At 39.6% G+C, this 57671-nt stretch carries 44 protein-coding genes and 1 riboswitch (1 of these 45 only partly in view); of the genes, 24 read left to right on the forward strand and 20 right to left on the reverse strand.

The window, feature by feature from the left end; genetic code table 11:
• Window positions 1–552 carry the 5' portion of a biotin synthase BioB gene (gene bioB / locus ACQ96U_RS20295; protein ID WP_431723094.1) on the reverse strand. It extends 510 nt beyond the left edge of the window, so only the first 552 of its 1062 coding nucleotides appear in the window; it begins with the start codon at window positions 550–552; the stop codon falls past the left edge of the window.
• Between the two features lie 140 nt (window positions 553–692).
• Here bioB and ACQ96U_RS20300 point away from each other — a divergent pair, with 140 nt between their 5' ends.
• The 7 genes from ACQ96U_RS20300 (at window position 693) to ACQ96U_RS20330 (ending at window position 10840) form a co-directional block, all read left to right on the forward strand.
• Window positions 693–1400, forward strand: a complete 708-nt coding sequence (locus ACQ96U_RS20300; RefSeq protein WP_431723095.1) for a ComF family protein — start codon at window positions 693–695, stop codon at window positions 1398–1400.
• A gap of 116 nt (window positions 1401–1516) precedes the next feature.
• Complete coding sequence (gene modA / locus ACQ96U_RS20305) at window positions 1517–2368, forward strand: molybdate ABC transporter substrate-binding protein (protein WP_431723096.1); 852 nt, start codon at window positions 1517–1519, stop codon at window positions 2366–2368.
• Window positions 2369–2492: 124 nt separating this feature from the next.
• On the forward strand, window positions 2493–3185 hold the full coding sequence (gene modB, locus ACQ96U_RS20310; RefSeq protein ID WP_431723097.1) for a molybdate ABC transporter permease subunit: 693 nt from the start codon (window positions 2493–2495) through the stop codon (window positions 3183–3185).
• 29 nt (window positions 3186–3214) lie between these two features.
• Window positions 3215–4297: a molybdenum ABC transporter ATP-binding protein gene (gene modC / locus ACQ96U_RS20315; protein ID WP_431723098.1), complete on the forward strand. Its 1083-nt coding sequence runs from the start codon at window positions 3215–3217 to the stop codon at window positions 4295–4297.
• A 50-nt stretch (window positions 4298–4347) separates the two neighbouring features.
• Entirely contained in the window at window positions 4348–5358 is a 1011-nt protein-coding gene (locus ACQ96U_RS20320) for a serine/threonine protein kinase (RefSeq protein WP_431723099.1), read from the forward strand.
• Between the two features lie 285 nt (window positions 5359–5643).
• Complete coding sequence (locus ACQ96U_RS20325; protein ID WP_431723100.1) at window positions 5644–9243, forward strand: mechanosensitive ion channel domain-containing protein; 3600 nt, start codon at window positions 5644–5646, stop codon at window positions 9241–9243.
• A 133-nt stretch (window positions 9244–9376) separates the two neighbouring features.
• On the forward strand, window positions 9377–10840 hold the full coding sequence (locus ACQ96U_RS20330; protein ID WP_431723101.1) for a protein adenylyltransferase SelO: 1464 nt from the start codon (window positions 9377–9379) through the stop codon (window positions 10838–10840).
• Between the two features lie 439 nt (window positions 10841–11279).
• Here ACQ96U_RS20330 and ACQ96U_RS20335 read toward each other — a convergent pair whose 3' ends face one another.
• From ACQ96U_RS20335 to ACQ96U_RS20350, 4 genes are all read right to left on the reverse strand, one after another.
• On the reverse strand, window positions 11280–11927 hold the full coding sequence (locus ACQ96U_RS20335) for a hypothetical protein (RefSeq protein ID WP_431723102.1): 648 nt from the start codon (window positions 11925–11927) through the stop codon (window positions 11280–11282).
• A 965-nt stretch (window positions 11928–12892) separates the two neighbouring features.
• The gene (locus ACQ96U_RS20340; protein WP_431723103.1) at window positions 12893–14245 is read right to left on the reverse strand and encodes a hypothetical protein; all 1353 of its coding nucleotides are present in this window, start codon (window positions 14243–14245) and stop codon (window positions 12893–12895) included.
• A 592-nt stretch (window positions 14246–14837) separates the two neighbouring features.
• Window positions 14838–15428, reverse strand: coding sequence for an SIS domain-containing protein (locus tag ACQ96U_RS20345; RefSeq protein WP_431723104.1), 591 nt, complete (start codon window positions 15426–15428; stop codon window positions 14838–14840).
• A 995-nt stretch (window positions 15429–16423) separates the two neighbouring features.
• Window positions 16424–17437, reverse strand: a complete 1014-nt coding sequence (locus tag ACQ96U_RS20350; protein ID WP_431723105.1) for a zinc-binding dehydrogenase — start codon at window positions 17435–17437, stop codon at window positions 16424–16426.
• A gap of 486 nt (window positions 17438–17923) precedes the next feature.
• Between ACQ96U_RS20350 and ACQ96U_RS20355 the strand changes: the two genes are divergently transcribed.
• The 3 genes from ACQ96U_RS20355 to ACQ96U_RS20365 all read left to right on the forward strand — a co-directional run bounded on the left by ACQ96U_RS20355 (window position 17924) and on the right by ACQ96U_RS20365 (window position 19980).
• On the forward strand, window positions 17924–18412 hold the full coding sequence (locus ACQ96U_RS20355) for a hypothetical protein (protein WP_431723106.1): 489 nt from the start codon (window positions 17924–17926) through the stop codon (window positions 18410–18412).
• A 172-nt stretch (window positions 18413–18584) separates the two neighbouring features.
• Window positions 18585–19031, forward strand: coding sequence for a hypothetical protein (locus ACQ96U_RS20360; RefSeq protein ID WP_431723107.1), 447 nt, complete (start codon window positions 18585–18587; stop codon window positions 19029–19031).
• 109 nt (window positions 19032–19140) lie between these two features.
• Complete coding sequence (locus ACQ96U_RS20365) at window positions 19141–19980, forward strand: 23S rRNA (adenine(2030)-N(6))-methyltransferase RlmJ (RefSeq protein WP_431723108.1); 840 nt, start codon at window positions 19141–19143, stop codon at window positions 19978–19980.
• A gap of 13 nt (window positions 19981–19993) precedes the next feature.
• Here ACQ96U_RS20365 and ACQ96U_RS20370 read toward each other — a convergent pair whose 3' ends face one another.
• Entirely contained in the window at window positions 19994–23197 is a 3204-nt protein-coding gene (locus tag ACQ96U_RS20370) for a hypothetical protein (RefSeq protein ID WP_431723109.1), read from the reverse strand.
• Between the two features lie 469 nt (window positions 23198–23666).
• Here ACQ96U_RS20370 and ACQ96U_RS20375 point away from each other — a divergent pair, with 469 nt between their 5' ends.
• The 6 genes from ACQ96U_RS20375 (at window position 23667) to ribB (ending at window position 28699) form a co-directional block, all read left to right on the forward strand.
• Window positions 23667–24536 (forward strand): nuclease-related domain-containing protein, encoded by an 870-nt coding sequence (locus tag ACQ96U_RS20375; RefSeq protein WP_431723110.1) that lies wholly within the window; start codon window positions 23667–23669, stop codon window positions 24534–24536.
• Between the two features lie 171 nt (window positions 24537–24707).
• Window positions 24708–25010 (forward strand): PepSY domain-containing protein, encoded by a 303-nt coding sequence (locus ACQ96U_RS20380; RefSeq protein ID WP_431723111.1) that lies wholly within the window; start codon window positions 24708–24710, stop codon window positions 25008–25010.
• A 185-nt stretch (window positions 25011–25195) separates the two neighbouring features.
• A complete protein-coding gene (locus ACQ96U_RS20385; RefSeq protein WP_431723112.1) occupies window positions 25196–25513 on the forward strand; it encodes a PepSY domain-containing protein in 318 nt (105 codons plus the stop codon).
• A 2-nt stretch (window positions 25514–25515) separates the two neighbouring features.
• Window positions 25516–26181, forward strand: coding sequence for a response regulator transcription factor (locus tag ACQ96U_RS20390; protein ID WP_431723113.1), 666 nt, complete (start codon window positions 25516–25518; stop codon window positions 26179–26181).
• Entirely contained in the window at window positions 26178–27515 is a 1338-nt protein-coding gene (locus ACQ96U_RS20395; RefSeq protein ID WP_431723114.1) for an ATP-binding protein, read from the forward strand. Before ACQ96U_RS20390 ends, ACQ96U_RS20395 begins: the two co-directional genes overlap by 4 nt.
• A gap of 72 nt (window positions 27516–27587) precedes the next feature.
• A riboswitch (FMN riboswitch) is annotated at window positions 27588–27790 on the forward strand.
• A 252-nt stretch (window positions 27791–28042) separates the two neighbouring features.
• Entirely contained in the window at window positions 28043–28699 is a 657-nt protein-coding gene (ribB, locus tag ACQ96U_RS20400) for a 3,4-dihydroxy-2-butanone-4-phosphate synthase (protein ID WP_431723115.1), read from the forward strand.
• A gap of 526 nt (window positions 28700–29225) precedes the next feature.
• On the opposite strand, the gene ACQ96U_RS20405 is transcribed toward ribB, so the two are convergent.
• Window positions 29226–29798 (reverse strand): hypothetical protein, encoded by a 573-nt coding sequence (locus ACQ96U_RS20405; protein ID WP_431723116.1) that lies wholly within the window; start codon window positions 29796–29798, stop codon window positions 29226–29228.
• A 210-nt stretch (window positions 29799–30008) separates the two neighbouring features.
• On the opposite strand from ACQ96U_RS20405, the gene ACQ96U_RS20410 reads away from it, so the two are divergent.
• Window positions 30009–30911, forward strand: coding sequence for a DUF1194 domain-containing protein (locus ACQ96U_RS20410; protein WP_431723117.1), 903 nt, complete (start codon window positions 30009–30011; stop codon window positions 30909–30911).
• An 87-nt stretch (window positions 30912–30998) separates the two neighbouring features.
• On the opposite strand, the gene hemE is transcribed toward ACQ96U_RS20410, so the two are convergent.
• Window positions 30999–32069: a uroporphyrinogen decarboxylase gene (gene hemE, locus ACQ96U_RS20415; protein ID WP_431723118.1), complete on the reverse strand. Its 1071-nt coding sequence runs from the start codon at window positions 32067–32069 to the stop codon at window positions 30999–31001.
• A gap of 137 nt (window positions 32070–32206) precedes the next feature.
• Between hemE and ACQ96U_RS20420 the strand changes: the two genes are divergently transcribed.
• A complete protein-coding gene (locus ACQ96U_RS20420; protein WP_431723119.1) occupies window positions 32207–32950 on the forward strand; it encodes a sporulation protein in 744 nt (247 codons plus the stop codon).
• 71 nt (window positions 32951–33021) lie between these two features.
• Here ACQ96U_RS20420 and ACQ96U_RS20425 read toward each other — a convergent pair whose 3' ends face one another.
• The 4 genes from ACQ96U_RS20425 to aroB form a co-directional block, all read right to left on the reverse strand.
• Complete coding sequence (locus ACQ96U_RS20425) at window positions 33022–34440, reverse strand: FAD-dependent oxidoreductase (protein WP_431723120.1); 1419 nt, start codon at window positions 34438–34440, stop codon at window positions 33022–33024.
• A gap of 20 nt (window positions 34441–34460) precedes the next feature.
• A complete protein-coding gene (gltB, locus tag ACQ96U_RS20430; RefSeq protein WP_431723121.1) occupies window positions 34461–38909 on the reverse strand; it encodes a glutamate synthase large subunit in 4449 nt (1482 codons plus the stop codon).
• 285 nt (window positions 38910–39194) lie between these two features.
• Window positions 39195–40919, reverse strand: coding sequence for an SPOR domain-containing protein (locus ACQ96U_RS20435; RefSeq protein WP_431723122.1), 1725 nt, complete (start codon window positions 40917–40919; stop codon window positions 39195–39197).
• Window positions 40920–41217: 298 nt separating this feature from the next.
• A complete protein-coding gene (gene aroB, locus ACQ96U_RS20440) occupies window positions 41218–42291 on the reverse strand; it encodes a 3-dehydroquinate synthase (protein ID WP_431723123.1) in 1074 nt (357 codons plus the stop codon).
• Between the two features lie 664 nt (window positions 42292–42955).
• Here aroB and ACQ96U_RS20445 point away from each other — a divergent pair.
• Window positions 42956–43357 carry a hypothetical protein gene (locus tag ACQ96U_RS20445; protein ID WP_431723124.1) on the forward strand — a complete coding sequence of 134 codons (402 nt, stop codon included), beginning with the start codon at window positions 42956–42958 and terminating at the stop codon, window positions 43355–43357.
• Window positions 43358–43438: 81 nt separating this feature from the next.
• On the opposite strand, the gene ACQ96U_RS20450 is transcribed toward ACQ96U_RS20445, so the two are convergent.
• Entirely contained in the window at window positions 43439–44212 is a 774-nt protein-coding gene (locus ACQ96U_RS20450) for a substrate-binding periplasmic protein (protein WP_431723125.1), read from the reverse strand.
• A gap of 361 nt (window positions 44213–44573) precedes the next feature.
• Window positions 44574–45272 carry a DUF3592 domain-containing protein gene (locus ACQ96U_RS20455; protein WP_431723126.1) on the reverse strand — a complete coding sequence of 233 codons (699 nt, stop codon included), beginning with the start codon at window positions 45270–45272 and terminating at the stop codon, window positions 44574–44576.
• A gap of 355 nt (window positions 45273–45627) precedes the next feature.
• On the opposite strand from ACQ96U_RS20455, the gene ACQ96U_RS20460 reads away from it, so the two are divergent.
• The 3 genes from ACQ96U_RS20460 to ACQ96U_RS20470 all read left to right on the forward strand — a co-directional run bounded on the left by ACQ96U_RS20460 (window position 45628) and on the right by ACQ96U_RS20470 (window position 48912).
• Entirely contained in the window at window positions 45628–46914 is a 1287-nt protein-coding gene (locus ACQ96U_RS20460) for an SDR family oxidoreductase (RefSeq protein ID WP_431723127.1), read from the forward strand.
• An 11-nt stretch (window positions 46915–46925) separates the two neighbouring features.
• On the forward strand, window positions 46926–47402 hold the full coding sequence (locus ACQ96U_RS20465) for a DUF2269 family protein (RefSeq protein WP_431723128.1): 477 nt from the start codon (window positions 46926–46928) through the stop codon (window positions 47400–47402).
• A 514-nt stretch (window positions 47403–47916) separates the two neighbouring features.
• Window positions 47917–48912 (forward strand): hypothetical protein, encoded by a 996-nt coding sequence (locus ACQ96U_RS20470; RefSeq protein ID WP_431723129.1) that lies wholly within the window; start codon window positions 47917–47919, stop codon window positions 48910–48912.
• 56 nt (window positions 48913–48968) lie between these two features.
• Here the strand turns inward: ACQ96U_RS20470 and ACQ96U_RS20475 are convergent, their stop codons facing one another.
• Complete coding sequence (locus ACQ96U_RS20475) at window positions 48969–49418, reverse strand: hypothetical protein (protein WP_431723130.1); 450 nt, start codon at window positions 49416–49418, stop codon at window positions 48969–48971.
• A 244-nt stretch (window positions 49419–49662) separates the two neighbouring features.
• On the reverse strand, window positions 49663–50307 hold the full coding sequence (locus ACQ96U_RS20480; RefSeq protein ID WP_431723131.1) for a CatB-related O-acetyltransferase: 645 nt from the start codon (window positions 50305–50307) through the stop codon (window positions 49663–49665).
• A gap of 336 nt (window positions 50308–50643) precedes the next feature.
• Here ACQ96U_RS20480 and ACQ96U_RS20485 point away from each other — a divergent pair, with 336 nt between their 5' ends.
• Complete coding sequence (locus ACQ96U_RS20485) at window positions 50644–51207, forward strand: cytochrome b (protein ID WP_431723132.1); 564 nt, start codon at window positions 50644–50646, stop codon at window positions 51205–51207.
• Window positions 51208–51241: 34 nt separating this feature from the next.
• The gene (locus tag ACQ96U_RS20490) at window positions 51242–51829 is read left to right on the forward strand and encodes a YceI family protein (RefSeq protein WP_431723133.1); all 588 of its coding nucleotides are present in this window, start codon (window positions 51242–51244) and stop codon (window positions 51827–51829) included.
• A 174-nt stretch (window positions 51830–52003) separates the two neighbouring features.
• Here ACQ96U_RS20490 and ACQ96U_RS20495 read toward each other — a convergent pair whose 3' ends face one another.
• The 4 genes from ACQ96U_RS20495 to ACQ96U_RS20510 form a co-directional block, all read right to left on the reverse strand.
• Complete coding sequence (locus ACQ96U_RS20495) at window positions 52004–52252, reverse strand: hypothetical protein (protein ID WP_431723134.1); 249 nt, start codon at window positions 52250–52252, stop codon at window positions 52004–52006.
• Window positions 52253–52754: 502 nt separating this feature from the next.
• Window positions 52755–55622, reverse strand: coding sequence for a DUF2339 domain-containing protein (locus tag ACQ96U_RS20500; protein ID WP_431723135.1), 2868 nt, complete (start codon window positions 55620–55622; stop codon window positions 52755–52757).
• Window positions 55623–55937: 315 nt separating this feature from the next.
• Window positions 55938–56642 (reverse strand): tRNA (guanosine(46)-N7)-methyltransferase TrmB, encoded by a 705-nt coding sequence (gene trmB, locus ACQ96U_RS20505; protein WP_431723136.1) that lies wholly within the window; start codon window positions 56640–56642, stop codon window positions 55938–55940.
• Between the two features lie 215 nt (window positions 56643–56857).
• On the reverse strand, window positions 56858–57250 hold the full coding sequence (locus ACQ96U_RS20510; RefSeq protein ID WP_431723137.1) for a DUF423 domain-containing protein: 393 nt from the start codon (window positions 57248–57250) through the stop codon (window positions 56858–56860).
• Between the last annotated feature and the right edge of the window lie 421 nt (window positions 57251–57671).

Below are 57671 nucleotides of genomic sequence, written 5' to 3' on the forward strand. Positions count from 1 at the left end.
GGCTAAGGTATTAAGCCGATCTTGATAGGTTCGAGTGGTAATGATATTTCCATAAAACTCAGGTGAAGTGTCCAGATTGTGGTTGTAATAATCCAAACCTGCTTCTGCTAATGAGCTAGCTTGCTCGTTATCAAGCATACCAAGTGTCATACAGGTTTCTAACCCTAGTGCTTTTACACCTTTAACCATTTCTAGCACATAGGGCATGTCTTTTTTACTGGGATGCTTCCAGGCTGCGCCCATACAAAAACGCGTTGCACCCGTCGCTTTAGCATCTTTAGCTTTAGCTAACACAGCCTCGACTTCCATAAGCTTCTGCTTTTCCAGCCCCGTATTATAGTGTCCACTCTGTGGACAGTATTTACAGTCTTCTGGACAAGCCCCTGTTTTAATAGAAAGCAGCGTACTGGTTTGAACCTGGTTTGGGTTGAAATATTTGCGGTGAACAGTTTGTGCTGTAAAGAGCAAATCATTAAAAGGTTGCTCAAAAAGCGCTTTTACTTCGTCATAAGCCCAATCATGGCGAATATCTTTACTTTCAGTCACAGTCATAGTCAGGTCTTCACGGCTTTAAAGGTGGATGGCTCAGGTCATTACAATGAGTGAAACAGTCCTCATTGCTGCTCATTGTGGTCCATTACTTTTGCAGTGAATGGTAAATTGGTACCGCCCCCTGTCAACCAGAAAAGACTATGAAGGTTTACACTCGATCAATTATTAATCAATTAATGCCAATTCCCTGTTTATTATGTGGGGTAACAACTTCATTTGAATGTCGTATATGTAGTCCTTGTCAGAAAAGTCTACCAAGCTTCAACGTCGCCTGCCAAAGCTGTGGCTTACCTATTTACTCACCAAATACTGAGCGCTGTGGTCACTGCATAGCAAGGCCAACAATCATAAACCGAACAGTCTGTGGTTTTAGCTATCAGTTTCCTGTGGATAAACTTATCCTTCAGTTTAAATATAATCAGCAGTTGGGTATTGGCGAAACGCTTAGTCAGTTGCTTGCTGAAAAAATCAAACAGCAGTATTTGGACGACGCTCTTCCTGAGCAAATTATTCCTGTTCCCATGCATCCTAAACGTCTTGCTAGCCGAGGATTTAATCAAGCAGCACTCATTAGTAAGCAACTAAGTAAGTACCTTAATATCCCTATCAATACCCAAAGTTGTAAGCGCGTGATTGAGACTAAGCCTCAAGAAGGTCTTAATGCCAAACAACGGTCAAAAAATTTACAGCACGCATTTACAAGCACACACACTGTCTCACCACATATCGTGATTGTTGATGATGTCATTACGACAGGGGCGACCATTAATGCCCTGGTTGAAACACTCAACTCAGCCAGAGTTAAACGGATTGATGTTTGGAGCCTAGCAAGAACCCCTGCCAGCTGATAAGCTCGCTGCACAAGAGTTTGAACTCAATACATTCTGCTCTATGTTTGACCTTTTCTTACAGCAGTATTAACACACTCATAATTGATCTAGATTTTATAAAAAAGGATGCTGCTATGTGCTGCAGGAAAAATGCACATCTCTCAAGTTTGAAAATAACTAAGCAACAGCTGTGTTATTTTTCTCAGGGGCTTCTTGATTTACGTTTTTCATTTTTAACGTTTTTGTTTTTTTGGCTTTTAATAAGCTACCCAGCGCTTTCACTTGCATCACTTCCTCCTAAAAAAGTGATTACCATTGCAGTTGCCAGTAATTTTAAGCCAACACTTAATCAACTCAGTGAGCATTATCAACAGCAAAATAAAAACCAAAAAGTTGTACTCAGTAGTGCTGCGACAGGTGTTTTATTTACCCAAATCCGCCAAGGGGCACCCTATGATGCTTTTTTTTCAGCCGATAGCCTTCGCCCTAAGTTATTAGAACAGGCAGGTCTTTCACTACCTAACTCTCGTATCACCTATGCTCATGGTCAGCTTGTTTTATGGTCAAGAGAATTCGCTGGCTCAATTCATTCAAAGACAGTAAAACAGCTTCTACAAAAAACCACCCAACTGAGTATTGCCAACCCTAAGACAGCACCTTACGGTTTAGCCGCTCAACAAGTTTTACAAAAACTCAATTTATGGCCATACCCAAATTTAGTGATGGGACACAACATTGCACAAACCCTGCAATTTATTCAAACGGGCAATGCAACGGCTGGCTTTGTTGCCAAAGCCCAACTCCCTTTTATTAAACAAGGGCAAACATGGGAAATACCACAAGCTTGGTATCAGCCTATAGAACAGCAAGCCATCATACTTAAACGCAGCCAGGAAACAGAAGCCACTCAACAGTTTTTTAATTTCATTCGCAGTAAAAAGGCCAAAGCAATAATCAAACAAGCAGGTTATGATTTACCTGAATGAAGCTAAGCCTCACATACCAATACCCCTAACCGTTGACGTCAGGTAATCATCATCAGTGACTTATACGGCATAGCTTTTTACTCATAATGCTCTATAAAGCTGAATAAAGCTGATCAATTTATTTATGTTTAGTGCTACAGATATCGCCGCTATTATCATTACACTTAAGCTAGCATTTATTACCACACTACTGTTAATGCTGCTTGCTCCACCCATTGCCTGGTGGCTAAGTCATACTCAAAGCAAAGCCAGATCGCTTATTGAAGCGCTTGTCGCCATGCCATTAATTTTACCCCCCACTGTATTAGGCTTTTATCTTCTACTCCTTTTTTCACCCAATAGTCCTGTTGGAAGCGCATGGTTACAACTCACAGGTTCAACATTGGCTTTTAATTTTAGTGGTTTGGTCATTGGCTCAATTTTTTATTCTCTACCTTTTGCAGTTCAGCCCTTACAGAGTGGTTTTCATCAAGTCGATCATGGTTTAATTCAAGCAGCAACCACACTAGGTGCTTCTCCCTGGAATGTATTCACCCGTGTTATTTTTCCACTCACCAAGCGAAGTTTTATCATTGCTGCAACTTTATGCTTTGCCCATACCATTGGCGAGTTTGGTGTTGTACTTATGCTGGGGGGGAATATACCTGGCAAAACCCAGGTAATTTCAATTGCACTTTTTGATCATGTTGAGTCACTTAACTATATCCAGGCACACTGGTTAGCTGCTGTTTTAGTGCTTTTCTCGCTGATCGTGCTTTGGCTTGTTTATGGTTTACAAGGTAAAAAACGCCAAAAAAAGTTTAGCTCTGTCAGTTAACACATCATTTTTTATGTAAATAACATATCATGCTGCAGTTAGATATTAAGCTGGATCACCAGCAAAATTTCACACTTGACCTGTCCTACACTTTTCAGTCAGGTGGTATCACTGGTATTTTCGGCCCTTCAGGTAGTGGCAAATCAACTTTACTAAACTGTATTGCTGGACTCGAACCCGCACTGAATGGCTCAGTGCTCTGTAATAGCTGTTACTGGCATAATCAACAGCAAGTGTTAACTAAAAATCACCTTCGTGGTTTAGGCTATGTTTTCCAACAACCCCGCTTGTTTCCTCATTTAGACTGCTTGGCAAACCTAACATTCAGCCAACGTTGGCGATCAAATGTCAGCACAGGCTCTCCCGATATTGATGAAGTCATTCATGAGCTGGGTCTATCCCCTCTGCTAAGCCTTTACCCTCATCAACTATCAGGGGGACAAAAGCAAAAAATTGCGCTTGGTCGAGCACTATTAAGTACTGAGTCAGTGTTACTCATGGATGAGCCACTCTCTGCTGTAGACCAGCAAAGTAAACAACAAATTACTGCCTGGCTTTATCAACTAAGCCAACGTTGGCCTATACCCTGGCTTTACGTCAGTCATGAAATCAACGAGCTGTATCGTATCGCTCGTGAGCTTATTGTGATGTCATCTGGTCAGATCCAACTTGCTGGCGACCTGCTTTCATTAAGCCAACAAGCCCATCAATTTTTATCCTCTCCCGCAGATGCTGGTGCACTACTGGTAGGTACCGTCATTAACCATGATGATCATTATGGATTAACCCAGCTGGATATTAGTCCACAGTCACTACTGGTTGAGCGACTGCCATTTAATTGCGGCTGCCCTGTTCGGCTGCAAGTACCTGCGCGCGATGTAAGCTTAAGTCTGACTCGCCCTGAGGGCAGCAGCATACTGAATATTTTACATGGCACTATTACTGAGCTCGCGCCACTAAACAGTCATAGCGTGCTTGTGCAAGTGGCCTGTGGAGAACAGCACATACTTTCTCGCATTACCCAAAAGTCTAAAGACCAGCTGCAGTTGGCCTGTGGGATGCCTGTCTTCTTACAAGTCAAAAGCATTGCTCTACTGAATCAAACAGTTTAGTCTGCAAACTTTGATAGCATTAGTAACTGTGAATTTTTAGGGGGTAGCTTATGCATAATGAAACTCAGGACATTGCTACCAACAGCCACCCTTATACTACACTCACGCCCGACTGCGTACTTGATGCTGTTGAGTCATTAGGCTTCTTATGTGATGGTCGAATCTTCCCACTAAACAGTTATGAAAACCGAGTGTATCAAGTCGGCATTGAAGAACAGACACCGGTCATTGTGAAGTTCTATCGTCCAGAGCGCTGGTCAACCGATCAAATACTTGAAGAACATCAGTTTTTGTTTGAACTTAAAGAACTGGAAATACCTGTCGTCTGCCCGTGGCAAAACACTCAGGGACAAAGCCTCCACACGTTTAATCAGTTTTCATTTGCCGTATTTCCCCGACAAGGAGGACATGCGCCTGAACTGGATAATATGGACAATTTAGTGATTCTAGGTCGAATGTTAGGCCGTATTCATCAGGTTGGACGCATTAAACCCTTTACACACCGCCCCACCATCGATATAGCCAGTTTTGGACAGGCAAGTTACCAATATCTCCTAAACTCTGACCTTTTGCCGTATGAGCTGAAAACAGCTTACGAAACTTTAGGACGAGATCTACTTGAGTCACTTGAAAAACAATGGCCAAAGCAAGGCATTGAGATACAACGCATTCATGGCGACTGTCACCCAGGGAATATTCTTTGGCGAGATGACTTACCCCACTTTGTTGACTTTGATGATTGTCGCGCAGGTCCATGTATACAAGACCTATGGATGTTACTTTCAGGTGATCGCCACCAACAAATACAACAGCTCGATGAGATTCTATCTGGCTATGAAGAGTTTTCCAGCTTTAACCTAGCTGAACTAAGAATGATAGAACCATTAAGAACTCTACGAATCATGCATTATAGTGCATGGCTAGCCCGTCGCTGGACCGATCCGGCTTTTCCCAAAGCATTTCCCTGGTTTAATACAGCTCGTTATTGGTCCGAACACATATTAGAGCTTCGTGAACAATTAGCTGCATTACAAGAACCACCTCTGACGCTTTATAGCTAACTACTTATGCTTGTTTATTTAAGCAAAGCTAATATCGAGTAAGTACATTGTTTGCATAAGTTAAGCAGGTATTAATTCAACTCAATAACAGCATTAACGTCCTAATCGGCACGAATCAAGACTATCAAGACCTAAATAAGGTGCGATCAAAATAACAAAAATGTATTAGTCGACTATTGTTCATCAATAACTTGTTTACAATACTACTCTTTTATTTTGACAGTTTTCGTAAACACAAAAAGAGCCTTATATATTATGAGCGTCCACCTTAAGCGATGTACTTTTGTGTCATTTAGAGTTTGGCTTTTTTTGCTATTCAGCCTCTGTGTTTTAAATTCTTTCCCCCAGGCGATAGCAGAAGCTGCAACAACAGATATTAAGCTCCCATCCAAAGAACTTATTAAAAAGTCAATAGACTCTGTTGATCAAAAAAAACTAAGTTCAGATGAGCAAAAAGAACTTCGTGGCGTTCTACAAGACACTTTACAAAAGCTTGAACAAGTTGAGCAGGAAAAGCAACGCTTACATACCCTGCGCCAGGAATATGCTGATATTCCCAGGCAAATCAGATCATTAGAGCAGGATGTTCGCAAGCTATCTATCCCCAAAAAAGCGGATCTACGAAAAGGATTTGAAAAACATAACCTTGACCGTTTAGAGGACATACTAAGCGAAAAGCAAGCAGATCTATCTGATGTACAAAGCCAACTGGATAGAAACAGTGATCTTATTACAATCACTCAAAAATTGCCGGAGACAACTCAGGCAGAAATGGCCGCCAACCAAAAGAAAACTGATGCCCTCAATGATGAACTTCGCAAGTTACAAAGCAACGAAAAACCCCCAAAGTTTGGAGAGGAAAGAGAACATTTAATCTTTTCACAAATAGAGCATATGCGTAGAGAAAACTCTGTGCTGCGTCTGAAAAAACGCCATAGTACTGAATACTTAGGCCTTCTTAACGCCAAGTCTGAGTTACTCACTAAACAGGCCAAAATTTTACAAAAAGAAATCAAAGTACTTGATGATTTAGTTATTACTAAACGTCGTGAAGAAACTCAAAAGGTGCTTGATTCTGCATCCGAAGCGACTAAGTCATCCGAAAATACACACCCAATTTTAAAAGAACAGGCAAAAACCAATATACACCTAAGTAAGTCGCTGCTTCGAGTGACAGATAGCTTAACAGAGCTAAATCGTAAGAACTCAGCCATTACTCAGCAATTACAGTTTATTAAACAAATTGGTCAGTCTATCGATCAACAAACAGCTATCTTAAGTGACTCACCTGTTTTAGGTAAGTTTCTTCGTCAGCAAAAGCAAGCGTTGCCAAAAATTCAGTTGCACAACGATCTTCCTGAACTCATAGCCAATCTACGTTTTGACCAGTTTCAAAATACTGAGGAAAAGAAGAAGTTAAGCAAAGCTTATATAGAGCAACTTTACGTTACAGCAGTGCAAGAAGCAGAAAATAAATTATCAGAAACGAATAAAACACTCGAAGAGCTTAAAGCACAACAAGCCGAGGAAGAAAAAAAACAACAAGAAACGCAAAAAGAGCAGGAAGCTAAATCAGAGCAAGAACAACCTAAAAATCCAGAAGACACAACTAAGGTTGCTGAAGAAAAAGAAACGACAGAACCCACTCCAACATCTGAACTTAGCCAGAAAATAGCTTCACAAGAAAAGCTACAGAAAACGCTTAGTGAAGACCTCAAGATTATTAAAACTTTAAAACCAGAGTTGGAAAAAATTATTCAACTTCGTGAAAAATTGTTGGATAACCTTATTTCAGAACAAAATAAACTACTCAGTATTGCTATTACATTACAAATCAATCAGCAAGAACTTAAGAAAAATCGAGATGAACTTGCGGCATCATTAGAAAAACAACTGTTTTGGATCGCCAGTAATAAACCCATTGATAGCAAATGGTTTAAAAGCTTACCTAAAATTGCAAAAATAGAGTTTCGGGATATCCAAGGCAGCCCCTGGGAAGCTTTTAGACTAAATCTTATTGAACGTTGGCCATTGGCTATCGTTTTCACATTATTACTGGTTTTCACTGTTCTTCGGTATCGTCCACTTAAAGACTACCAACTGTGGTTGACAGATAAAGTAGGTAAGGTACAGCGGGATGACCTAATGGTGAGTCCTAAGGGAATTGCTATTTCTGCCTTTCATGCCTTGCCTATTCCTCTGTTCCTGATGTTTATTAGCGTATTTCTCAAACAAGTGGAGAGCAGGGAATTAATTGTACATGTGCTCAGTGAAGGGCTTTCATCATTAGCCGTAGCCACCTTTGCCCTGGCAATGATGCATTATATGACCAAGTCAAACGGTGTCTGTCTCACTCACTTTAAATGGTCTGAAGAATTAACAACCCATCTCAATAAAAATATTCGATTAATCGCCTTAGCGTTAATTCCATTGGCTTTTATTACACGCATTTCTTCTAACCTACTCGTCGAACTTGATCGTGAAGTGATTGGACAAATTCCCTTTATGATCACGGCGTTGCTCTTAAGTCTTGGCTTATTCCGATTACTACAACCACCTTTATATCTTTTCAAATCAAAGGTAATTCACTATTTAATTGCTTACAGCATAATAGTCACCCCATTAGTATTTGTAGTATTAACAATTTTGGGCTATTTCTACACCGCACTAACACTGCAACATCACTTTATCAATAGCTTCTATCTGGTTTCAGTATGGGTACTGATACATGCATTGATTGTCAGAAATCTACACGTTGCTGCACGACGTTTAGCTTTCCAAAGGGCATTAGAAAAACGCGCCGCCAGCCGAGATCCTGAACAAGCACAAGAAACCTTTGAAGAACCTGTTATCGATATGGAGTCAATCAATAACCAATCCATTCGATTAATTAATGCCACAATGTTGGCTCTGCTTGTTATCGCTTTCTATGCTATTTGGTCCAACTTATTACCTGTTTTCGAATACCTAGACACAATTAACCTATGGGAATACCAATCAGAGATCGATGGAAAACAAACACTCATTCCACTTAACCTGAGTGATGCGCTGCTATCCATTATTATCTTTGGTGTCTCATTAATTCTTAGCCAGAACCTTCCCGGTTTGCTGGAAATATCCTTACTGTCAAAGATGAAGCTACGACAAGGTACTTCATATGCAGTAACCACAATTGTTCGTTACTTTATAACAGGTGTAGGGACCGTCATGGCCCTCAGCACACTGGGGTTAGAATGGAGTAAGTTACAGTGGTTAGTAGCCGCGCTCAGTGTGGGCTTAGGTTTTGGATTACAAGAAATCTTTGCCAACTTTGTATCGGGTTTAATTATTCTGTTTGAACGCCCAGTACGTATTGGTGACACCGTTACTATTGGTGATCAACATGGCAGTGTTTCCCGTATTCGCATTCGTGCAACAACAATCACAGACTGGGACAATAAAGAAATCATTATCCCTAATAAAGTTTTTGTCACCGATCGGCTGATCAACTGGAGCTTAAGTAGCCCCATTACCCGCATCATCATCAACGTTGGTGTCGCCTATGGTTCAGACTTGGAAAAAACCAAAGAGCTCTTACTTAAAGCTGCTCATGAACACCCCAAAGTTCTCCATGACCCTGAACCACAAGTGCTCTTCACCTCATTTGGTGATAGCACACTTGATCACGAACTAAGAGCACATGTTCAGGAGCTTCGTGATCGACTACCTACCTCTGATCAACTGCTGAGAGCAATTGATCGAATGTTTAAAGAACATAATATCGAAATTGCTTTCCCTCAACGGGATCTACATATCCGTAGCTTACCTGATAATAGTATGTCCCCCATTGTTCAACCTAAACAGAAGTCCTCAGACGATGACGCTGATGAAAGTCAAAGTGCTTAACATATAACATTCATCACTTCCCTCAGGAGAAAAGCTATCTCCTGGGGATACCCTTACCTTTTATTGGGTTCTCTATAGTTAAAAAACACGTACACTGTAAGCGAAGAGTATCTGGGTCTAATGGGACTAAGTCATGTATTCAACGCAAGCACTTCCTTTTGATAACTCATTTGTGAACTCTCTTCCTGAGACCTTTTTTCAGCGAATCAAACCGTCCCCTTTGGAGTCCACTCACCTCGTTAGCTTCAACCCATCAGCTGCAGCCTTAATTGATTTATCTCCTACTGAACAATACCGTGCCGAGTTTATTAATGCCTTTAGTGGACTATCCCCCTTAGCAAGCATGGACCCAATAGCAATGGTCTACTCTGGACACCAGTTTGGTAGTTACAATCCTCAATTAGGTGATGGGCGGGGATTATTACTAGGGGAGGTACTCAATAAAAAGCAGGAACGATGGGATATACATTTAAAAGGAGCAGGCCTTACCCCCTTTTCCCGTGATGGTGATGGTCGCGCTGTATTACGTTCAACAATACGAGAATATTTAGGTAGTGAGGCGCTTCATCATTTAGGTATTCCCACCACCCGAGGATTATGCATTTTTGGAAGCAGTGAGCTCGTTTATCGTGAGAAAGTTGAGTCAGGCGCTTCTCTCATAAGACTCGCACAAAGTCATATACGCTTTGGTACTTTTGAGTATTTTTATTACACTCAACAACATAGTGCACTTAAAACGTTAGCTGATTATACCATTCAGCGACATTTTCCTGATGCACTAGAGCAACCCAATTCCTATTTATTTTTTTTCCAACAAGTTATTCAGAAAACGGCTGAATTAATTGCAAAATGGCAGGCCGTTGGCTTTGCGCATGGCGTTATGAATACAGATAATATGTCGATTATTGGCGAGACATTTGATTTTGGCCCCTTTGGCTTTTTGGATAACTTTGATGCTACCTATATTTGCAATCACTCAGACTATCAAGGACGTTATGCATTTAATCAGCAACCAAGCATTGCCTATTGGAACTGTAGTTGCCTAGGGCAAGCATTGCTACCTTTAGCTCCAGTAGAAGATATTAAAGCCGCTCTTAATAAATTCCCTGAATATTTTTTCCAATGCTATGATAGGCTTATTAGAAAAAAACTAGGTCTTTTTGAAGAAAAAAATACAGATAAAGATTTAATTACAGAATTATTTCAACTATTACAAGATCAACAACCTGATTATACACTTTTCTTTCGTTACCTTAGTGATTACAAGCCAAACCAAGCACACAAAAAGCTTAGCTGTCTTTTCAACGACACAGAACAATTAGATGCATGGCTAGCTCATTACGCCACTCGTTTATTATCTGAAAATGTTAACGAGCAACAACGTACAAATATCATGAAGTCAGTCAATCCTAAATACATTTTACGTAATTATTTAGCTCAAGTTGCGATAGAAAAAGCAGAACAAAAAGACTTTAGTGAAATAGACAAGCTTCTCAAGATTTTGTCTACCCCTTATGACGAACAACATGAAAATGAGGAATACGCAAAACAAGCCCCAGCTTGGAGTAAAACAATTCAGGTAAGTTGCTCGTCTTAAGTGTTTAGAGTTCCTGTTGTGACTCGTCTTTAGATATAAGCAAAAATTTTATAGTTACAATTGTAAAACTAGCCAGCTAAAACGCTGTAAACACAATTGCACAATTTAGCTAATGGACTAGAAGGAACGCTAGAGGTTACATGAAATGAAGTGTCGGACTTAGAAAACTAAGATATTAGTATAATCTTATTCGACAAGGCAGGTCTTTAGATACAAGTACTAAAGTTTTTACCACATATGAACTCATATCAAATGATGAAGGTGTTCATCACAAACAACATACCCATATACAACAGTTGCGGAGTATAATAAGCATACAGGTAGAAAAATTGAGAATCTTGTATGACTCGCTACAAAAGATATAAGCAATTTTAATCGCATTATATAAAAAAGTGGGGGAGCTTTTACGAGCCCCCACTTACTAAAGAGGGGCCACGTATTAACTCAAAGATTCATCAATAAACGCTTTAACATCCTGTGGCATACGGCTAATTGCTGGTAGCTGAAACTCGTTATTTTCCAGAATAGCTACTTTAGTGCAACCTGTACGGCAGTCAAGGATACGGAATTTAGCATTTTCTGGGTATTGGTCAGCTTCAGTCTCTTCAACTGGGAAGACTTTCCAATTACCGTTAGAAGAAGTATAAACAGCCTCTACAGCTGCTGTTTTTTCAACACTAGCGCTTACTTCATTACTTGTAGCTTCAGCAGAAGATTCTTGATTTTCAGTATCCTGCTTTGCTTTATCAAGTTCTTGAGTCAAACTTTGTACTTTTTCTTTATACTCAGTGACTTTTTTCTTAAGCAGCTGATTACCTTTGGTCAGCTCTTCATTCTTCTTTTTAAAATCAAGATTTTTACGTTTTAGCTGATCAGTATTAGCTTGCTTGATTTTCTTTTGTAGCTGACAGACTTGATTATTAAGCTGTTTACTTTCCGCTTTAGCAGATTGAAGCTGTTTTTTTAATGATTCTACTTGTTTTTCAAATGATGTTAGTTTGTCCTCGTAGGAGGAGCGAATGTCTTCCTCCACAGCCATTAGTTGTTCTAAACGTTCAATTTGCTCGAAATTAACAGTGTCTGTCATGATCTATGCCTAACTACTCCAATAGCAAATACTCTTTAAACATTAACATATACAGGAAAAGCTCCAAGTCGTTCTACCTGTATTATTTTCATTGCTTAACCATATGCACTGCAAACAGCAGACTCAATACCCTAAAAACTCAATAAACTATAGCATTAAATAACATGCTCTCCTGAATCAAAGGATTTACATTAGCGATTATATAACCTGCTATAGTCAGCTACCCGTAAAGCTTTAAATTATGGTATTTGCATGATTAACAACGCAATGGGAGGTATTACACTCAGTGGAATCTAGTTTTACAGCGTTCACTAGACTCAGACGTCAAAGCTCATGCTTAAAGCCTTATGACTCAATAAAGTTGCTGATAATCCTTTTGGCTTGCTTCAGATTAGTCTATGTAGGGTCACCTCAAGTTTACACTGTTCAAACCGTACGCGCGGATTGTAATGACGTATACAGGTATCGTCAAATCAAATAGGCAAACCATTGCAAGCTTTTTAGCTAGCAGCGACTGCACTATACAATACAACCATTAATCCGGCGGGAAGGCTGGCGCAGGAATCTCCTTAAAGCTTCAATCCAGATGGTAAGCATTACACTATTATGTTTTGATGTGAAAATAGTAGCTTTATAAATGACAGGCTACTATACACTCGGTTTCATTATTTGCCAATACCAAATTGTAAAATTAAGATATTTCTCACGCTTATTAGGCATATTGCATTACATTATGGTAGGAAATCCTGAGTAATTTTCATCAATTAGTCGCGGTACATTCAACTCTACTACTTTAAAGCACTCATTTGCTCTATGAAAGCGTACCAGGATATGTCAATAGTGCCATCCAGTAGCAAAAAAACTAAAAGATTGGCCTAACAAGTTCATATAAGCACCCAAAATACCATGGGTTCACCTTGGCATACAAAAAGTCACTCATTAATGAGGCTGTTCCTTACCATACCTCATATTGATAGTGTTTTATCTAATAGCTTTACTTGCTCAACCCGGTAAATTGAGCCGGACTTCCAGTAAAACGCATATAAATCATTGCCGACAACAAGTTCTACAATATTTCCCTCAGAATCTCGTTTAATAGTTACTTTTTGCGTTTCCAATCCCCGTTTAGCATCAAAGTAAAAGAACGGTAATGCACTCTTCCCTTTAGAGTAAACATCTGTAAGAAACAACACATGTTGAAGTGGGTGACGATTTCCTTTTCGCCATGTAGTAACCGCTGATTGCAAAGACTTATAACTGTCAAAGCTCCAATACAACCCCATCATGGTAAAAAACTCATTGGGGTTATCCACAAAGTATCCCTTTTCAGTGGGGGCTGCGAGATAATGGTGTGCTTCCAGCCCAGCTGCAGCAAGTAAGACCTGTTTTCGTTTCTTTAGTTGAAAGTCACTCTGTATACTATATTGGTCAATCACTCGGCTAACTCCCTTAGCGAGTGCCAGATAGAAAGGATCTAAATCTGCCATACCAGGAAGTATAGAATCGCTGTTTTGATTATCGATTACTATACCTTGTCCAACAGTCGTCAACTCAAATTGTGTTCCTTTCTCTCCTTCAAGTACTGTTGCCAAGGCAATATATCTCAGATTATGCAACCCAATAGGCAAATTCTCCAAGTAGCTAGTAACCCATCGCTTTTGCTGGTCACTCAGCTCTTGCTGTTCTAACAGGACAACACCATGCTGTAACCACAACCGTCGATGTTCACCCAATAAACCTGCAGCATCTGCCAACTCCATACGTAGCTCAACATTCAGTGCAAATAAATCCAATGCATTAATAAGTAGCTGAGCCTGCATAATCCAATAGAAAGATTGTTCAACATGCGCATCACGCATATTTTTCAACCATTGCAAATAAAATTCATAAAGCGCTTTCTTCTGCTGCTTTGAAGCACTTTTGGAATACAAGTTGAGAAATCTTGCCTGGTTTAATAAAGATGACTGTTTTTCTGATGATAGCTGGGTATAAGCCTCTGCTGTATTACATAAACTAAGCAAATTCTGTTGAATCGCTACAGCTAAGGCTGGATTCACTTTTTTTTGAACATTGGGCAATGACCACACGAAGCCCAAATAGTCAAAGTAAATACGCAGCTGCTCTGTAAATGGTTGATTTACAAAGTAATTAGTAAAGAAGCTCTGAAAGTCTCGTCTGCCATAACGAGGACTACGAAAGATTTTAAACGCTTTACTCGCTGCAGATTGACTCCATTTTTGAGAAAGTACAGATAAACTCTGGCTGAGACTCAACTGATCTTGGTTATCTAAGACAGCCCAACTATATGATGGAGCCATGCAGCAGACAATCATAAAAATCGTTGCTCGAATGAACTGATTGTTTCCACACATAGCAATACCATTTAGTCAAAAAAGTACTGCCATAGCATAAAAAAAACACTCCTGGTTGCCGTGATACTTTTCTGGTTTCGTCAAAAACAGTTCATTAAATTGTAACTCTATGAAACACAACGACTAGCAGTATATTATTTATTCTCAAGAAAAATGTGGATGGAAACGCACAAGGAGGGAGGTGATTGGAAAAACGTAGCACTTTACGTTCAAAATATTAAGCTTCACTAATAATAAGGCATAGGCACAATACACCATACGCTTAAGTACTTTACACTACAATTGCAGATTAGGTCTCAATAACAAACCTATTCAGCACATCATTACCAACCTTAACTACATTGAAAATCTTTACAAAAGCTCAGCATAGAGATAATTGCTTTCGCAAAATTCCACCTATCTCGACTCAACAACGGAGTAAAAAGCACTATAAAATGGTCATGCAGCCAATAGAGCAATTGGCTGCATTTTCATCACAACTGACATTATGATTAATAGTCTATCAGGCTTCAGTCATCACTGGATGAATTCAAACTCGTTACTCTTGATAAAGGTGAGGGAATAACCGACGCTCAATCAACTCCATGAAAATATGAATAACTTTGATATGTAACTCTTGTACTCGATCAGCAAAGCGTCCGCCAGGTGTACAGATATCAAAATCAGCCAAATTCCCCAATGTTGAGTCAGGACGCCCAGTTAACGCAATAATTTTAACTTGCTTCTGTTTAGCTACTTCAGCCGCAGCAACAATATTTTTACTGGTCCCACTGGTGCTAATGGCTAATAAAATATCACCTGGACGCATATGGCTTTGTACATATCGAGCAAAAATATGCTCATAGCCAAAGTCATTTGATACACAACTTATGTGGCTTGGATCACTTATTGCCGAAGCAGCTAGCCCTGGTCTATCCAAGCGGTAGCGACCAGATAACTCCTCAGCAAAGTGCATTGCATCACACATTGAACCGCCATTACCACAGCTATAGATATGACCACCTTGGTTAAGCGCCTCAGCAATAGCATCTCCCGCATTAGCAATTGTATTTTGCATCTCTGTATTATTTAGCAATTGCGCTAATGCTGACTCTGCCTCTTGCAATGCAGCTAAAACATGTTGTTGCATAATGAATTGCCCTCGTAATGACAGCACAATAGTTAACTTCAGTTTGGCATGAAAATCATTCGGTCTATTTTACCAAAGACTATATTAGCTCGAATAGGCAAGAGCTTATCTTGTCAAACATAGGAGCACAATGCCTTTACACACTATGTTAAAAATAATTAACCTGTTTTTATATACCCTTCATGAAGGGTATGCCCTAACAAGTTTGAATGGTTTTAACAGAATATGTTAGTGAAATAAATTCCTTAATTATCTGCCTATCTTGGAAATACACCTAGAGCTGTTCTAGATACAATACATTAACAGCATCCATTACGGTATATATAGAAAAAACAAGCAGTAAACGAGTGTTGAAAGACTGTTCTCAAGCCTTCATATCGCGTATAGCACTGAGCTTCAGGAGGGAGTAATAATAAAAGAAAGCCAGGTTCACTATCTGTAAACCTGACACACTCTAAGCTTAGTATAGTTATCTGTGACTTTTTATTATCTTGTGCAAGACTGATATAGTCCAATAACGTTTTCAATTAATATAGCAGAGCTAAATGCTTGCTGCTTGAGTATTCTACACGTTTAAAGGTAAATTGAAAACCAAAAATAAAAGCCCGGTAGTTAACCGGGCAAAAAATCAGTCCATCAGAAATTATTTTTGTTTAAGCAGTAGTTATGCGCTTCAAATAATATCGCTTTATAAAAATAAATCAATCAAAAAAAAGCAAATAAAGTGATTTTTATCAAGATTCAACCAACTAATACATTGATAAAACAAAGGAATTTAATTTACTAACTTAAGCTATAATATTCACTAACTTAATGTAATTAATTCTTTAAGTAGCTTGTAAAATTATCAAACCTTAATGATACAAATTATTAATATTAAATGTACAAATGTTAATCTTCTCCAAAACATCAAAATAAATTTGCTTTCTTAAGCTATTCAGTTAGTGAATGATTTTCACCAGTACTTACCAAACTTATTAAAGCTACCGATACCTCTAAACCATTAAAACAACTTTACCTATAGATTGTCCTGAACGCAGATAATCAAGAGCCTCTATCGCTTGCGAAAAGGAATATGATCGACCAACAAAAGGTTTGGGTAAATGCAGTTGCTGGACTGCTTTATAACCCTCATTCAACAACGTCTGTTGGTCCCACAACCAAATCAGATTAAAAGCATGAATTGAGATATTGTTTGACATCATAGCTAATGGGTCATAGCGAGGTCGCACCAAAAATTGCCACACTATGCGCAACCAATTTAACTTTTGTCCCACGGGTGTAAAATTTGCCGCACCAAATACTACGAGTTTACCCTGAGGATTTAAAAACCTGTAAGCGGCTTGCTGAATCTTGCCACCAATCGCATCTAAAACTACATCCACGCCTTTTTCAGGGAGTGACTGTAACTGTTTTGCATAAGCACCCTTATTTCTGATGAGTGCGCTAAACCCCTGCTTTTCCAAAAACTGTTTTTTGGTCGCAGTTCCCACAACACCATAAGCTTTTCCGCCTAACGCTTTAACCAACTGCATTGCTCTTAAACCTACACCTCCCGCAGCGCTATGGATAAGAACCGTCTGTGCTGATTGCACGTTAGCCAGTTTACATAGCCCATACCAAGCAGTCAGTGTCTGAACTAACCATGCAGCACCTTCATTCCAATGCCACTTATCTGGCAAAGGCCAGATATAGTTTGCTGTGCAATCAATCAATGAGCTATAGCCACCAAATCGTGTGACAGCAATTACCGCTTGGCCTATGCGATAGTTGCTTACTGCTTTGCCTGTTGCTACAACGATTCCACTAACTTCTAATCCTGGTGTAAATCGTCCTTTAGGTGTGGCGGAGTACAAGCCAAAAACTGAAAAGATGTCCGCATAATTCAAACCAATTGCTTTTACTTTTATACGTACATGATTATCAGCAAGCGGACTCATTATTTGTTGCACTAACTCCATTCTATTTAACGAACCCGTTTTTTTTACTTGCCATACCTGACGTTCCATCGTCTTACTCCTTAAGTTTTCAACAAGACTTTTCAACACATTTTTCATTTAAAGTTTTTTATAGGAATTCATCTATTTTCATTAACTAAAATCATCCAATTAATAAAGTATCAGCAAAACTAAAGAACAAAAATAACCCAGTTAAAATCAGCGCTAATAACGAATCAACTAGCTTAGTTTTATCAATAAAACTATCATATTTAATTAATATGATTAGTAATAAACACTCTAATAAAAATGATTTATATAGAAAGCACATATAAATTTGAAAAATATTACTAAGAAGCATGAGTTATTTTCACAATAAAGATGCTTCGTCTACACTGGTAATGAGTAAAGGAATTAATTACTTAACTTTACTCACAATGAAAGGTATATCAGCTTACATAACAGGAAAGTGATGGTTGTTATATTATGATGCCAATACAGGGAATGTGACCCGACAGCCTAAAAGTGCACTTCACCAGCAACGGAGAGGGTTCAGCAATGTTTCAGCTTAAATTCATCTCATTAGTGCTGTTCATCATTGGTTTCATATCATTACAAAACTACTATCAGGTAAACTCGGTCTTCACGACAGGTGAACATATCTATGGTCAAGTCAATAAGTTATATACTGATCACTTAAACCAACCTTGTTACTACAACTGTAACAACCAAACAGAACAATCTCACACTCGTTATTGGGTTCAATATCAATACAATGTTAATGGCAAACGCTACATTAGAGATACACAACTCGCTTACCTCCCTTACCAACAAATCGTTGAAGGTGACTACCTCGATGTTATCTTTGATAAATATCATCCCACCAACAGCTACCTGAATGAAGAACTGCTTGTATCTTCCTTATCTTATCAAAGGTCATTAGGGTTCTTTCTCATCTCCCCACTAATCTTCATACTTTTGTTTGAACTCTTTCAGGGTTGGCTCAAAATACATCGCTATCACCACAGGCCACATATGACTGCATAATTTCCTTAACAGCCAAACTAAACTGATCGTTTTTCCTCCCAAGATTGAGGGATGGAGAGTGAGAAGTCTTACACAAACCATTAACACAATTTATTTGATAGATAAACTATCCTCTATATATGTAGTCACAGCTATCTGACTTGCTGTGATCGCAATTGAGGTAATAGATAGAATGAGTATTGTCAAACATACAGTAGCGCTATTGATTTGTCTTGCTTGGTCAATGAATGTCCTTGCTCAAACACCACTTACCTTTAAGTTTGGCGATGAAACAGTACAAATTACGCAAACTGATGTTCAAGATGCTTCTCTAAGAATGGGTTTAAAAAAACAACTCTTTTTAAACCTAACCCTAAAAAAGCAAGCTAATCAAAACATGACAAAGACAGCCTCTGAGCAAGCAGGTAAAAAGCTAACAATACTTTTCGGTAAACGAACCCTCGCCAAAGATATACTTATTCCTGAGTCCATAGATGACTTTAATGATATGCAAATAGCATTACCTAATAATAAGAATTTGGCCTATAAAATACTCGAAGCATTTTCCCAAATTACACCACCACCCTCACCTGAAACAACCAGTAAAGAAAAAGCAAAACAATCGTCCGACAACAAGTAAACTCGTGCTCTTTGTTTTGCCCTGGACACAATAGTTATACGACACCCTCAAAACTCAATGGTAAAGCGTATATAATAACCTTCATCATTGACTTACGTAGGGCTTTATAGTGCTTAGCTATCGTCACGCATTTCATGCAGGAAACTTTGCCGATGTTTTAAAACACTCGGTATTATGTCTTTGTTTGGAACACTTAATCAAAAAAGAAAAACCCTATTTCTACCTAGATACTCACTCAGGTGCTGGAAGTTACTCTCTAACACAAGCTAAAGCTCAACAAAATCAAGAGTTCCTTAATGGTATCAGCCAACTTTGGCCGCTCACAACCACCCCTTCTGAACTACAGCCTTATCTAAATACTATCCATACAATTAACCCCAAAAAAAAGTTAAGCACATACCCAGGTTCTCCGCTAATAGTACAACATTACTTACGTGATCATGACTATATGCGGCTATATGAACTTCATCCTAAAGATCACGAAAAACTCAAAACCTTATTTAAAAAAGTACAACAGGCTCGTATTGAGCAAAGCGATGGCTTTGCCGCATTAAAAAGTGCACTACCACCACACATAAAAAGAGGCATTGTTTTAATTGATCCATCCTATGAAATAAAAACAGAGTATCAAACCGCTATTAAGCAGCTCATTGAAGGCTATAAACGATTCAATACTGGTATTTTTTTATTGTGGTATCCTGTCGTACAGCGTAGTCGAATCACTAAAATGGAGCAGCAGCTAAGAGATAGTAAAATCCGCAATATTCTGCAAATTGAACACTGTATTACCCCTGACACTTCAGAACATGGTATGACCGGAAGTGGACTTTTTATTATTAATCCGCCATGGCAACTTCATACACAACTGACAACACTGCTCCCTTTCTTACAAGAAAAGCTAAGCCCTCAATATAACCGAACTGTATGTCGCCACTTAGTTCCTGAATAATGTCGAAAGTCATTTAGGCCGTCTGTATGGCATCATCAGCATATTCATCTAATACTTCATCGTAGAACGCGGGAGGTAACTTTCGTAAAGTTAAGTGTTGCTGCAACATACTGAGTCGGCTATTTTTGTCTCCTAAATGGTGAGGCCCGAAAAAATAAACCGCTTGGGTTATTTGAGACACTAACGAAAGTAGAAAATTAGGATACTCCTGTAACCAGTCTTCAAATAGTCCATTAATAGGAATCAGAGTTATAAGAAACTCTGCTTTACATTGATGGACATTATGTAAACTACAAATATATTGGTTGGCCCATTTTTCTAACATTTCTCGTGAAGTATTTACTGCTTGATCAGGTAGCCATTGACGCCAAATCAAAGGATCAGTAACCACTTTTTTCAGCATCTGAATCTCATTTTGTCCCTGACAAACAATACACATATCAGGTAACTGCTGCTCTTCTATATAATGAGCCATAACAAACTGTAAAACGAGCTTCTGTTGTAACGCAAAATACCGCCCTTCATCAAAGTCATCATCCAGGTGAATCCACATACTTTTTCCAAAAGGCTTAACTTTTTCTATGGTATAGATATGCTGTAACTTAAACCAGGGAGGTAGACTTTCTTGCCAAAAGTTTCCTAGCGCTTCTAAAAAATACCCAACACGCTGTAAAGGCATACTTAAGCATAATTCATCATTATTACCTGCCGGCATAACATGTTTAGTATCTTTAGAATGGCGATTCGCGACACTATAAGCACTTACGTTTAATGGTGACCAACTTGAATAATCCGCACCTATCGTATTCAAACCGATCAAATGATGTAACTCAGCCGGTATGGCATGCATTTGTGTGGACTCTAGTGGATTACCGACTAAGACTGTACTTCTAGAACACCATATTGCGGATGCTGCAATTGATGGAGAAAGTGATTCACCATGACTTACCAATAACCAATCTATCTCTCCACGCTTAAAATGTGGTAATAATCTATCAACATTGTCTTGCGGCGTAACCAAAACAGGATTTATAACGCCTAATAACTGCCACGCCACGGTAAAAATTTCGGTTTCAATTTCTCCAGCAAAACCAGTTTTTATTGCTTGTATAAGTGAAATATTATTGGCAACTAACTCCAGCTCAACAAGTTCATTAGCCCAAGCAACGTACACTTGTAATGCTGTCAAATAAAGTTCAGTCTGATTCGTATTATACTGTTGGAGTAGCTTGTCTTGTATCGTAATAGGCTGAGGTAAGCCATCCTGGTTATATTCCAACTCATGCCCCGTTAGATCAGCCAAAAGCGCCACGTAATCCTCTTTAAGCTGCTTTTTATACTGCTCACGTGCTTCCAGTTTAATGCTCACTTTCGACATTTCTGGCGCAAGTGCTTCATAACGTAACTGAACAAGGCGTTTTTGCTTTTCTAGCGCTACTATTTGTTTTTCGCTATGAGCCAATTGCTGATGTAACTCATCTTGCTGATGACGATATTCCTTCCAGGCTTTAGGGTTATAAATTCGTGATAAATAACTAGGAGCCTGTTGCTCATTACTAATCAGCTCTTTCTTCAACCAATGTATGTAAGTAATATTTTCTTCTAATGCTTGATCTAGCTGTTGAAGCGTTTTTAAAACAGATTGATACTGTGCTTGCTTTTCGTTTAAGGAACCATTCTCTGCTTGTGGCGATGCAGATTCATTCTCTATTTTTTCATACAACTTAAATAACTTCTTTATGTTGTGGCTAAATGCCTGACATTCGCTATTTTTTTGTAAAAAATTAATTTTAGCCGCTTTAAAGCAATCCACCGACTCAATGTTATATCCAAGCTCTGCTGCACCTGCTAACAGTTCAGATGCAGAAATACCCGCAACACCAAAGAATTCTTCTAATTCACCTAATAAATTTACTCTGGTTAGTTTTCCAGGTATTAACTGTTTTAACCAGTGTAACTTGGTATCGAGTGAGCTATGCTCATTCGTAGTCGCAAGTACATCATTACTAAGAATACGCTTATCAAAGCCAGCTATAGAAAATGCTTGACCATTAAGCATAACCTGTCTTGAATGGGTAATCGTATTTCGAGTATGAGCAAATTCGCTAAGCACTTTTGCTCTTCGAACCACTATCTCAGCAACCATGTCCTGCCATAAAACATCATGATCAGTATTTAGCACTGAGCTAATACAATATAAATTCTCTTTCGGCTTGCCAACCAGGATTTTTTCTAGTATTGGCTGTAAAGTTGGATCATCAACATAGGTATTTTTTCTTAGTCCCCTTGCACGACAAGGCATAATTTCACTCAGCACATCAGGATGCTGTTTACTCCCAGATTTATCATCTAACAGGACTGAGCTTAAAGGCCCAGTTCTAGTCTGACCAAAGTAATCCAAAAGCGGCTGATGGTTATAACGCTTGCTAACCTGATTAAATAGATTGGTTAAATTAGCCAGTTGAGGATGGTAGGCAACTGAAAACCGCTTACTAGAGGAAGAAAAAGAACATTCACTACTCAGCGTTGATAACTGTACTTGAGGGATTAAATAAGCTACATGCTTACCTGTAGGGGCTACTCCAGCCCACTGTTGTAAAAGCCTCACCAAACTCAACAAACGTGCACTGTCTAAGGCCATCGCCCCGAGTTGATCATACCATGTTGATAATTCATCCAGGACAAATTGGTTAGCTTTTTCAAAAGCCTCCCAATGAAACTCATTGACTAAAATAGAACGTAATTGACCACAGGCCCAAGGCTGTGTACTTACCTGAAGAGTTGGGGACATTAATTGACCATCCCCTGTTAATTGACAGCTAGCATAATAGTTTATGCCATCAAACATACCACGTTCACGGCGAATGAATCGGTCTAAAGCTGTATCTGAGCATGAAAATACTTCAGAAACCTTATTAAATAGGTAGCTTTTTTCATAAGGCAATAAAATTAGAGTATAACCGCATGGTGATTGCTTATGGATATTTTCTTTTACTAGCCAGGGGAGCTTATGATTTGAGCTTAACAGCATATCGAGTGTAATAGCTTGAAGTGACTCATTCTGTAGGAATGCTTGATCAAGCTCAAACCCAGAAAAAAGACCTAGTTTGCGCCAGTAATTAATAATAGACAAAACATGATCACGACTATTTTCACTGGCGCAATCTGTATAACAACCAACATCAGCACCTTGTAACCAGGGGACTATTTGTGCCATTTAACGCAACCTACACCGTCACTACTTAACAATACTTGCTCTTACAGTTCACCTTTCACATTGAGAATATGCTTTGACATATCCTGTTAATATGATTTTTACCCTTCACCAAAAAAGCTTTCGCTTTTAGCGGTATGAAGAGAAATCACTCAATCATATAATAAAGGCTGTACAAACTACTTAATAAGTACAATATAAATCAAAACGGGTACAAGACTAAAGTTGTATTCCTTTTGACCAGTAAAACTGCTAACTAAATCAATTATAAAAACAGTTACCTGCATACACCGTATGTCTTAATCAATATTACCTATACTGATGGCCAATTCTTAACGCCATGGACTATAGCCCTATCAAAATAATCTACAAGGCGTATAATTTTATTCCGTGAAGAGTCAGATAAAAAGGGCTGATAAATTCCTCACACTCAAAGTACACAGGTAAGCTTAGTTAAGAAAGTGGCAGTACCATGATTATCAAAATAGCAGACAATATCCATGAACATATACAGCAGCTAGAGTATTTAAGCAGTCTTGATCTTGCTAGCAGCCAATTGAAACAAGTACATTTATGGTTAAAATCGCTAAAACATGACGCCCAGGTAGAACAAAATAGTGCCTATTTCATTGATCATCACTTTGGCGATAGGAGCGATTGGGCAATTATCCACCAACTTCGCCTTTGGCAAGGAAGCTACCTTATACAGCCAAGCCATCTACTCATTAATACCCATTTACAATGTTTTTTTTTCAAATCCAAAAGTTTTCATCCTGGGTTGACCATTACCAGTGATGGTACTTTTCAAGTAGTATCACCTAAGGGCTATAGAATCATTGAGTCTCCACTAGCTCAAAACGAAAAACAAAAAGTTGCTCTTAGCACGTTTATCTCGAATAAGGGGATTCAAGCTCGAAAGTTGTTCAAGCCATTAAACCCTATGTTTATTGATAGTGTACTTGTACCTTCAAGCTCATTTATTCGGCGTCCTCAGCGCTCCTCACTTAACGTTAACCACATAATACATGCTGATCAGGTAGCAGAATTTATTGATGCCCAGCAAGCATCTCTGCCAACAACAAAGGCTAAAGTCAGTAGTAAAAAACTTAAGCAGTTTGCTGAAACGCTAGCGTCCTACCACTCCCCCATACAAGCAGACTACTTTCAACGACTTGGTATCACTCAAAGAGAAGAGGTAAAAAAGAAGCCAGAAAGCCAATACCAATGTGCAAAGTGTAATATAGGCATTAGTGAAACAGTTGCACGCTTTTGTTTAAAACATGTCAAACGCTTTAAAGGAAAAAAATATTGCTATAGTTGTCAGCAGTTTTATAGCACTTAAACTGTCGACTATAATTATGCACAGCCAAGCATGCCACCTCAAAGAAGAGTATGTACTGACAATAAAAGAAAAGGCAGCAACCTTAATTAAACCTTAAAAGCTGAATTCAGCTTTAATTAAGCTAGCCCAGATATACTAAACCCCATCAATTACCCACGATGGAGTTTAACCATGAAAACAACCCTACTTACCACTTTAGTCACAGTACTTGCCTGTAGCAACGTAATGGCTGATGATGATATAAGCCCAGCACAAGCTAAGCAGCTTGAAGAGCAGGGCATCATCAAACCACTGTCAGTGTTACAAGCTCAAGCCCTAAAAACCAAGCCTGGAAATATCATCCGTTCAGAGTTAGAGAAAGATCATGAACGTTACGAATATGAGTTTACAATTATTGATGCACAAAAAGCATACTGGGAACTTGAAGTGAATGCTCAGACTGGTCAGGTCACTAAAATGGAACTTGATGATTAGTCACGCTTACTCAAAAACAACAAGCTTATTATGAGAAAGGCTTATTCAGCCTTTTCTCTGTTTATTATTTAATCAAAAATAACATCATTGCAGCGAAATCCATAACGCTATAACTAAACAATAGCACTCTCAATAACTATAATAATGAAGTGTGTACAATACACATGAGTCAGCATGGAGTTCAAATGAAGTTTATTACACAGGCAGCCAAACTCAGTTTATGCTTCACTTGCCTATGCTTGACAGCTCCCGCTCAAAGTGACGAGGACCTCTCACCAGAACAGGCCCGTGATTTACAAAAGCGTGGCATCATCTTACCTTTTAACCACCTTCTAGGCATAGCCCGCCAACACCATTCAGGAAAGTTACTTAATGCAGAACTGGAATACGATGATGGCTTTTATGAGTACGAATTTAAGATTCTAGATAAACAAGGCGTCATCTGGGAAATTGAAATTAATGCACAGACCGGTGAAGTCACTGAAGTAGAAGAGGATGACTAAGCATGCGTATTTTGTTGGTTGATGATCAACAAGCCTTATTGGAAAGCACAGCAAAATCACTACAACAAGCAGGCTTTGTTGTTGATACATGTGAAAATGGAGTCGATGCTTTACACCTCGGACAAGAAGAAGACTATGCTGCCATTATTTTAGACCTGGGATTACCGGATATCAGTGGCTTAACTATTCTTCGAGAATGGCGTAATAAAGGCAATAAAGTCCCTGTTATTATACTCACTGCACGAGGCGAGTGGTACGAGCGAGTAGAAGGATTAAAGGCGGGAGCGGATGATTACCTGCCAAAACCTTTTTATCAAGAAGAACTCCTAGCTCGATTAAATGCAGTGATTAGTCGCTACCATGGTCAAAACAGCTGCTCTCTACAACATGGCCTAATTACGCTTGATGAAGAAAAACAGCAGCTTATCTTTCAAGGTAAAACCTATAATTTAACCGCGATGGAATTCCGGCTGTTACGCTTCTTCATGCTAAATCCAAATAAAGTACTTAGTAAACAGCGACTCACTGAGCAACTTTACGCTTATGACGAAGATAAAGACAGTAATGTGCTTGAAGTATATATCGCCCATCTACGACGTAAGTTAGGAAAAGAAAGCATCGAAACCCGTCGTGGTCAAGGTTACATTTTTCGTGGAAACACTTCATGAAATCAATAAGCCGTACACTCACATGGGGATTAGCCGGCTCTGTTATCTTCTTAACGATTATTATTACGTTAATCACCTATTTAACATTAAACAACACCTATAAGACTTTTTTTAATAATCGGCTCAACAATGAAATTGAAACGTTGGTGTCTTCCCTGGATATACATCAACAAAAAATCATGCTCGATGAAGAAAAACTTAACCATTATTATTCCTATATTTATTCTGGACACTATTTTACTATCGTAAGTCACAGTCAACGGATACAATCACGTTCTCTCTGGGACTTTTCACTTTTTTCCCAACAAAATTTACCCGCCGGGAAACGGCTACGACAAGAAATAAGCGGCCCAGATGACCAACATCTTATTCTCTTAAGTCAGGGGTTTATCCAAAAAGACATAGAATTTACGGTTACGGTTGCAGAAGATGTAAGCGTATTAACTCAAAGTTTTCAGGTTTTAACACTTAGTTTAGTTGCAGGACTTATTGCAGTTTTAATTGTATTAATTTTATTACAGCAGTGGCTACTAAAAAAAAGCCTGAAGCCACTCGTATCTCTCGCAGCATCAATTCAAGCATTAAAAAGCGGTGAACTAACTACATTATCCACTCGTCAAACACCAAAGGAGTTAATGCCACTCGTTGAAACGATAAATCAACTACTGGAAAATACCGCAGAGTTATTACAACGTAGCCGTAATGCGACAGGTGATCTAGGACATTCACTAAAAACACCACTGGCCGTTATCCAGCAACTTGCTCAAACTGAGCTAAAAGACAATCCTATAAAATCCCAATTACTGAAACAAACTAATACTATTCGCGTCCTTACCGAGCAAACTCTGACGAAAGCGAGACTTGCAGGCGATATACTGCCTGGAGCACAATTTTATCCTCAACAAGATCTGATGGATTTAATACATAGCCTTGATACCATTTATCAACATAAAGGTGTTCGTATTGAATGGCAACCCCACCATTGGCCAGATCGTCTTAATATTAATCGAGAGGATGCATTAGAGTTATTCGGTAACTTACTGGATAATGCCTGTAAATGGGCTAAGAAAACAGTCCTTCTAAACATATCTGGACAAGATCATACCATCAGAATCACCATTCATGATGATGGTCCAGGTATTGATGATACTCAGCTACATACCATTATTAAACGTGGCAAACGACTCGATGAACAAGTAGAAGGACATGGCTTAGGTTTAAATATTGTCGAAAATATTGTTAAATACTATAAAGGCTCAATGGATTTTGAAGGGCACCATTCCACGCTCGGGGGACTCATGGTTTCTGTCAATTTACCTAAGTCTGTGTCATGATCATCTTTCAGTTTTAATATATTCAGAACTACTCAGTACCTTTCCCTACACATCATTTGTAGAGTATAATTCTCGTGTTCTCAGGGCGGGGTGAAATTCCCCACCGGCGGTGATTCCATGAATCAGCTCTATGACTTAATTCATGGAAAGCCCGCGAGCGCTTGGTTTATATATATTATTTAACGACAAATAGTTTGATAAGTATTGTACCAAGGTCAGCAGATTTGGTGAGATTCCAAAGCCGACGGTGATAGTCCGGATGGGAGAGAGTGGCGTATTGTATACCCAGTAACACACTTTTTTAGAGGCTAATATTGTATGACAAACAATTAAACCAGGAACACTTACTCAGCTTAATGTAAGTTGCTGGAATAAGGTTGTGTTGATCGTATATATGAAAATTATACTCTAGGTTTACTGTTTATTGGGTAATATCTCAGTAATACACTCATTCGTCGAGTGAACTGTTTTTGTATTAAAAGCATACGTCCTTGCCCTGATTCAGGTCTATTTATTGGAGTAAAACCATGAATCAGTCATTTGAAAATTCCTTAAACCATTCTATACAACGTGTTGAGCAAGCACTTTTCGCACTTCAACAAGGTCAAGGTGTTCTTGTCGTTGATGATAACGACCGTGAAAATGAAGCCGATCTAATATTTGCAGCAGAGTCATTAACAGAAACGCAAATGGCTATGCTGATTCGAGATTGCAGCGGTATTGTTTGCTTATGTCTTACTGAGAAGAAACTTAAAGCACTCAACTTGCCAATGATGGTAGAAAACAATACCAGTCACTATGGCACAGGTTTTACAATTACCATCGAAGCAGCTGAAGGTGTAACAACAGGTGTTTCTGCCGCAGACCGTGTACAAACCATCAAAACCGCTATTGCTGATAATGCGAAACCAAGTGATTTGAAACGCCCTGGTCATGTATTTCCACTAAGAGCCGAACCTGGTGGCGTTTTAAGTCGTCGAGGTCACACTGAAGGGGTTATAGACTTGATGTGTCTTGCAAAGCTAAAACCCGCAGGTGTCTTATGTGAGCTTATGAATGATGATGGCACCATGGCAAATCAGGATGATATCCTGCGTTACTCAAAAGCCTATAATCTTCCTATTGTCTCTATTGAAGATATTGTGAGATATCGACAAAACAACGTTATGCAAGAAGCGGTTTAATTTATAGTTATATATTAGAATCTATGCCGCAACAACATCAGTATAAAGGTATATATAAGAAGTTGATTGCGGCACAAATTAAAAAATAATAACGCTCTAAATCGTTGATAAGAACAACTTTCAAACACGAATTGATCAAGCTATTTCCATGATATTAAGTGTGGTCAAGGTATGTGGCCATCGCTCAGTATTGTTAGTCAGTGAAGGTTTAGGAATTTTTACTAAACTGCAAAAAAATAATTTTATTAGGGCCTGTTAACACTATGCTGCAGTTAGTAGCTTAAATATTATGGTGAAACTTTAGTTATTGCTGTATTTATATAAAAACCCGCATGAAAGGTAAATTAGACTTTAGTATATAGTGCGAATTTATAAAATAATGAAGAATACTAAAGAAAAATAACAACTAACTTATACTGTATTGCTTTATTGATTATTCGATAAAACACCTCTAAAAATGCACTTTTTTAGAGATATCATATCGATAAAAGCAAGAACTCAGTAGAATAGTTTACCCAAAAGCAGTTTATTGCGTACGTTCTAAGTGAACTGTTGTTGCAGGTGGAATTGAAGCTCTTACACTCACATCAGCCACATGGTAATTAGAAAGGTTCATACCATAAGCATTATGGAGTGAACGTAAAATATAAACAAGTAATGGTTTATCTTGATAGTTTTCTAATAGTTTATTGAGTTCTTCATCAGATAAACGTTTTACCTGTTTAAATTTTGCGGTAACAACAGGCACAACACTCAGGCTCACATAAAGATCGTTTACTTTGAATCCTGCATCCTCTATTACTTTCATATTATCATCGATAATACCAAGCACTTCTTTTGCTTTTTCCTCTTTAAACTCTCGGTACTCTCCCATTTTTTGCTTGGTATATTCAAGACCTTCTGATGCTTTCTTTTCTAAGTCACCAGACATATTCTCTGCGGAGCTTTTCATTGTTTGCCAAAAGCTACCTGATGTTTCTGCATCAGCATCTCCAGTTTGTGCCTCAACATTACTTTCTTGAGCAATAGCATACTCAATACTACAAAATAACAATATGGCCTGTAACAAAGTAGTTTTTTTATCAAATGAATACTTCATTATTTAGATCTCTTAAACACGCAATTAAAGCTAATTATCTTTACTGTATTTTAACTTAGCAATGCTCACCATAATACTGAATACAGTTGTTGTCTAAACAATTTACATATAATTATTTCACAAAAATGTAACCAAATGTTTTTTAAGGTTTTTTTACAGTGGGAATAATTCTTGCGGTAAAGCTGCTGTCATTTTTACCGAGGAAATACCATGCGATTTTTTAAATCAAGCATAATGGCAGCAGCCCTCTTACCTTTTACCTGGTTCAATTACGCTCATGCTGTTCCAGTGGATACTGAACTATCACTCGTTATTGATATATCAAGCAGTATTGATGCGAGTGAATTTATTTTACAACGGGACGGTTATGCGAATGCATTCCGTGATGCCAGTGTTCAAGCAGCAATTAGTTCTCTTACAAATGGTATTGCTGTTGCCGCATTTCCTTTTGCATTAACTGGTGTTCAAGCAACGCCTTGGTTTCACCTACAAAATGCAACAGATGCTGAAGCATTCGCCACGGCGATTGATGCAATTCCCGATGAAGATGTCGTTGGTACTAACATAGCCAGTGGTGTTGATGTTGCACTTGCATCGATGCTTGGTAATGATTTCGAAGGTACAAAACTGGTCATTGACGTTTCTACTGATGGTGTACAAAACGTATTTCGTCCTGGTTTACCATGTCCTATTAGTGATCCGCCCACAGCACTTGAGGTAGAAGCATGTTTAGCCGCTTTTGATGATGCTATTCATGGCGCGCGGGATGATGCCGCTGCAGCAGGTGCATTTATTAATGCATTGGCGATTTTTGATCCCGATTCAGCGGCTGAATATTTAGCTGAACTTGAAGCATTGTTAGGTGGATTACCTCCAGATTTTCCAACTACGTTAGAAGAATATCTCACCGAAGACCTAATTACTGGCCCTGATGCTTTTGTGTTATCCACTCAATTTGATGATAATTTTACAGACTTTGTTGTGAGTAAAATTCTGGCAGAAATTGCACCAGAAGAACCACCCACAGCTACACCAGAGCCTTCAACCCTGCTTATGCTATTGACTGCAATTGCAGGGCTGTTACTGCGTAACCAACGAAGGCAATTAACTTAAATGATGCAACAGATCATTCTCACATAACAGGAAAACAGTAAAGCGCTCGATGCAAGGAAGCATCGTAAAATAGAATTAAATTTTCTACTATTTACTTGAATGATATTTTTCTGATAACTCATGAACTGCGTCAACAAACACATTCACTTGATCAGGCTCTACAAACTGATGTATACCATGCCCCAAATTAAATACATGGCCAGAGCCACTACCATAATCGGCCAAAATAGACGCAACCTCCTGTTTAATTCTTTCTGGCTTAGCATAAAGCACACTCGGGTCCATATTACCTTGCAAAGCAACACGGTCACCAATTCGTTTCCTGGCCTGCCCAATATTGATTGTCCAATCTAAACCCACACAATCCGCACCGCTATTTGCAATTCGCTCTAACCAAAGACCACCATTTTTAGTAAACACAATTGCTGGCACTTGCCGACCATCATGTTCTTTAATTAATCCAGCAATGATCTTATTCATGTAGCCTAATGAAAACTCATCATACGCTGCATCGCTAAGCACACCACCCCAAGTATCAAATATCTGAACAGCTTGTGCACCCGCTAAAATTTGCGCATTTAAATAATCAATCACTGAGTTTGCCAGTTTATCCAATAATAGATGCATCACCTCTGGCTGTGTATACATCATTGCTTTGATATGGCGAAAATCTTTGGTACTCCCCCCTTCAACCATATATGTTGCTAAAGTCCAAGGACTACCAGAAAAACCAATGAGAGGAACACGTCCATTTAATGCCCTACGAATTGTTTTAACTGCATCAAGTACATACGACAAATCTGACTCAGTCTTAATTTCAGGCAAAGCCTCAACAGCAGCAGCTGTTTGTATGGGTTTTCTAAACTTTGGTCCTTCACCTTGCTCAAAGTAAAGCCCTAATCCCATTGCATCAGGAATCGTTAAAATATCTGAAAATAAAATCGCTGCATCGAGTGGGTAGCGTTCTAATGGTTGTAATGTCACTTCACATGCCAGCTCAGGATTTTGACAAAGCGCCATAAAGTCACCCGCCTGACTACGTGTCGCACGATACTCAGGTAAATAGCGTCCGGCTTGTCGCATTAACCACACAGGTGTGCGATCAACAGGCTCTTTTAACAACGCGCGAAGAAAGCGATCATTTTTCAGTTCAGCCATAGCTTTTATTACCTTGTATCACAGCTCATCTGTAAGATTCTGGCAGGCAAGTTTACACCAAAGCGATTGCCGAGACAGCAAGCAGCCCCTTTGATATAGTTTGCGTCTTGTCTTCGTTGTAGGTAGATACGATAGGTATGTTTAAAAAGATTCTTGCCTCGATTGGTATTGGTAGTGCTACCGTAGACACACGTCTTACCCAGTCAGTCTATGAACCAGGAGAAGCTATTACTGGAGAAGTGTTCATTGTGGGAGGAGACACAGAACAACACATTGCAGGACTGGAACACGCCCTTGTTACCTTAGCAGAAGCAGAAACAGACGAAGGGGAATATATAACGCACTACATTATTCAGTCCTGGAAAATACCTGAAAGCTTTATTATTCAAGCAGGTGAAGAAAAAATCATTCCATTCACCTATCAGCTACATTACGAAACACCTGTGACTCAGCTCAACTGTCCTACGGAAACCTGTAAAGTATGGATACAAACAGGCTTAAATATCGACTTAGCCCTTGATCCCTCTGATCGAGACTATATCGACATAGCCCCTACCAATGTGATGTCTACCTTTTTAGAGGCAATGACAGAATGTGGATTAATATTAAGTTATGCCGATGTAGCAAAAGGCTTTGTGAAATCTCCCTCCTTTACATCAACAAGTGGCTGCTATCAAGAACTGGATTTCATCCCTAAAGACTCGGGCTTATTTAATTTTAAGGAAGTCGAGGTTTCATTTGTACCTGAAAACAACTGCACACATGTCATGCTTGAAATAGACCGTCACCATAAAGGTGCACTATCCGCTTTTACCCTGCAGCACAACAGGCTTGATAAAAGCCAGGTTATTGCACAAATCAAACAGGTTCTCGAAGTTTAATAAGTGATAAAAAAAACGGGCTTACGCCCGTTTATAAAATTGTTATACGCTAGTTAGAAACACCTAAAACATTAAACATCCAAGTAATTCATAATACCTTCTGCAGCTTGGCGTCCTTCCCAAATAGCAGTTACTACTAAGTCTGAACCACGCACCATATCCCCACCCGCAAACACTTTAGGATTAGCTGTCTGGAAAGGATATTCATTCTTTTCTAGCGCGAGAACTCGTCCAGAGGCATCCGTTTCAATACCTAAATCGGTAAACCAAGGGGCCGGGCTAGGACGAAAACCAAAGGCAATAATCACTGCATCGGCAGGCACGACTTCTTCACTGCCTGGAACAGTCTCGGGAACACGGCGTCCATTTTCATCGGGCTCACCTAACCGCGTAGTCACAAATTTAACCCCTTCAACCCGATCTTCACCCACAATCGCCACAGGTTGACGGTTAAATAAAAACTGAACGCCTTCCTCCCGCGCATTGGCAACTTCACGGCGAGAACCAGGCATATTTTCCTCATCACGACGGTAAGCACAAACCACAGATTTAGCGCCTTGCCTGATCGCGGTTCGATTACAGTCCATTGCGGTATCACCACCACCTAACACTACTAGCCGCTGATCACGCATATCAATAAAGCTTGCGTTATCAGTATTCAGTCCCATGCAACGCTTGGTGTTTGAAACCAAATAGGGCAGCGCTTCATAAACACCTTGTAATTCTTCACCAGGAAAACCACCTTTCATATAGGTGTATGTTCCCATCCCCAAAAACACAGCATCATAGTCCTGAAGCAATGTATCGATGGTTATATCTTTACCCACCTCAGTATTTAAGTGGAACTCCACGCCCATTTGACTGAAGACTTCACGGCGTCGCTTAATCACTTCTTTTTCAAGCTTAAACTCAGGAATACCAAAGGTCAGTAAGCCACCAATTTCTGGATTACGATCAAAAACAACAGGGGTCACACCATTACGAATCAAGACATCAGCACAGGCAAGCCCTGCTGGGCCAGCGCCAACAACAGCTACTTTTTTGCCTGTTTTAACGACATGAGATAAATCAGGTCGCCAGCCCATAGCAAAGGCGGTGTCGGTAATATACTTTTCCACGGAGCCAATCGTTACCGCACCAAACCCATCATTTAATGTACAAGCCCCTTCACAAAGACGATCCTGTGGACAAACGCGGCCACAAACCTCTGGCAAAGAGTTGGTTTGGTGTGATAGCTCAACGGCTTCCAGAATATTGCCCTCAGCCGCGAGCTTCAACCAGTTGGGTATATAGTTATGAACCGGGCATTTCCATTCACAGTAGGGATTACCACACTCCAGACAACGGTGACTTTGCTCAGCAGTTTGCTTTGGCGTAAAAGGATCATAGATCTCAACAAACTGTGCTTTGCGAACATCAATATCCTTTTTCCGTGGATCAACCCTGTCGACATCGATAAATTGAAAATTATTCTGTAAACGTTCAACCATGATTACACCTCATTCATCGACTACTCAGGGCGGGTACGAATGCTAGCTAACAGCATGTTCAGGCTCGCTGCTTTAGGTTTGACTAACCAGAACTTGCCAATATAGTCATATATTTCTTCTAACAGATGAGCACCCCAAGCGCTTCCGGTCTCCGTCACATATTCTTCAATAATGCTGTGTAGATAGGTCTGATACTGCTCCATTGTCTCCGTATCTATCCGTTGAATTTCTACGAGCTCATGGTTGTAACGATCTACAAAGTGCCGGTCCTGATCCAACACAAAGGCAAAACCACCGGTCATGCCAGCACCAAAGTTGTGACCCGTATTACCTAAGACAGTAACCACACCGCCTGTCATATATTCACAACAGTGATCACCCGTGCCTTCTACAACAATGTGTGCACCAGAGTTACGAACCCCTAGGCGCTCTCCGGCCGTCCCTGAAGCAAATAACTTGCCTCCAGTAGCACCATAACAACAGGTATTACCAACAATGGCCGTCTGTTGTGACTCAAACTGACTATTTTTCGGAGGTGAAATGACTAGCTTACCGCCAGTCATGCCTTTCCCTACATAGTCATTGGCATCCCCTTCCAGATACATGTTTAGGCCACCGGCATTCCAGACACCAAAACTCTGGCCGGCCGAACCTTTCAGGTAAACATTCACGGGACTGTCAATCATCCCCTGATTACCATGGCGCTTGGCAATCTCCCCAGAGAGACGCGCACCAATTGAACGATCACAGTTACCAACTTGATAGTGAAAGTCACCGCCTTGACGATGTTCAATGGCCGGCAACATGTCTTTCACCATTTGCTCCGCCAGCTGTCCTTTATCAAAAGGCACATTACGCGCACTCTGGCAAATCTGTGGTTTATCCGCTGGAATATGCTGTTGCTCAACCAAAGGTGATAAATCCAGACGCTGCTGTTTTTCAGTATCACCAGGTAAACGTTTTAATAAGTCAGTACGCCCAATTAAATCTTCTAAACGTGATACGCCAAGTTTAGCCAGCCACTCTCTCACCTCTGTCGCCACAAAGGTAAAGAAATTCATGATCATCTCGACCGTACCCGTAAAGTACTGATCACGTAGCTGCTGATTTTGCGTTGCCACACCAGTCGCACAGTTATTTAAATGGCAAATCCGCAGATATTTACAGCCCATAGCCACCATGGGTGTTGTACCAAAGCCAAAGCTTTCAGCACCTAAAATGGCAGCCTTAATTACATCAAGACCAGTTTTTAAGCCACCATCTGTCTGTAAACGTACTTTGCCACGCAAGTCATTTAGACGTAACGCCTGGTGGGCTTCACTTAAACCTAGCTCCCATGGTGAGCCAGCATAGCGAATTGAGGTAAGAGGACTCGCGGCCGTACCACCGTCATAACCAGAGATGGTAATTAAATCAGCATAAGCCTTCGCCACCCCTGCAGCGATAGTCCCTACACCAGGTTCTGACACAAGCTTCACTGAAACCAGTGCTTCAGGATTGACCTGCTTAAGATCAAAAATCAGCTGCGCTAAATCCTCAATCGAGTAAATATCGTGGTGAGGTGGTGGCGAAATCAATGTCACGCCAGGCACTGAATACCGTAGCCGAGCAATCAACTGATTGACTTTACTGCCTGGTAACTGACCACCTTCTCCAGGTTTAGCCCCTTGCGCGACCTTTATCTGCAGCACTTCTGCATTCACCAGGTAATGCGGTGTGACACCAAAACGTCCAGAAGCAATTTGCTTAATTTTGGAAACCTTATTTGTGCCAAAGCGAACAGGGTCTTCCCCCCCTTCACCTGAGTTTGAACGTGCTCCCAACCGATTCATGGCCTCGGCAAGTGCTTCGTGGGCTTCTGGAGATAAGGCACCCAACGACATAGCAGCACTATCAAAGCGCTTAACGATCTCACTGAGAGGTTCTACCTGGTCAACCGATATGCCTTGACCTGTTATCTGCAGGCTTAATAAGTCTCTCAGAGTTGCCACTGAACGTTGATTAACTAACGTTGCATACTGCTGGTAATCTTCATAACGACCACTGCGAACGGCTATTTGCAAAGTTTGAATCACATCAGGATTAAAACAGTGGTACTCACTGTTATGCACATATTTCAACAGGCCACCCTGTTGGATAGACTGACTGATCCGCCAAGCTTGCTTTGCCAACAGTGATTGTTCTTGTTGAAAGTCATTAAAGCGCGCGCCAGCTATACGACTAGCGACACCTTTAAAGCACATCTCAACCACTTCATCGCTTAAACCAATGGCTTCAAACAACTGAGCACCACGGTATGAGGCAATAGTGGAGATACCCATTTTAGACATGATCTTCAGCAGGCCTTTTTTAATGCCTCTACGGAAGTTCTTATTCGCTTCAATAGGATCAATCATCACCTCTTGGGTTTGAATCAAATCCCAAATGACTTCGTAGCTTAGATAGGGATAAACTGCTGTAGCACCAAATCCCAGTAACACTGCAAAATGGTGGGAGTCGCGTGCCGTCCCCGTTTCCACCAAAATATTGGCACTGGTTCGTAGGCCAGTATCAATCAGACGGTGATGTACTGCACCTGTCGCCATTGCAGCATGAATGGGTAATTTGCCTTTTTCGATATCTCTATCAGTCAAGTAAACCACTACACTTCCAGCGCTTACTGCAGCTTCAGCTTCATCACAAATACGAGTAACCGCCTGAGCTAAATCCTCAGAGGCATCATAATTTAAGTTAATTTTGACAACACCCAGCCCATGACCATCATCTCTTGTTAGGTTTAAGAATTTGGCCGGAGATAAAATAGGGGAACTCAAAATAACGCGCGCTGCATGAAGCGGTGTTTGCTCAAAAGGATTCTTTTCAGCACCTAAGCAGGTTTCCAGTGACATCACGATTGATTCCCGCAAAGGATCAATAGGTGGATTAGTCACCTGAGCAAACTGCTGGCGGAAATAATCATACAGAGGGCGAATCCGCTGAGAGAGCACCGCCATTGGCGTATCATCTCCCATAGAGCCAACAGCTTCTTGCGCATTTTCAGCTAATGGACGCAGTACCTGATCACGCTCTTCAAACGTAATCTGGTACATTTTCATATGCGACTTCAATGCTTCTTTGTCAAAGTGGTCAATACGGTAAGTGTGTTCAATGTATTTTGACTGAATACGGTGAGCGTGTTGCTTTAACCACTTTTTATAAGGCTGCTTTGTTTTCAGGTAGCCATCGATATCATGTGCGGTGTAAATATCATGGGTTTCAGTGTCAATGGCTAGCATTTCACCCGGTCCAACCCGGCCTTTCGCAACGACGTCTTCTGGTTGATAAGACCAAACGCCTACTTCGGATGAAACAGTGATATAGCCATTCTTAGTCATAACCCAACGCGAAGGTCGCAGTCCATTACGGTCTAGTGCACAAATGGCACGAACTCCATCTGTTATTACTAATCCGGCAGGACCATCCCAAGGCTCCATATGCATGGAGTTATATTCATAGAACGCCCGTAAATCAGGGTCCATTGTATCGACATTCTGCCAGGCTGGTGGCACCAACATCCGAATCGCGCGGTAGATATCAACACCACCTGTTACCAACACTTCCAACATATTATCCAAGCTGGAAGAGTCTGAGCCAGTCCGGTTAACCAGAGGTTTAACCGTTTCAACTTCTGGTAATAGCTCACACTTAAATTTGCTGGTTCGAGCCTCGGCCCAATTCCGGTTACCTGTAATGGTATTAATCTCGCCATTATGCGCTAAAAAACGGAATGGTTGAGCCAAGTGCCAGCGCGGCATGGTATTGGTGGAGAAACGTTGGTGGAATACACAGATAGCTGTTTCAAACCGAGGATCTCCTAAGTCTGGATAAAACTTAGGTAAATCAACAGGCATCATTAAGCCTTTATACGTCACAACAGTATGAGACAAGCTACAGATATAAAACTCATCATCATCCGTCACACTCAAGCGAGCTCGACGTCTTGCCATAAATAGTTTGGCAGCAAACTGTTCTTCTGTAAGGGATTCAGGACAGTTTACAAAAACCTGTTCAAACTGAGGCATCTGATCCAGGGCAATAGGACCTAGACACTCTGGATTAGTAGGCACTTTCCGCCAACCAACCACTTCCAGTTCTTGATCGGCTAATTGGTCATTTAGTGCTTGTCGGGCAACGTTTGCTTTTGACTCATCAGCATTTAAAAAGACCATACCCACAGCATAATGGGTAGACAATTGCGCTTGAAATGACTCCTGTGCAATGGTTCGTAAAAAGCTGTCTGGCTTTTGAATCAATAAGCCGCAGCCGTCGCCTGTTTTACCATCAGCAGCGATACCGCCACGATGGGTCATGCATGTTAACGCCTGAATGGCGGTTTGCAGTAAGTGGTGGCTCTTCTGCCCTTCTTTATGGGCAATCAGGCCGAAGCCACAGTTATCCTTGAACTGCTCAGGATGGTAAAGAACTCGCATAAGGTACACTCTCAACGAGGAATTTCTTCAAAAAAAACAGTATGTTAGCGGCTTTAGCTTTAGTTGTAATTGATCGCTGCCAACAAAAAGGGGGAAAACAGTTTACCCGTGATGTCACATAGACACAAATTTACGTCTCTACCATATAATAAAGGACAAACTAAAGCACGACACTGATTGTAATTTTACGTGAGCATGCCTTCCAACTTACTAATTATAATCAACTATTAGTGAAGACTATTGAATAGTAAAAGCTAATACCAATGTGCGATAGCAGGCAGGTCATCAGTTATATTTACGAATCTCTTGCTGGATGTTTTGTAAGCTGCGGGGCCAAGGGCTTTGTTGCTGTAACGCATTCGGTAGTTTCTTAATGGCAGCTGTTGCCACTTCATGCGTTGAGTAGCGTCCATAAGAAACCACATACCAAGGCTGTCCATTATGGTGGGTTTTGAAATACTTCAGTTGCGGGTTCTTTTGGTGTCGCTGGATGAATGTACGTGCAGCAGACTCAGAACTTGTCCCCAACACTTGTAATACATAGTACTTGCTTGATTGTGCTAAAAACCAAGAACCATCTCCTGAATACTTTTTAGTGACGGCCTGTTTGGCGGGTGTTTTTCGGGGCGGACTAGGTTTTACTTTTTTTGTTTCAGCTTTTTTTACTGACTTTGTATCTGCGACAGGTGTTTTCTCTGCTTTTACTGCCTTGGCTTCCGTTTGAGTATCAGACGAAGTGGATACTTGCACCTCAGCTAAATTATCCTGATTACGGATTACTGTGCCTGCAAGTTTATCCTTACCATTATTAACAGGTGCAACTTTATCACTTGTCGATAATTCTGCTTTAGTAGGAGGCTGCGCCTCATTAGACTGACTATTACTTTTAGCTTGGCTATCATTTTTTGATGCCACTTTTTGAGAAGACTCATCCTCTTGTACAGCGACAGTAGGCAGCTCAATATCCATGACAGTTGTTGGTGTATCTTCCCCATCAACTGAATCGTTAGCAGGAGGCTTCGCTGACGAATCCCATTGCGGGATATCAACAGCAGGTTTAACCGTGTCATCCATTATCACTACAGCCGCTTTTTCATCGGATGTAGAATCATCATCAACGGATAGTAACTGTTGTGTAATTACGAGAACTAACAATAGTAAAGCAACAACTGAAGCTGCAACGAGATGCTTGCTAGGAATGCCATATTTATTACTATCTTGTCGTGTACTCATACTGCCAAACAGCACCTCATGTGCATAAAAATTTACTTTACTAAAATCACCAACAGATAAGTTATAAATTTTGTCCAAATCTTCACTGTTAAGTTCAAATAGGTTACTTAACCCTGTACTTTCTAAACAGTGGTTCACATATTTTTTAATATCTTCTCTACTAAGATCATCAAGCTGAACCTCATGTAGCAGCTCCTGATTTTTAAGATTAGGATGAGTTTGTAGTGTTTTTTGTAACTGAGGTAGAGAGAATAATACGATGTGAACGGGGTAATTTTCCTTTTCAGCAACCGATGCCCACGATACTAATAATGAAACCAGTTGAGGATCTAATTGGTGGGCATTATCAACCAATAAAATAAGTTTTTGTGGTCGAGTTAATTCCGCAAGTAAGTTTTTTAATAGCGCCTCATAGTCTACACGTGTAACTGGCAAGGCTTTTTTGGGAGTGTAGTGTCGTGTTATTTGATTGAGAAATTCAGTAACCCCCATCCCTACAGTACCACTAATGACAAGTGCATTTTCGCCTGATACTTCATTACTGAGGACTTTACAGAGGTGTGTTTTTCCTGAACCTTCCTTGCCAGTCACCAGTAGTAATAAATGCGTAAAGGTAAGCAAATGTTGGATTTGCTTCAACACTTCTCCACGTCCAGCCCCAGCAAAAAACAGCCCCAAATCACCTTGATCTACAAAAGGATTTCGAGCCATACCATAAATACGCAGAAAATCTTTCTTCGCAAGCTGGTCATCACTGGCTTTTATTGGATTTGTCATTAGCCTACCATCAACAGATAAAGCCATCCTTTGCCTATCTCTTACTAAACAAGTATCCCTACAATTAGTTATCCCCTGTACTGGGGCATAAATCTAAATTTATGAGTACAATTTTCAAACACCCCATACTTACCAAAACATAGTTTTCAGTGAGCATACCCTCATAATAGACGCTAATAGCCTACTAGCTAAGAGAGGTAAGTGCTTTACTAACAGTATCAGATGCCTATCCTTAGCATCTAACACTGATGACTGGTATATATTAGCAACAGTAAAAAAATGCTTGTAAGTGTAACTGCTATATACTCTTTAATGTCGCAAGTAGTGCGTCATGGCTAAAGTCAGATGTCACTATAGCCTTACCTACAGCTTCAAGAAGCACCAAGCGTAATGAGCCATCAACCACTTTTTTATCCACAGCCATATGTTTTAAAAAGTCTTCTGGCGTCATATCTTTTGGAGAAGTAACCGGTAATTTGGCCTGCTCTAATAAGCGCTGTAAAACTTCCAACTCATTAGCATCTAGCCACCCTAAACGTATCGACAAATCCACTGCCATGAGCATACCTACAGCAACTGCTTCACCATGAAGCCAACTGCCATACCCTTCATGAGTTTCTATTGCATGACCAAAGGTGTGTCCCAGGTTCAGAATTGCCCTTATACCACCTTCCCGTTCATCTTCAGCTACAACATCAGCCTTCGCTAAGCAAGAACGCTTGATAGCATAGCCAAGTGCAGTGTCATCACAAGCTAACAAGTCTTTTGTATGCATTTGCAGCCAGGCATAAAATGACTGATCACAAATCAACCCGTACTTAATAACTTCTGCAATACCTGCTGATAGTTCACGAATAGGCAATGTCTTTAACGCTGCTGTATCCGCTAACACACAGCGTGGCTGATGAAATGCCCCTATCATGTTTTTGCCTAACCTGTGGTTCACTCCCGTCTTCCCCCCCACAGAGGAATCAACCTGAGCCAGTAAGGTGGTTGGGATTTGAATGAAATCAACTCCTCGTTGATAGGTTGCAGCGGCAAAGCCAACCATATCACCAATGACACCACCACCTAAAGCAATAAGCGTAGTCGTACGGTTATGTCGCTTTTCAAGCAACTGGTCAAAAATTAAATTGACGGTATCTAATGTTTTATAAGCTTCTCCATCTGGTAAAATCACAGTGTCTACCTGAAATGCACTCAGGGAAGCTTTCACTTTATTTAAATACAATGGAGCAACAGTTTCATTAGTCACTAACATTACCTGTCGACCACGAATATAGGGTGATAATAAATCAGGCTGCCCTAATAAACCTGGACCAATGTGAATAGGATAACTCCGTTCACCTAACGCTACTTGTAAGGTTTGCATAGATTCATTCCACCCTGTTTCGTTACACACTAAGCCAGCCATCTTAAAAGTGCATAATATACTCTCATAAAAAGTAACTAAAAGCTGATATCACAAACATGCCACACCAATGTCACTTTTCTGTAAAATTTATCTCTTAGTCTAATGATGTAGTTATTCTAGGTCATTACGAAAATGCCACTTTAGCCGCTGATTCAGCGGCTTCTTTCTGCTCTACCAAACAAGCATACTTAATATTTTAGCTACATGATTCTAAATTAAATATTTAATACACTTGTCTTTTTTTCGCAACACTTTGTTATTAGGCTAAATTTATGTTGAGTACCCCCAAACATCAAGGGAAACACTCTTGAGATTGGTTAAGATAAGGTACTTAACACGCTTAACCTGACCTACAAAGGTAATAACAACAGTCAATGTCAACATACTACATCTTAATGTGTATACATTAACTATCTTGTAAGTCAGGTTTTAAGACAGAAACTGCTATTGGCTTTAGCCGCAGAATGCGGCTTTCTTTTACCTCGAATCAGCTTCCCCCTCTCAAACCTGCACAACATAGGCTTTCTTCTTTCCACCCAATGCAGGACTATAGAACTATAACCGTGCTCTGCAGATAATGAGTTATAGTTATACAATAAAACAACATTTTATGGGGGTATGAATGAGAGGCGCAGGTGGAACGAACGGAGGTATTGGACAGTTTTTAATTGGCCTTGGCATGATGTGTGCCGGCTTCTACATGTTGTTTAATGCCATTATGGTTAACTCCTCATTTAACATGGGTATGCGTCTTTATGGCCTTAACTTATTTGGAGGTCAATTTAATATTACCAGCGGCATGGTAATGGTACCCTTCATCTTCGGTATCGGTATGTTGTTCTATAATGCTAAAAATTTTATTGGCTGGTTACTAACCTTTGGTTCACTCACTGCCCTTATTTTTGGTGTTATTTCCTCAATACACTTCAGCATGCGTTCTATGACTGCTTTTGAATTAATTACTATTTTAGTACTTGCAATGGGAGGACTCGGTCTATTTTTAAGGTCATTTAAAACACAATAAAATAATATATTATGCCTTTATCATGTTACATTTTCACTTATTTATTATTAATATCCCAATGAATTCATCAAAAAATGTCTTTCATTTTGGAGAGTAATAGCCTTTAAGCAACATATCATAATAGTTATTATAAGCCCCCTCATCAATAAGGATCTGTAACCCTTTATTAAACAGTTTAAGTAAACGTTTAGAATTGGCTTTTTTTCTTAAAAAAAGTAAGTGATTGGTATTACTAAATAAAGGTTTATGGTTATATGTAACGATCTGTACTTGTTCTAGCGAAAAATTCTTATTCAAAATAGCATAACCAGAAACTGTTGCAGAAAGGAATAGATCTACTCGTCCTCTCAGTAACATTTTAAAATTTATCTCATCAGAATTATTTACAACAACATTCAGTCTATTATCTTTCACTGCAATCCAGAACTCTGGGATGTAAGTATACCCTCGCGTTGCTCCAATTCTATATTTTTTAAGATCTTCAAAGTCATTCCATTGATTAAAACGAGTTGTTTTTAAATGAAAAAAAACAACTTCCTCTTCACCTAGCGAATTGCTGTAATAAAATAGTTTTTCTCGCTCTTTTGAGGGATACCAAAGAGAAGTTGCATCATAACCTCCCTTTTTGGCTTCACTATACGTTCTTGCCCAAGGCAAATAAGTGTATTCTACGAAATAACCTTCTCTACTAAAAACTTCAGAAATAATATGATTCGCAAATCCACCTTTTTTAGAGTCTTTAGATGCCCAAGGTGGATACTCACCTGAAACAATTTGCAGTACTTTATGCTCACTCTCTTCAGCATAAGAAAAACTACCGCCAATCAGCAACATTACAGCTAGCAGTCTTTTCATAAACAACCATTAACGTTTGGCCTAGCCTTTATCAACAAGCATAGCACCAAACGCTGTTTGTGTTTATAGAGGGACTAGTCCGTTAAGTTTAGAGTCTTATCCACTGCCACTAATCTGCACTTCATGAATCATGCTAGGGCCTGTTAACACTGTTTGAATATCACTGTTATGACCCTTCGGGCCGTGATTTTTTTCCACCTAGCGGTGTTACACTTCATTTATGTAGAATGACTACACGGCATTCCCTGTTCCTTGCTAGGCGAAAAAATAGTCTACGGCAGTGGTGGCTAACAGGCCCTAAGTGCTAGCGAAATAATAAGAATATTCAAGGCAAAGGGTATCCATAGCAGAAAATTTCACATTAGTTAGCTAGTTTAGGAAGGAATGAAATATCAACATAGTATTTCTTAGGATTATCTTTTTCGATAAATACTGTTATTTCTTCCTGCGAAATATGATCAGAAGGATCAAACCAAATATTCTCACTCTTAAATAAATGTAATTCATTCGTTGCTGGGTTTTTCCACTGAGCATAAATTTGGTAAGGGTTACGACCATTTACGCTGAGCGAGCCATTAATTTCAGCACTCTGAAATACTGCTTTTACTGGATATCCTCTCTCTAACAAATACTTTCTCTTTTTATTTTTTAAACCACCGAAGAGAATTATTAAGAAGCCAACCAAGAAAAAAACAGCGCCCATACCTCCTAAAATAGTTGAAAGCCCCCACAACGAGAAAAAACTATTAATTTCAGCCTTATCAGGGTATGACTCTAAGTAAAGTACTTCAACAGCATCTCCTCTTGAATAGCTTGGAGGATTACTTCCTGTTGAAGATGTGAACTCAATCAAATCACCTTCTTTGGTTTTAAACTCAACAACAGGCCTATAACTAATAGAATCACTAGATCTTGAGCTAATCAATTCAACTACAGTACCATTAGTATGGATTGCTTCAGCTACAAAATCATGAGAATTTTTATACGCAAAAAATGCCCCCACAAGCATAGCAAGACCAATTATTGTGAATAAATACTTTACCACAGAAATAACTTTCACGGACTACTCCAACCAGATAAAACTTCAGTAAAAGGTGTATACAACAAATGTAGACATAACAATTACTATATCTCCATAACGAAGCTCTTTTAGGCGCAGCCATCAAGCAATGAAGCCGATCCAACTTATATTAATAAGAGACAGGGATGGCAGTTAAATGCTCCTGCATAAACTGCATCCCTGGTCAAGAACGATGGCAACAAACCCTAAAAATGATTCGTGAAGGGTATAGTGTTTATATTATAGACAACAGACCTAGGTGAAAGTTAAAATACAGTCACAAGACAACAATTAGTAACGAAACTCCAAAATATTATTTCAGTACTTCTTGAACATTTGACCAGAGGAATACCGTTTGAATATTCTAATCACTGGCGCCGCAGGTTTCATTGGTAGCGCCATTGTTGAATTGCTGCTTCAAGAAGGTCACTCAGTTAAAGCCTGCGCCAGAAATCCTCACAACTTACCACGCCATCCAAACTTAAAAGTCGCCTCAATAGACTTTTCTGCTCACCTCGCGGTTGAAGACTGGCTTCCACATATTCAACAAATTGATGCGGTTATAAACTGTGCAGGTATTCTTACTGAACGCTATTGTGGCGAATTTTCCCAACTTCATTTTCAAAGCCCTAAAGCGCTTGCTGAAGCCTGTGTACAGCAAGGCATTACGCGATTCATTCAACTATCAGCCTTAGGGAAACCTAAAGATGGCGAATTTATAAAAAGTAAACACCAGTTTGATGATTACCTGTATCAATACTTCCCTAGTGCTGTCATTGTCAGGCCATCAGTCGTATTTTCCTGTAGCGGCTCATATGGTGGTACATCCCTTTTAAGAGCCATTGCCAGTTTACCTATAATTCCTCTTGTTAATAATGGTCAACAACAGCTTCAGCCTATTCTTTTAGAGGACCTTGCACAGACTGTTTTAAAGCTGCTCATCTATAATGGCAGCAGACAAACATTTTATCCCGCTGGACCAGACGTGCTAACAATTAAAGAATTTATTTTATTGATTCGACAATGGCTAAAGTGGAAGCCCCCATTATGGCTTAACATACCCAGTAACATTTTTACTAAATTAATAAAAGTTAATAATAAATTAAATATTGTGCCTTTTAATAGCACGCTGTTAAAAATGCTTGAACATGGCAATATCATTCCATCAAAAGAATCCCAAGTTTTGGTAGATACACTGCACTTCCAGCCTAAGTCACTAAAAGATACATTAATGAGTTCAGCTAGTTTTGTTCAGGACCGCTGGCACGCGAAGCTGTATTGGGTTAAACCCATTTTATTTACATTGATCAGTTTTATCTGGATCCTTTCAGCTATTGCAGGGTTTACAGCAACTCCAGAGCAATATTCACCTATTTTAAATGCTATAAACATACCTTACAGCACTCAAGCACCTTTGGTTTTATCAAGTAGCATTTTAGACCTCACATTAGCTATTCTCTTTATCCTACGCTGGCAACCTAAACTTATACTCTGTCTAATGCTGTTATCTGTTCTTAGTTACACTTTGGTTTTAGGCGTTTTGGCTCCCTTTACCTGGTTGGATCCTTTAGGAGGATTACTCAAAAACCTAGCAGTAATATCTTCTCTCTGGGTATATTGGATAATAACAGACAGTCGTTGAAATAAGTCACTATGGTTGAATATTACCTATTGCTAAAATTAGTACATATACTCTCTTCAACACTGTTGTTTGGCACAGGGTTAGGCACAGCGTTTTATATGTGGCGTGCTGATCGTAGTCATAACCTCAACACTATTGCTCTTACCAGTAAAAACGTCGTGTTAGCTGATTGGTTATTCACCACGCCTGCAGTCATTATTCAGCCTGTCACTGGCTTGTTAATGTTAACTGGTGTGGGCATTCCTTTAACAACATCATGGGTTCTTACCAGCCTACTTTTATATATAGTAACAGGACTTTGTTGGTTACCAGTTGTGTATATTCAAATAAAAGTAGCACAGTTAGCTGCAACCGCACTAGAGCAACATAGCCCCCTACCTAAAACCTACCGTAAACTTATGACGTACTGGTATAGTCTAGGTTGGCCCGCATTTATTAGTGTTATTATTATTTTCTACCTAATGGTTTTTAAACCCGATTTATGGTGATGACATCTAATCCCCTTCATAAACACGCTTTTACTTTAAGCTCATCAGAAATATAACACACAGTAAAAAGCTATACTTACCGCATTAAATATTGATAAGTATTAATAGCTTTTTACATGCTAATAGATTTCCAAATACTCCTTAATTAATACTTAAACCCAAAGTGATTGTTTGTTTTTTATACGCCACATATTTCATTCATTAATAACAATTCCACTCAAAAGCGTATCATATTGATCATACCAGTTAGATTGCTTACTAAACATCATTATTCAAAAAAATAAAATAAACAATAATTACATAATCGTCATTAACTATTACAAATAATGTTCATCACAGCCTAGCAAATACCTTTTTCAAAAAATAAGTCTCCTCTCCCCTTTAAATACAATACAGTTTTTAAATTGAAACACTAATTGCCAATAATTTTTAGCCTACTGACTTTTGGCAACCCCATATCTATTAAAAATGATTCTCAATTATATTTAAACATTAATTTATAGAGGCTTTAAATATGAAGCTAAACATATTACATAATATATACGCAGGTCTAATTGGTTTACCTGTTTTACTAGCATGCTCTTTTAGTGTTAATGCTGTCCCCCTAGACTGTGCTGGAGGATGTAGTGTATCTGCTATTGACCCAATAGATGGGTCTGAACATATTATAAGGTACAGTGCTACAGCACCTAGTATTATTGATGATGGCTTCAGCTTTAAAGCAAAAATGCCTGGTGGTTTAACTGAGTGGAGTGTTGATGCTCAAAATGTTCTATTTTCTCAAGCCTCTTTTTACCGGATTGGTGCTGCGGGAGGCGAAATCAACCCAAGCAATAACTTTAATTTTGACGATTTTATGTCCACCGAAGATCAGGATGAAAAAGTAATACACGTTGTGTGGGATGGTGATACTTCCAGTCTTCGTATTGAAGAAATTTATCGTTTACAAACATCAAATGATGCAGGACGTATTTCTCAAGTGGGCAAGGACATCATTATTACAAATAAGACTGGTAGCCCTATAGATTTAGACTGGTTCGAGTATACTGACTTAGATATTCATGATTTTTTTGATGACAAAGTCGTACATCGCACTCATGCCGGCGTGGATGTGATTGATCAAGTAAACTACGATACTAACTCAATCGTCACCACCCAAGCTTGGAGCACTATGCAAGATGGTGTTTTTATATTCACCCAACCCACCGCTTTTGACTTGGACATCTTTGGTGGAAAATTAGTTGAGTTTGGTGGGCCAGTCACATTACTCGATGAATTACTGGATAACCTTCCAACAGCGCTTGATAGCTCACCAGAAGCGCTAGGCTTACCCGGAGGAGCAGACCTTATTTTTGGGTTACAATACAGTTTTGAAGATGTCATAGATTCTGTTGTTATAAGAACAAATATGACACTTCTCCCTGTACCAGAGCCATCATTGATTACGCTATTTTTATTTGGCCTGCCTTTAATAGCCAAAAAACGTAAATCAAAAGTTATTTCTGGCTAAGACTTATTAATTAAATCAAGTAATAATGCTATCTGCAAATTCAGGTAGCATTATTATCAGTTTCCAAACCCAGCAATAACCATTTCTTCCCGCTGGGTAAACTTAAATTCCACACGTGTAGAATTTCCACTGAACCGAGGCACATTTGAAAGTGCTTCAGGGTTAGTAATATCAAGTGTTGTACATCCTGGCAGATTATAGGTGCTTGTTTCATCTCCAGATGGCGTACACAAGGTTCGTGAAATAGGCACTATGCTGCTTGAGCCACCACGCAAAGTTACATTTACTCGGCTACCATCGATATTCTCACTGTGAGTATGAAAAAAGAAGCCTCCACTTGCAACATTCATGCTGGTTAAGCTCGGTACACCTTGACCAGTAATGCGCTTAAAAAAATCTATCGCTGTCATTAAGTTTGCAGGTTCAACAAAATATACTCGACAGCTTGTCCCAGAGGGTGTTGCTATATCTATTAGGCTATTTACAGCGTCCTGATTAATTGGCATACCTTATTCCTGACCTATCCCTAACATTGATTTTTATACTCACTTTATTGTGGATAAATTTTCAACAATAAAACATTTATGACCTTTCCATCAGCAAAAATAGTGCATTAGCTAATTGACAAAGCTCACATTTTAGCAAAATTAATTTCAATTAAATCACTGTTAGCAATAAGTAAGAATATAGGAGCCTCTCGTCTTAGGCTCTTAGCTTGATAGGTAAATAACAGATATTTAGGAGGAAAAATTACCGAGTATAGTTTTTGGATGCATTTTCGAGAGCATCAATATCATTTGCACAGATATATTTTTTTAACGCATTAAATTTCTGCTCAGGCCAATCATACACCTTTAGATGAAGAATTCTTTCTATAACATTTTCCGGAAATCGAGTTTTAACGACTTTTGCAGGATTACCAGCCACAATCGTGTAAGGTGCAACATCCTTTGTTACCACAGCATTGGCTGCTATCACAGCACCTTCGCCTATTTCAATTCCAGGCATAATCATTGCCCGCATTCCTATCCATGCACCATCATGAATAATAGTATCGCCTTTTCCTTCATATGACGCTGTCACTTGATCAATAAAAGGATAAAGACTAAACCAATTAATCTGATGGTTATGATTGCCTCCCATTAAAATAACAGCTTCAGCGGCAATACACACATAATCACCAATATAGAGTTTATCAACCGTCCATGGCGACTCCCAGGCCTTCAAACTGTACTCATCACCATATAAATAACGTACTACTGACTCTTCAAAACTGCCACCCCAAGCGTCACTGTAATAGCTATGGGTTCCTTTAATATGAATATTGGGGTTTTTAACCGTTTCATGCAAAAGCTCAACTTTTGACCAATGTTTTTGTCTATTCGACTCACTCATGTTGTTGTCATTCCTAACTGTAAAGTGACTAGCACAGATACTCAGCAGTCACTCTAGTATAACGACGTTAAAGCTTTCAGTCATTGCCACCTTCTAATATACTCTCAAGTGTGGATGGGAACCTTTCTCATTTAACATGATCCAAAGAACACGTGTATATATAGTGAGCTATTAAGAGAACTGCATGAACGACAACTGCTTGTGTAAGAAAGTCATTATATAAAGAGTGTATAACTACCCAAGTCAACACTATACATGGTGGTTGCCGCCATAAAAAATAAAGCTCATGGCTATTTTAGATAAATAAGATTTGACTGATGATAAAGGTAAGCAGCAATGCCTAAACTGAAAAATACCAAAGATGAATACGGCTGGATCTCTATCAGTCTACACTGGCTTGTTGCTATTTCAGTTATAGGTCTTTTTATTCTAGGCTTATGGATGCGAAGTCTAAGCTATTATGACCCCTGGTATCGACTTGGACCTGATATTCACAAAAGTATAGGTATCATCTTATTCGCCGTACTTGTTTTCCGTGTATTAGTGAGACTGTTTAACCCTCCACCAGCCCCGCTACCTTCATTAAGTAAATTTGAGCGTGTTGCGGCTCATGGTGTGCATTTACTTTTATATTTGTTGCTTTTCTGCATCATGATAAGTGGTTATCTGATCTCAACAGCTGATGGCAGATCTATTGAAGTTTTTAATTGGTTTAGTATACCTGCACTCGTAACAGGCATCGAACATCAGGAAGATCTTGCAGGTGAAATCCATTATTACCTTGCACTTTCTGTCATTATACTTGCCGTTATTCATGCCCTTGCTGCATTTAAACATCACATCATTGATAAAGATAATACACTCAAACGAATTTTGGGATTAAGTAAACCTTCCCAATAAACCAACACAAAACTATATGTAAAAAGGAGACCTCATGAGCACTCTACGTAAAACTCTGGCAATCGCATTATTACCTGTTTCAATGTCTTTTGCTTCTATCGCATCAGCCGCTGACTATGTCATTGACACTAAAGGTGCCCATGCCTTTATTCAATTTAAAATCAAACATCTTGGCTATAGCTGGTTAGTAGGCCGTTTTAATGAGTTTGAGGGTACATTCAGCTACGATGATAAAAAACCAGCAGATTCAAAAATCAACGTAACAATTAAAACAGCTAGTGTTGACTCTAACCATGCAGAGCGTGACAAACACATTCGCAGTAAAGACTTTTTGAATGTAAACAAACACCCCACGGCAACGTTCAAAAGTAAAAAAGTCACTGAAAATGGTAATGGCACAGCAAAACTTATTGGGGATCTAACACTTAATGGCGTCACCAAAGAAGTTGCGATTGACGTTAATAAAATTGGTGAAGGAAAAGATCCTTGGGGTGGTTATCGTGCAGGCTTTGAAGGTACAACAAAGTTTGCCTTAAAGGATTTCAATATTAACTACGACCTTGGTCCCGCATCGCAAGAAGTTGAAATGTATTTATCTATCGAAGGTGTTCGCAAATCATAGCCGCTGTTAGTCTATCCTGAACTACCTAAACAACTACCCTCAGTCTTCTCCTGAGGGTAGAGTGACAATAGATTTCGCATTGCATTTTTTTGACGCTTACTTTTCATATCTACCGCACCATAGCAGCATATCAAAAGTAAAATCATTTAACTCAAAAAGAAAACTTCTCACATGCTAGGTGACTAGTTTGAAGAGCTTTTTACCTTTTGCTGTTAATTTAACTCTGCGATAGCGAGCATCATACATTTGACTCGGCATATAACGTATCAAATTGTGTTTTTTCCCCACCTTGATGATACAATCTAAGTCATTCTTAGATAATGTACCTCGTAATTCATTGAGTTCTCCATTACTCTCTTCTAATAATTCACAGAATTGCCGAAAACGAATCAAACCACTCACTGTCATTTTGTCAAGATGCATCTGAGAAATTTTCTTTAGATTCTCCATCCTTGAATCCCTGTTATTCTCGTTTTTCACTATTGTGCTTTTACTTATATCATCCTTAAAGAGAATCTTTCTAAGGTGATTTTTTTATTACCTGAATGACCTTGTCACTCCAATACAGTTAACGAGCAATATGACCATTCAATATAAAAACACAGTTTAACCTATTACTAAACGAGAAATTATATCAAAATAATTTATACACTACACTTAATAATTTACCTCTTGCACAGATTTAACTCTAATACTTATTAGAATCATCCGTAAACTGATGTATATAAATAGAAGGAAAGTAATAGTGGGAATGACTTAAATAGCAGTTTTTAGCGTTTAACAAAAACCAGAAACAAAACAAAAGTACAAAAAATTTAACTGAATCTCATGCTTCCTGTCCATATTTATTTTTAGAGGGGCCTTAGCATCAAAGTATGCAACTGTCGATAACGATTATTCTCTATCTTGGTTTTATTCTTTACCTTCAACCTGGGTCAGCAGTTTCTTTGTTTTCAGCTGGAGGTATTGGTGAAATATAGCCAATACCCAATAACAATGAGCCAACAACTAAAAAAGCTGCAATTCTAGCTAACGTGCCAGTTGATGATAAATCAATAATAAAGAGTTTTATCACAACAACAGACAATAGGACTACAGCACTAATCCATAACCAACGCCATTGGATTCGCGCACTATAAAACATGAGTGCAGCCCCAGTTAATGCCCAAAATATAGAGTAAACCGCTTGCACTAATGCTGAAGAAAACATTATTGAAAAGTCATAGTAAATTCCAACCCAATGGTGAAGCACTCTCGCAATAATGATATTGGCCCAAATAAAAGCAGCCCCGCCTAATAAGCCATACAAAATCTGATATTCAACTCTAGGAAACAGCTGGTTACGGCGGCAACGAATCCACCAGCGGACAGTGAGTATCCAGCTAACTAGCCACACAAGATCAATAGGGTTTAACAACGGAATAAAAATTAAAGGTTGAGTATCTCCAGGATGTCCCAGGGAAATTAGCTGCCAGAACAGCATGACGGCTAACAAAGGCATTGCTGTTAATCGCCAATAAGCTCGTTGATGTGCTGTTACAGGCCAGGTATGATGAAACTGTATTCCAGCAAAAATCAGCAATGGTCCAAACATCAATGCACAAAAAACCCACGCACTTGTAGTGTCAAACCATAACTTAGCAAATTCATACCCGCCCCAACTAAAAAGAATCGCTAACATCCATGCACAGACAGCGTGGTTAATTCCCCGCAAGGGAAGTACCCAAGGCATCCAATCTCCTCGCCACAGCTGCTGTATTAGCCAGACAAAGGTTAAGGGCCATAACCAGAAACCACCATCACTAATGGGACTCTCCTTTGTCAGTATAAAAGCCATAAGGGTTACAGCCATTAATGTTATAAACAACCATATATGTGACTGTAATAATGGCCAGTCAAACCATTCATCGACCACTTGAAAAACAACACTGGTCATCACAGCAAACACGAGTAAAACAGTCAAAAACCACCGATCAGCAATAAATATGTCAAAATGATTCATTGCCCCGCCATACCACCAGCAAAGCCCCCACAACCAGCCAATGGTTTCTAACCAAGTAGAACTGCGCCAGTTTACTGGTGCTAATTTGAACGACCAGTAAGCACTAAAAAAAGCAGCTAACGCGATAAGAGACGTTGCCAGCCAATTAGAAGGTAATGCCGCAATCAAGGTATAACTAGGGGCAATATCAAACAAGAAAATTCCTGCCGATAAAAGCTGTAATAAAATTCCAAACCACATGAGTTTGCGGTTCAACCGACGTAACGCTAACCATACTAAACCCGCGCCCTCAATCGCCCAGGCAGCACTACTCCACTGTCCATCTAATGCTAAAGGTAATGATATACTGCAAAATACTAAGCCCAAGGCGTAATAAACCTGGCCTAATAAGGGAAGTGTCATAGTCGTTGTTTTTTTCATTACCTGTGCCAAGCCAAAATAACACCCCCCTAAAATAAGAGCACTAAACGCAAGTGCATACGGTTTATGTTGTGTTAATAACGTTTGCCAGGAAAAAGCGACTATGGGAGAACCTAAAACCAGTGTGCTGTCGACATACAATCCAGAAGTTATCCACCCTCCTTGCTGTTGAAGATATTGAGAAAATTGCATTTTTATCTGACGCGCATAGAGCAGGCCAATGAGTGTATACAAAACTAAGAAAGCGATAAGAAATAATTCAACGGATACAAAGAAGCTAGGTTGATAACGCGTAACACCCCAGGCTGATGCAATAACAACTGTAAACACAAAACCTAGAACATTAAGTAATCGCCAAGCCTTAAACCAAGAGATCAATGCAATTCCAATATTAAGCAATAAATAAAAGCTGAAAAGATGAATATAGTTACCTTGCCCTGTTGATATCAACACCGGTGCTAAGAAACCTGCCACGAGTGCTAATATGGCCATACTACGTGCATCTTGCAAAATGGCGAGATAGGCCGTTATCCCAATTAATGACAGCATCAGCACAAAGGTGATAAGTGAGCTAAGAAGTTGGTAATAACTGAAGGCAGCAAACAATGTTAAATATACAATGCCTATTCCCCCGCCTTGCACAATTAAACTATAGAGCCTACGGGTATGACGTATTTTCCACCCAAAAGCCAATAATCCCACCCCTAAAGTACATACAGCCAGTAGTCGCAGCTCAATGGAAATGAGATCTTGTTCAGCTACATACTTCAACAAAAAGGCAACGCCAAACAACAAGACAATAATACCCACTCTCACAACGACATTACCTGTCGTGAAATAGTTGATCACAAAGGTAATAAATCGAGAGATAACATCAGGCTGATAACTATCTTTTACCCTTTCTTCTGACCACTTCTGTTCTGTAGAACCTACATGCTCCTCTGCATAAGTCCTAACATTACTCTCTTCTGCTTGGCTCTGAGCTGCAAAGTTCTGTGGTTGATCGGCAACATCGCTTTCTTGTTCCAATTCAGATTTAGCCGAAAAGGCAACACTGGTTGTTGCTATGACCGCTGGCTCAGCAGCAACTTGTTCAACGGAAACTGTATTAGTACTGGTGGAATCAGCCTCCTTCTTAGGCATAACCTTATCCATTGGCGATGAGGTTGAAGGCTTATCTGTAGCAGAAAAAAAAGAAGAAAGTTGTTGTGTTAATTCAGCTACTTGTTTGCTTAGCGCAGTGATTTGCTCACTTGAATGCTTTAGCTGAATACGTAACTCGCTAATGGCACCTTGTAAAAAAAAGTTCCATATAATCAGGCCAATCACCATTAAAGGAACTAACCCTACAAGTATTATTAACAACTCCATGGCAGTTACCCATGCTTTAACTATTTATAATGTTTAAGGTACCTTTCCAGGTGGTCACTCTGAACAGCTCTTTTAATAAGACCTTAATACCATGTAACTTCTCGGCATATGTCTTCTATAAGGAAAAAGTAGGTGGCATGTTCAATGTAGCATATTTCACGCACCCTCATGACACACATACCCTATCTTTTCATTGATGAACTATCTGTTATAGCAGTTTGAAATATAAAATAAGTGGGGAGAAAGCAGGTAATGAGGGTTTCCATAAACCCTCAAACGAGGTAAATAAGACGTTTTAAGAAAATAAGAAGGGAATTATTCCGAACGTTGATAAATCATGTCCCAAACACCATGTCCTAAGCGATGACCACGTTTTTCAAACTTCGTTAAAGGTCTAAAGTCTGGACGCTCAATATATGGATAGTGTTCAGTTGCAGTATTCCGAAAACCATTGGCTTCTGCTAAAACACTCACCATATGTTCTGCATAGTTTTCCCAGTCAGTCGCTAAATGAAACAGCCCTTCACGCTCTAATCTTGAACGCACAAGTTCAACAAAAGCGGGCTGTACCAAGCGCCGTTTATGATGACGCTTTTTATGCCAAGGATCAGGAAAATAAAGCTGAACCCGTGCCAGTGAAGACTCAGGAATGCAGTGCTTAAAAACCTCTACAGCATCATGACAGAATACTCTTAGGTTAGTTAACCCTTGCTTATCAGCTTCATTTAGCAATGCACCGACTCCAGGTCGATGAACCTCAATACCAATAAAATTGGTATCAGGTGCCAGCCTAGCCATTTCTAACAGTGAGTGCCCCATACCAAACCCAATTTCAACAACGGTTGGTGCATTTCGGCCAAATAACTGGGCAAGATCAATTTGTTCAGGAACGAACTCCAGCCCCATCTTCGGCCAAACTTCATTCCAACCTCGCTGCTGTCCCGCTGTCATCCGCCCTGCACGAATGACAAAGCTTTTAACAACCCGGTGCTGCCTACCCGGTACAGAATCCTCTGTCATCACTTTATCTCAACTTCACAATAACGCTCAGTTCCACCAAGAATGATGTGACCTCCTAAGGCCAGCTCTAAGCACTAGCCCAAACTGAGCCCCATCCAATATCCTGGCGCTTACTTCAATAAAGTGCAGATTATAGGGATTAGCCAGGTCAAAACCAGACTTGATTGCAAGATTAGTGTAATCATTAAAGTTTGCGTTACTCACAACTTTCAGTACTAATCTACTTTATGGCTGAGGCTGGAGTGTTTTCGGGCTAATATCACTAACAACAACCAGCCTAACAGTAACAGAGTCCCGCCAAGAGGCGTAATCATACCAAGCCAACGAATACCTGTGATGCTGAGTGAATAAAGACTGCCAGAAAATAGTATTAAACCTGTTAAAAAACAGCAACCAGCCCAGTTAAGCATTTTGTGCTGTATATGGGCACTCAGCAAGGCAATGCCCAACAAAGCAAACGTATGGTAAAAATGATAGTTCACGGCGGTTTCATAAACTGCCTGTAAGTGAGGTGTCATTGAGGATTGTAAACTGTGAGCTCCAAATGCCCCCAAGGCAACCGCTAAAAGTCCACTGATCCCACTGACATGTAACCAACGATAATTCATTTTGCTCTCAACTCTCCTTCATGACAGATACTTGTTCACTAGGGCCTAGCAGTATTAATACACAAAAGTAAAGCTCAGCACTAATTCGCAAAACAAGAAACGTCTCGTATGAAAATAGATATGGAAGCAAAAAAGAAATGACGTCCTTGTCCTTGCGCCACATGTTAACCAGGAGTGGTTAAACGAAGCTATAAAGATCATTCTGTCATGAGAAACAAATTAACCACTCAGTTACTTACATAAGTCATGCCACATTATGTTTTCCGGTATAAAACAGATCATTACAAAAAAACAAAGAACGCAGATGACAGCATTTGAAAATTAACCTGACACCTGTACAAGATTAGGCGGGAGTGACCGTATACAAGCTTAATCACGATTTGGGGGTAAAAAGAGCCTGATAGCCAGGCTCCCTAAAAAC

The organism is Zooshikella sp. RANM57, assembly GCF_050749885.1.
GTDB lineage: Bacteria > Pseudomonadota > Gammaproteobacteria > Pseudomonadales > Zooshikellaceae > Zooshikella.

What these genes read in the sequence shown, in the direction of transcription:
- ACQ96U_RS20300 (WP_431723095.1), top strand. Translation starts at nt 693, where the DNA reads ATGAAGGTTTACACTCGATCAATTATTAATCAATTAATGCCAATTCCC.
- modA (WP_431723096.1), top strand. Translation starts at nt 1,517, where the DNA reads ATGTGCTGCAGGAAAAATGCACATCTCTCAAGTTTGAAAATAACTAAG.
- modB (WP_431723097.1), top strand. Translation starts at nt 2,493, where the DNA reads ATGTTTAGTGCTACAGATATCGCCGCTATTATCATTACACTTAAGCTA.
- modC (WP_431723098.1), top strand. Translation starts at nt 3,215, where the DNA reads ATGCTGCAGTTAGATATTAAGCTGGATCACCAGCAAAATTTCACACTT.
- ACQ96U_RS20320 (WP_431723099.1), top strand. Translation starts at nt 4,348, where the DNA reads ATGCATAATGAAACTCAGGACATTGCTACCAACAGCCACCCTTATACT.
- ACQ96U_RS20330 (WP_431723101.1), top strand. Translation starts at nt 9,377, where the DNA reads ATGTATTCAACGCAAGCACTTCCTTTTGATAACTCATTTGTGAACTCT.
- ACQ96U_RS20335 (WP_431723102.1), bottom strand. Translation starts at nt 11,927, where the DNA reads ATGACAGACACTGTTAATTTCGAGCAAATTGAACGTTTAGAACAACTA.
- ACQ96U_RS20340 (WP_431723103.1), bottom strand. Translation starts at nt 14,245, where the DNA reads ATGGCTCCATCATATAGTTGGGCTGTCTTAGATAACCAAGATCAGTTG.
- ACQ96U_RS20345 (WP_431723104.1), bottom strand. Translation starts at nt 15,428, where the DNA reads ATGCAACAACATGTTTTAGCTGCATTGCAAGAGGCAGAGTCAGCATTA.
- ACQ96U_RS20350 (WP_431723105.1), bottom strand. Translation starts at nt 17,437, where the DNA reads ATGGAACGTCAGGTATGGCAAGTAAAAAAAACGGGTTCGTTAAATAGA.
- ACQ96U_RS20355 (WP_431723106.1), top strand. Translation starts at nt 17,924, where the DNA reads ATGTTTCAGCTTAAATTCATCTCATTAGTGCTGTTCATCATTGGTTTC.
- ACQ96U_RS20360 (WP_431723107.1), top strand. Translation starts at nt 18,585, where the DNA reads ATGAGTATTGTCAAACATACAGTAGCGCTATTGATTTGTCTTGCTTGG.
- ACQ96U_RS20370 (WP_431723109.1), bottom strand. Translation starts at nt 23,197, where the DNA reads ATGGCACAAATAGTCCCCTGGTTACAAGGTGCTGATGTTGGTTGTTAT.
- ACQ96U_RS20375 (WP_431723110.1), top strand. Translation starts at nt 23,667, where the DNA reads ATGATTATCAAAATAGCAGACAATATCCATGAACATATACAGCAGCTA.
- ACQ96U_RS20380 (WP_431723111.1), top strand. Translation starts at nt 24,708, where the DNA reads ATGAAAACAACCCTACTTACCACTTTAGTCACAGTACTTGCCTGTAGC.
- ACQ96U_RS20385 (WP_431723112.1), top strand. Translation starts at nt 25,196, where the DNA reads ATGAAGTTTATTACACAGGCAGCCAAACTCAGTTTATGCTTCACTTGC.
- ACQ96U_RS20390 (WP_431723113.1), top strand. Translation starts at nt 25,516, where the DNA reads ATGCGTATTTTGTTGGTTGATGATCAACAAGCCTTATTGGAAAGCACA.
- ACQ96U_RS20395 (WP_431723114.1), top strand. Translation starts at nt 26,178, where the DNA reads ATGAAATCAATAAGCCGTACACTCACATGGGGATTAGCCGGCTCTGTT.
- ribB (WP_431723115.1), top strand. Translation starts at nt 28,043, where the DNA reads ATGAATCAGTCATTTGAAAATTCCTTAAACCATTCTATACAACGTGTT.
- ACQ96U_RS20405 (WP_431723116.1), bottom strand. Translation starts at nt 29,798, where the DNA reads ATGAAGTATTCATTTGATAAAAAAACTACTTTGTTACAGGCCATATTG.
- ACQ96U_RS20410 (WP_431723117.1), top strand. Translation starts at nt 30,009, where the DNA reads ATGCGATTTTTTAAATCAAGCATAATGGCAGCAGCCCTCTTACCTTTT.
- hemE (WP_431723118.1), bottom strand. Translation starts at nt 32,069, where the DNA reads ATGGCTGAACTGAAAAATGATCGCTTTCTTCGCGCGTTGTTAAAAGAG.
- ACQ96U_RS20420 (WP_431723119.1), top strand. Translation starts at nt 32,207, where the DNA reads ATGTTTAAAAAGATTCTTGCCTCGATTGGTATTGGTAGTGCTACCGTA.
- ACQ96U_RS20425 (WP_431723120.1), bottom strand. Translation starts at nt 34,440, where the DNA reads ATGGTTGAACGTTTACAGAATAATTTTCAATTTATCGATGTCGACAGG.
- gltB (WP_431723121.1), bottom strand. Translation starts at nt 38,909, where the DNA reads ATGCGAGTTCTTTACCATCCTGAGCAGTTCAAGGATAACTGTGGCTTC.
- ACQ96U_RS20435 (WP_431723122.1), bottom strand. Translation starts at nt 40,919, where the DNA reads ATGACAAATCCAATAAAAGCCAGTGATGACCAGCTTGCGAAGAAAGAT.
- aroB (WP_431723123.1), bottom strand. Translation starts at nt 42,291, where the DNA reads ATGCAAACCTTACAAGTAGCGTTAGGTGAACGGAGTTATCCTATTCAC.
- ACQ96U_RS20445 (WP_431723124.1), top strand. Translation starts at nt 42,956, where the DNA reads ATGAGAGGCGCAGGTGGAACGAACGGAGGTATTGGACAGTTTTTAATT.
- ACQ96U_RS20450 (WP_431723125.1), bottom strand. Translation starts at nt 44,212, where the DNA reads ATGAAAAGACTGCTAGCTGTAATGTTGCTGATTGGCGGTAGTTTTTCT.
- ACQ96U_RS20465 (WP_431723128.1), top strand. Translation starts at nt 46,926, where the DNA reads ATGGTTGAATATTACCTATTGCTAAAATTAGTACATATACTCTCTTCA.
- ACQ96U_RS20470 (WP_431723129.1), top strand. Translation starts at nt 47,917, where the DNA reads ATGAAGCTAAACATATTACATAATATATACGCAGGTCTAATTGGTTTA.
- ACQ96U_RS20475 (WP_431723130.1), bottom strand. Translation starts at nt 49,418, where the DNA reads ATGCCAATTAATCAGGACGCTGTAAATAGCCTAATAGATATAGCAACA.
- ACQ96U_RS20480 (WP_431723131.1), bottom strand. Translation starts at nt 50,307, where the DNA reads ATGAGTGAGTCGAATAGACAAAAACATTGGTCAAAAGTTGAGCTTTTG.
- ACQ96U_RS20485 (WP_431723132.1), top strand. Translation starts at nt 50,644, where the DNA reads ATGCCTAAACTGAAAAATACCAAAGATGAATACGGCTGGATCTCTATC.
- ACQ96U_RS20490 (WP_431723133.1), top strand. Translation starts at nt 51,242, where the DNA reads ATGAGCACTCTACGTAAAACTCTGGCAATCGCATTATTACCTGTTTCA.
- ACQ96U_RS20495 (WP_431723134.1), bottom strand. Translation starts at nt 52,252, where the DNA reads ATGCATCTTGACAAAATGACAGTGAGTGGTTTGATTCGTTTTCGGCAA.
- ACQ96U_RS20500 (WP_431723135.1), bottom strand. Translation starts at nt 55,622, where the DNA reads ATGGAGTTGTTAATAATACTTGTAGGGTTAGTTCCTTTAATGGTGATT.
- trmB (WP_431723136.1), bottom strand. Translation starts at nt 56,642, where the DNA reads ATGACAGAGGATTCTGTACCGGGTAGGCAGCACCGGGTTGTTAAAAGC.
- ACQ96U_RS20510 (WP_431723137.1), bottom strand. Translation starts at nt 57,250, where the DNA reads ATGAATTATCGTTGGTTACATGTCAGTGGGATCAGTGGACTTTTAGCG.